Below are 57671 nucleotides of genomic sequence, written 5' to 3'. Positions count from 1 at the left end.
GTCCAAGACCTGTACCTCCAGAATCTCTACTACGTGCCTTATCCACTCTATAGAAACGTTCAAAGATATGTTTTTGATCTTTGGCACTAATTCCAATACCAAAATCTTGAATTTCTAAATTAACTTTTTTACCTTCTCTATAAACTCGAACAATAACTTTACTGTCTTCAAGAGAATAATTAATTGCATTAGAAAGTAAATTTGTAATCACTTGAGCAACTTTATTCTCATGCGCTTCGATTATCACATCTTTTTCAATTTCTGACCTAATTTCGATATTTTTATTCGTAGCTTGAGTTTGTAAATTATCAATCGTATTATAAGCTAACTCAGACAAATTCATATAGCTCGTTTCAATTTCATTTTGCTGTTCTATATGCGATAAATCTAATAAATCCATGACCAATGATTCAATTCTGTTCGATTCTTTTAAAATAATATTTAAAAACATCTCGAGTGATTGTTCATCATTTTTAGCCCCTTCAATCAAGGTTTCAGCAAAACCTTTGATAGAAGTAATTGGTGTTTTTAATTCATGAGAAACATTTGCTACAAATTCTCTTCTAAGATTTTCTAACTTTTGGAGATTCGTAATATCATGAAGTACAACAACCATACCTTGTAATTTCTTCTTAGATTTAGATAGTATTGGCACACAAGAAACATCAAAGTATTTCGTATGTACATTATTAATATCTACCTCTATTTGATCGTAGATAACCTTTTCAGTTCTGAAGCTCTCGATAATGAGTTTTTCAATACTATCATCAAGAAATCCAATATAGCTCTTATTTTCAACAATTTGCTCTGGACTAAAAACTTCATAATAGGCATGGTTGGCAACAACGATTTCTCCATGCTTGTCGATCATTAAAACAGAACTCGGTATATTTTCAAGTGTCGTTTTCAAACGATTGGACTGTATCTTTTGTCGATTATTTAACTTCTGTAACCTTCTAGCTAACTCATTCGTAGTCACAAATAATGCGCGTGTTTCTTTAACATTACTTTCAGGGACACGAACATGATAATAGCCATCTGCTAATAGAGATGTCGCATACGTCACTTCATTAATAGGTCTTATATATGTTCGATTAATACTTCGTGAAGCTAAATAAACTGTGAACAATACGATGACGCCTATTATAGATAAGTATTTCCACATCTCTCTTTGAAGGTTAATAATTTCATCATTAATACCACTTATGTATACAGTTTTATTACCTATACTTTCTTTAAAAGTATAGCGCATACCGATTTTCGTTTTCTTAGTTATTAAATCAGAAGGATTAGCCTCATTGTCAATTCTTTGATCAATTTTACTTTTATCACCAGAAGAGAATATGACGTGATTATCATCTGCATTCTTAATGACAACGACATTTTGTTGATTATCAGCAAGGTTATCGATTTCTTGACCTTTATTATGATTAAGAAGGTTCACATAGTTATGTGCTTCGTTTCTTAATTCACTAGTTTGATTGCTAGTTAAAGTTTGATAAATCGTATTATGAATAATCGCACCTAAACCAATAAAACTGATGATCGTTATCGTACTAATTAATAATAATAAACGGTGATGAAATTTTAGCATTAAGCTTTAGGTCGCTCCAATTTATATCCTAAACCACGTACCGTTTTAATTAATTTAGGTTGTTTAGGATTTTCTTCTAATTTATCTCTTAGGTGACTAATATGTACATCTACAATTCTAGAATCTCCAGCAAATTCATAATTCCATACAGAATTTAACATATGTTCTCTTGTAATCACGCGTCCTTGTCTTTCGATTAAGTATAATAATAATTCGAATTCTTTAGGTGTGAGTTCTAACAATTCTTCATCTTTATATACTTCGAAAAATTCAGGACGAATACGAATGGAATCAATGATAATATCTTCCTCATCCGTATCTTCTTTTTCAATTTCACTAACAAATTTTGAACGTCTTAAAATAGCTTTTACTCTCGCAACCACTTCTCTAGGTGAGAAAGGCTTAGTCATATAGTCGTCAGCACCTAATTCAAGGCCTAAAACACGATCAAATTCGTCATCTTTAGCAGTTAACATTAAAATAGGTACTAAATTTTTATCAGATCGAATTGATTTACACACCTCAATACCATCTTTTTTAGGTAACATGACGTCTAATACTATTAGCTCAGGTTGTTCATCTTCAACCTTTTGTAGTGCCTCTTCGCCGTCATAAGCGACTTCAACTATGTATCCTGCTGTTTCTAAATTATACTTTAGTAAGGTCACGATTGATTGTTCATCATCAACCACTAGTACTTTTTGTGACATGGTGTGCCTCCCTATTTTTTATTACATTTACATTATAACTGAAGTTCAAATAAAAATAACATAGCTACACATCAATTTTACATAAACTTAACAAAACTTATAGATTTATAGTTATATTAAGAAAATATTTCTTTAATATTGCCTTAACATTAATTAAGTTATCACCTTTTGAATCAAAAAGATATTGATAAATTAAAAATTTACATAATCTTTAAAAAAACGGATTGGCAAGAGCCAATCCGTTTGATAACACTATCGATTAAAGCGTTATTATTTTAAGTTTTTGATTAATTCATCAGCAAATTCTGAAGTTGAAACTTCTTTTGCACCATCCATTAAACGAGCAAAGTCATAAGTTACAATTTTAGAAGCGATAGTAGCTTCGATTGAATCAGTGATTTTATCAGCAGCTTCTTGCCATCCTAAGTGTTCTAACATTAATACAGAACTTAAGATTTCAGAAGATGGGTTAACTTTATTTAAACCAGCATATTTAGGAGCTGTACCATGTGTAGCTTCGAAAATAGCGTGACCAGTTTCGTAGTTAATATTTGCACCTGGAGCGATACCAATACCACCAACTTGTGCAGCTAAAGCGTCTGAAATGTAGTCACCGTTTAAGTTCATAGTCGCTACAACATCGTGTTCAGCTGGACGCGTTAAGATTTGTTGTAAGAAGATATCAGCAATTGAATCTTTGATAATAATTTTGCCTTCTTTTTCAGCTTTATCTTGAGCTTCATTAGCTGCGTCTTTACCTTCTTTTTCAACAATTTCATCATATTGTTGCCAAGTGAATACTTTGTCACCAAATTCGTTATGAGCTAAATCATAACCCCATTGTTTAAATGATCCTTCAGTAAATTTCATAATGTTACCTTTATGAACTAAAGTAACAGATTTACGATTATTATCTAATGCATATTGAATTGCAGCTCTTACTAAACGTTCTGTACCTTCTTTTGATACAGGTTTAATACCAATACCTGAAGTTTCTGGGAAACGAATGTTTGTTGCACCCATTTCGTTTTGTAAGAAATCAATTACTTTTTTAACTTCTGAAGTACCTTCTTTAAATTCGATACCTGCATAAATGTCTTCAGTGTTTTCACGGAAAATAACCATGTCAACATCTTCTGGACGTTTAACTGGTGAAGGAACCCCTTGGAACCAACGTACAGGGCGTAAGCAAGTAAATAAATCTAATTCTTGTCTTAAAGCTACGTTAAGTGAACGAATACCGCCACCGATTGGAGTAGTTAAAGGACCTTTAACAGCAATTAAATATTCTTTAATTGTGTCTAATGTTTCTTGTGGTAACCATTCTCCAGTTTCATCGTAAGCTTTTTGTCCAGCTAAAACTTCTTTCCATTCGATACGTTTCTCACCGTTGTAAGCTTTTTCAACAGCTGCATCGATAACACGGCTAGCCGCTTTCCAGATATCTGGGCCAATTCCATCGCCAATAATAAATGGAATAATTGGTTCATTAGGTACATTTAAACCTTCATTAGTACGAGTAATTTTTTCTGCTGACATAAATCTAACCTCCAAGTATATTTAAGCTTTCAATTAATACTATATGTGATTTTATTATCTTTCTTCAATAGGAACATACTTACGATTTTTTTCACCAATGTATTGTGCTCTTGGTCTCATGATTCGGTTGTCTCTATACTGTTCTAAGATATGAGCAATCCAACCTGATGTACGACTTACTGCGAAAATTGGTGTGAATAAATCGTGAGGAATATTCATACTGTGATAAACAGTTGCACTAAAGAAGTCTACATTTGGAATTAAACCTTTTTCTTCTTTCATGCGTTTTTCGATTGCTAGTGAAATATCAAATAATTCACTTTGACCTGTTTCTTCAGTGATTTTACGGCTCATTTCACGAAGATATTTAGCTCTTGGATCGCCATCTTTGTATACACGGTGACCAAAGCCCATGACTTTATCTTTATTCGCGAATCTTTCGTCTAAATAGCTATCAACATTTTCAATACTTCCTACTTCTTTTAACATAGCCATAACACGTTCGTTTGCACCACCGTGAAGAGGTCCTTTTAATGAGCCAACTGCAGCAACAACACCTGAATACATATCTGAAAGTGATGAAACCGCACAACGTGCAGTGAACGCAGATGCATTTAATTCGTGATCAGCATGTAAAATTAATGCTTTATTAAATGCTTCAACTTCTATATCTGTAGGAAGTTCTCCTCTTAACATATATAAGAAGTTTGCTGCGTAACTTAAATCTGAATTTGGTTTTAAAGGTTCTTTCCCTTCTCTAACTCTTGCGAAAGCCGTTACTAGTGAAGCAATTTTCGCTTGAATGCGAATTGCTCTATCATATTTCTTCTCATCAGATTCATCTTCAGCATCTGGATCAAAGTGAGCAATATAAGATACAGATGTACGAACTGCTGTCATAGGATGAACATCATCAGTTACGTACTCTTCAAAGTGTTTGTATACTCTTGGATTAAGAGTCATGTACTCGAATAATTTCTCTTTCAATTCTTTAAGTTCATCTTTATTAGGAAGTCTATAATTCCATAATAAGAAAATGATTTCTTCGAATTGGGCATTTTCTGCGAGATCGTCAATATCATAGCCCGCATATGTCAATTGACTGTCAATTATTGAACTGATTTTAGTTTCAGCTGCAATAACCCCTTCTAAACCTCTTTGTAATTCTGCCATGATAAATTTCCCCTTTACTGTTTCTTTATGAAATGGCTTTCAACTAGTATTATAGCTAAATTCAAACAATTTGTGAAACATTATAAATCACTTTAAACATGTAAAAATGGTATATTGGCTTGACCTTTTTGTGTGTTATTATCTCTAAAAGAGCGTGAAATTCAACTTCAAACCATACTATTATTATTAAATTTCAAAAATGTAGTTATATTTTCGTTTAGTTATCAAGAATGATTACAAAAAAGAAATATACATTTTAGTGAATTTTCACACTTTTTTGCGAAAAGAATTGTATAAATAGCCTTATAAGTGCATAATATATATTATCTTATAGTAAGGGAGATGTCTTATGGCTGAAAATTTACAAAGAGAATTGAGCAATCGTCATGTTCAATTAATCGCCATCGGAGGCGCTATAGGAACGGGGTTATTCCTTGGTGCTGGTCAAACAATTGCAATGACGGGTCCCTCAATATTACTCACCTATATCATTATAGGTTTTATGTTATTCATGTTTATGCGTGGATTGGGAGAAATCATCATTCAAAACACTAATTTCAAATCATTTGCGGATGTTACGAACAAATACATAGGTCCATTTGCTGGCTTTGTTACTGGTTGGACTTATTGGTTATGTTGGATTATTACAGGTATGGCTGAGGTTACAGCTGTTGCTAAATACGTAAGTTTCTGGTTCCCAGAGATTCCTAACTGGATTAGCGCGTTATTCTGTGTACTTATTTTAATGTCATTCAACTTGTTAAGTGCCAAATTATTCGGCGAATTAGAGTTTTGGTTTGCTATCATCAAAATAGCTACAATTATTGCATTAATAGTTGTTGGTATTGTCATGATTTTATTTGCCTTTAAAACTCAATTTGGACACACAAGTCTAACTAACTTATATCAACACGGAATATTCCCTAAAGGAGCATCTGGATTCTTTATGTCTTTCCAAATGGCACTTTTCTCATTTGTCGGAATAGAAATGATAGGTGTTACTGCTGGTGAGACCAAGGATCCTGAACAAACAATTCCTAAGGCAATTAATAGCGTACCTATTAGAATATTAATCTTTTATGTTGGTGCTTTAGCAGTCATCATGTCTATTATTCCTTGGTACAAAGTTGACCCTGATAATAGTCCTTTTGTTAAACTATTTACTTTAATAGGTATTCCTTTCGCTGCTGGTTTAATCAATTTCGTAGTATTAACTGCCGCAGCATCATCTTGTAATAGTGGTATCTTTTCAAATAGTAGAATGTTATATGGATTATCTAATCAAAGACAAGCGCCACCAGCGTTCTCTAATACAAACAAAAATGGTGTACCACACACAGCTATTATTGCGTCATCTGCATTATTATTAATTGCAGCGTTATTAAATTATATCTTCCCTGACGCAACAAAAGTGTTTACGTATGTGACGACAATCTCTACTGTATTATTCTTAGTTGTATGGGCTTTAATCATCGTTGCCTATATTAATTACAGTAGAAAGAATCCTGAATTACACAAGAAAGCTACTTATAAATTACCAGGCGGGCAATTTATGGGTTATGCAATTTTAATTTTCTTTATCTTCGTATTCGCATTATTATTTGTTAATGTTGATACAAGAAGAGCCATTTATATAACTCCTGTATGGTTCGTTATTTTAGGATTAATGTATTTGAGATATAGAAAAGAAAGCAAACACGCATAAATAATCATAAAGGAGGATGAGATCACTTATAATCTCATCCTCCTTTAATGTATTTGCAGTAAATGTCTGAATTGAGAGCCTGCTTATATCAAGCGTATATCTATCTCTACATACTCAATAAAAAACACTCTCCAACATCATGTCGGAGAGTGTTTTCTCTAAATTGATTATTAAAGTACGTTTGCATAGCCTTCAAAGATTTTACCTTGAGCTGCGTCAACTGTAACTAACATATCATTTTTAATTTCTTTTGTTGCTTTTTCAACACCTACTACTGTTGGAATACCTTTTTCTAAACCAACGATTGCACTTGGTGATGTAATTCCATTTTCTTCAGTTACTAAACCGATTGCATTTTCAACATATGGAACTAACGTTTCGTCTACTGAATTAGTGATGATAACTTTATCAGATAAATCTTTACCTTCTAAGTCACTTGCACTGTCAGCAATAATGGCATGTCCTACTACAGAGCCACGACCTACACCTTGTCCACGAGCGATTTCATCGCCAACTAAGTGAATTTTCATCATATTAGTTGTACCTTTTTCACCAGTTGGAACACCAGCAGTAATGATGATTAAATCACCGTTAGAAACTCTTCCAGTTTCAACTGCTGTCGCTACCGCATTGTTAAGTAATGCGTCAGTGTTTTTACGTCCCTCTTTAACAACTGGGTTAACACCCCAAACAATTGCACATTGGCGTGCTGTTTCTTCACTAGGTGTTACAGCGATAATATCTGAATGAGGACGATATTTAGAAATAGTACGTGCTGTTGAACCACTTTCAGTAGCCGCAACGATAGCTTTAACATTTAAGTTAAGTGCTGTATGTGCAACAGAAACACCAATAGCGTTAACTAATGAAGTTTCAACTAATTTTGTACGGTCAGATAATAATTTTTTATAATCTTGAGCCGCTTCTGCTGAAACTGCGATATTTCTCATAGTTTTAACTGCTTCTTCTGGATATAATCCCGCAGCTGTTTCACCTGATAACATCACAGCATCAGTACCATCGTAAATTGCGTTAGCTACGTCACTTGCTTCCGCACGAGTAGCACGAGGGTTACGTTGCATTGAATCTAACATTTGAGTTGCAGTGATAACTGGTTTACCTAATTTATTACATTTTCTAATTAAGTCTTTTTGAACCATTGGTACTTTTTCAGGTGGAATTTCAACACCCATGTCCCCACGAGCAACCATTAATCCATCAGAAACTTCAAGGATTTCATCAATGTTATCAATACCTTCTTGGTTCTCAATTTTAGGGAAAATTGTGATATGTGCTTTTTCTTCTTCAAGAATTTGGCGAATATCTAAAACATCACTAGGACGTCTTACGAAACTTGCAGCGATAAAGTCAACATTTTCTTTGATACCGAAACGAATGTCATCAGCATCTTTATCAGTAATACCAGGTAAGTTAACTTTTACGCCAGGTAAATTAACACCTTTTTTATTTTTTAATTCTCCAGTATTTAAGATGTCACATTTAACTTCGCCTTTATCTTTATCAATTTCTTTAACTTGTAACTCTACTAAACCATCATCTAATAAAATGTATGAGCCAACATGAACATCGTTGATTAAGTCTTCATATGTTACAGAGAATTTCTCAGGCGTACCTTCTACTTCATTCATACTCACGATGACTTCTTTACCTTTTTCTAATTCGATAACACCATCTTTCATGTTATGTGTACGAATTTCAGGTCCTTTTGTATCTAATAAAAGTGCAACTGTTTTATCTAAACGTTTTGCAACTTTACGAATTGTATCAATTCTACCTTTATGTTCTTCATGACTACCATGAGAAAAGTTTAAACGCGCCACGTTCATTCCTGCATTTATTAATTTCTCGATCATTTCTTCAGATTCTGAAGCTGGTCCAATTGTACAAACAATTTTAGTCTTTCTCATTATATAATCCTCCCAAAAATTTATATTGATAATTCCTTAGCTAATTCATAAATATCTTTGTCAAACTTATGATGACTTTCACCAAAGATACCTTCAAATGGTGTAGCAGTTAATTGGTTATTTTTAATACCTACACCTTTAGCTGTCACACCTTGTTTAAGTAATTCAACGGCATGACCACCTAAACGTGAAGCTAATACGCGGTCAGCACCTGATGGGCTTCCTCCACGCTGAATATGTCCTAATACTGACACGCGTGTATCAATATTGATATATTTCATTAATTCATCAGCACATTCTTGGCCGCTCATACAGCCTTCAGCGACCATAACAATAGAATGTTTCTTACCTCTTTTAATACCCTGTTCAATTTTTTCAGCAACATCTTTAATGTCGGTATGAACTTCAGGTACTACAATAGTTTCAGCACCAACAGAGAGTCCTGCCCATAAAGCTAAATCTCCACAATCACGTCCCATAACTTCAACGATAAATGTACGTGCGTGACTTGATGCAGTATCTCTAATTTTATCGACGGATTCAATAATTGTGTTTAACGCAGTGTCAAAACCTATAGTGAAGTCCGTACCATTAATATCATTATCAATTGTACCTGGAATTCCAATCGTTTGAATTTCCTTACACTCTTCACTTATACGTTGCGCACCACGATAACTTCCGTCTCCGCCGATAACAACTAATCCTTCGATGCCTCGTTTACGTAAGTTTTCAATCCCCTTCTTACGTACATCTTCTTCTTTAAATTGAGGACATCTAGCAGAGAATAGGAACGTACCTCCGCGCTGGATTGTATCCCCGACTGAGCCTAACTCAAGTTTATGAATGTCATCGTCTAGTAAACCTTGGTAACCATGATAAATCCCATAAACTTCAATATTATTGTAAATTGCTGTACGAACAACTGCACGAACGGCAGCATTCATACCTGGAGAATCCCCTCCGCTAGTTAAAACTGCAATTTTTTTCATGACGACATACCTTTCTTTAACTAGATTTATCTTTAACTATAAATTACCACAATTTTTTTACTGTTCCATCAAAAGTAAGGCTTTCAATTGATGTAAACGTTTTAAATAATGAATTTTTTCTAAAATAAATAAAAAAGAGCTAATAGCCGTAATCATGACTATTAGCAAGTAACTAAATTATTCTACAACTGAGCCAATGTGTCTAAATTTATCAAATCTATCATTGACTAATTCTTCATTAGACATTTGCTCTAATTCATTTAAATGTTTAACAAATGTGTCTTTAATCGTAACAGCTTGTGATTCAACATCTTTATGGGCGCCACCTAGTGGTTCGTTAATCACTTCGTCTACAATATTTAATCCTTTAAGATCATTTGCTGTAATTTTCATCGTTTCAGCAGCAATTTTTGCTAAATTACTATCTTTCCATAAAAGTGCAGCAGCACCCTCAGGAGAAATAACTGAATACGTACTATTTTCAAGCATAAGTACACGATTAGAAATACCAATTCCTAATGCGCCACCACTACCACCTTCACCGATAACAATAGCGATGACAGGTACTTTTAATGATGCCATTTCAATTAAATTCGTAGCGATTGATTCACTTTGACCACGTTCTTCTGCTGCTTTACCAGGATAAGCGCCTTTTGTATCAATAAATGTAAAAATTGGACGATTAAACTTTTCAGCCTGCTTCATCAAACGTAGCGCTTTACGATAACCTTCAGGATGTGCCATACCAAAATTTCGATAAATATTATCTTTGGTATCTTTACCGCGTTGTTGACCAACAACAGTTACAGCACGTCCATTAAGATAACCAATCCCGCCTATCATTGCAGGATCATCTCTAAAGTTTCTATCCCCATGAAGTTCTATAAATGAATCGAAAATATATGGAATATAATCTAAAGATGTAGGTCGCTCTTGTAAACGCGCGATTTGCACACGATCCCACGGCTTTAAATTGGTATAAACTTTTTTAGTTTCTCTTTCTAGAGACGCTTCCAACATATCAATCTCTTCTTGTAAATCCACTTCATTCTTTTCTTGTGATTCTTTTAATGATTCAATTTTATTTTTAATTTCAAAAAGTGGCTTTTCAAAATCTAGCATTATCGACTCACCTCTTGATGGATTTTTAGAATATTAGATAACGTCTCTTTCATATCCTTACGATGAACTACTTTATCTAATTGACCATGTTCTAAAAGGAACTCGGCTGTTTGGAAATCATCTGGCAATTTCTCATTAATTGTTTGTTCAATGACACGTCTACCAGCAAATCCAATGAGCGCTTTAGGTTCACTTAAGTTAATGTCACCCACTGAGGCAAAGCTTGCAGACACACCACCAGTTGTTGGATTCGTTATGTACGAAATATATAATAATCCAGCATCAGCATGACGCTTAAGTGATACACTTGTTTTACCCATTTGCATGAGTGAAATAATACCTTCTTGCATTCTAGCGCCACCACTTGCTGAGAATAGAATGAAAGGTAAATGATGCTCAGTGCAATAATCAATGATTCTACAAATTTTTTCACCTACAACTGAACCCATACTTCCCATTCTAAAACGTGCATCCATCACTGCAACACCGTATTTAATACCATCTAATTCAGAAGTACCAGTAACAACTGCCTCATTTAATCCAGTCTTTTGCTGATCTTTTTCAATCTTTTCAATGTAGCCAGGAAAATCTAATGGATTCGCAGAGGTCATACCCTTATCGAATTCTGTAAATGTTCCTTCATCTGAAATCGCTTCTATTCTTTTATGTGCAGTAAGTGCAATATGATGATCACAATTGAAGCACACATTTAAATTTTCAGCTAATTCTTTAGTGTACATGATCTTTTTGCACTTCGGGCATTTAGTCATAATCCCTGCTGGCACATCATTTTGTTTAGAATCTTGAACTGTTAAATATTTCTTTTTCTTGCTTCGATTAAAAAAATCTTTAAACATTGGTAAACCTCCAAATAACCTCTGTTACTACCATTTATATATTCTCCTGAAAAATTTATCAAGATGTTATTTCTTGAAAATGTCTCTCAAAGAATTACTATATAGAATTATTTTAAATCAGTTGCTTTCATTGTTTTGTCATAAACTTCTTGTGGATCAATTTCAATTCTTGCTACACCTGATTCCATAGCTGCTTTAGCTACGCTACGTGCCACTGATGGAGCAACTCTCTTATCAAATGGTCCAGGAATACAATAATCAGGGTTGAGTTCGTCTTCTTCGATTAAATCTGCAATAGCTTCAACAGCGGCTTTTTTCATATCTTCATTAATATGTGTAGCTTCAACATCTAATGCACCTCTAAAGATACCAGGGAAAGCTAACACATTATTGATTTGGTTAGGATAATCAGAACGACCCGTTCCAATTACTTTAGCCCCTGCTGCTTTAGCATCATCAGGTTTAATTTCAGGATTTGGATTGGCCATGGCAAAAATAATTGGGTCATCTGCCATGCTCTCAACCATTTCTTTATCTAATAAATCTGCAACAGAAACACCGATAAATACGTCTGCATCTTTAATAACTTCTTTCAATGAACCATCAATTTTATCTTTGTTAGTCCATTTAGCAACATATTCTTTAGTATCATTCATGCCATGAGGGCGTCCTTCGTAAATAGCTCCTTTAGAATCACACATAATCATGTCTCTAACACCGTATGAATGTAACAATTTCACAATTGCTATACCTGCAGCACCTGCACCATTTAAGACAACTTTAATATCTGATAAATCTTTATCGACAATTCTCAAAGCATTAATCAAGCCGGCCATTGTAACAATTGCAGTTCCGTGTTGATCATCATGAAATACTGGAATATTTGTTTCTTTTTTTAATTTTTCTTCGATTTCAAAACATCTTGGCGCTGAAATATCTTCAAGATTAATACCGCCATAATTTGGTTGTAATAATTTCACTGTATTAATAATTTCATCAGTATCTGTTGTATCTAAAGCGATTGGTACGCCATTTATTCCGGCAAAACTTTTAAATAAAACCGCTTTACCTTCCATAACAGGTATACTTGCTTCAGCTCCAATATTGCCCAGTCCTAAAACTGCAGTACCGTCAGTTACAACTGCAACAGTATTTGCCTTGATTGTATATTCATATACTTTTCTTGGATTTTCATGAATTTCTTTACATGGTTCAGCAACGCCAGGAGAATATGCTAAACTCAATTCTTCCTTATTAGTTACTTTTATATTTGGTGTGATTTCTAATTTACCTTGATGTTCTCTGTGCATTTCCAATGCATCATCTCTTAAAGACATGGAATCAACCCCTATTTTAAATAATTTAAGTTAAAATAACCGTTCCTATTAATTAAAAATCGTGTATGTTGAATCTAATTTACTAGTATAAGTATACCCAATACATGATAAATTAAGAATAGACAATGGACATACATCATATTGATGCTATAAACTTGATTGTCTGCCTATTCTAATCTTTTGAAATTATTCTTTCTTCTGATTATAAAATTAATCAGTGTATAACCAGAACAAAAAACAATAACAAAAGAAAAACTGATGATTATTATCTTAACCATCAGTTAACTATACCATAGTTTAAATTGTGATAAAAGTTATATAAACCTAATATCACTAGGATTTAAAGAGTCGAACAACTGTTGAATTGTAACTTCATCTTTACTCAAGAATCCTAAGCGATTCATGCTATTATTGCGTTCATTAAATGCATTCACTTCTAATAAATGCTGATCTCCACTTTTCTCATTCATGATTAATTCTTGGATGTTTGAAGGAAGATGATGCGCATTTCGTATAATGACTTTTTTAGAAGCATTTATTTTTTCATTTTTATAGGTATTGATTTCAATAATTTGATTAATAATAAGTTGAAGTTGCTGATTCCGTTTCTCAAATTTACCTATCACGATAAACATTTCTTCATTAGAAATAGAAGTTTCATATCTTTTGAATTTATCCGGGAATATCACACCGTCCATTAGCGTCATCCCATCATTAAGTGTTACAAATGCCATGTTTTGACCGTTCTTAGTTCTAATTTGCTTAATTGTATCAAATTGGACAAGTATTGGTTGAAAGTTTTGAGCGTTACTTAATTTATAAATGCCTAGATATTGTTTCTTTTCAAATTCTTTTTCAACCGGGTGTTTAGAAATATAAAAGCCCAGATATTCTTTTTCATAATTACTCAACAATTTATCTGGTAACTCTTCTTTGTCCTCATAGACTTGTTTTGGCGTTAAAATATCGAAAAGCATATCGTCTTGTTCTACATCTGATGTAGTGTCTAATACTTGATCGATAGCCTGTAATAAAGTAGCACGATTCTTATCAAAATTGTCAAAAGCACCGACAAGTATCAATGCTTCTAATAATTTTCTAGTTTTAACCCGCTTTGGAATTCTGCGCGCAAAATCAAAAAAGTCTTTAAACTTTCCATTATTATATCTCTCATCGACAATCAGTTTAACACTTTGATAGCCCACACCTTTAATCGTTCCTAACGACAAATATATTCCTTGTGAAGTCGCTTTATAGAACCAATGACTCTCATTAATATTAGGTGGGAGAATATTAATTTTTTGATGTTTAGCCTCATCAATCATATTGGCTGTTTTCTTCTCACTACCAATGACATTGCTCAAAATATTAGCGTAAAAATAATTAGGATAATACACTTTTAGATAACTCATAATATAAGCAATTTTAGAGTAGCTTACTGCATGCGCTCTAGGGAAACCATAATCAGCAAACTTGAGTATTAAATCAAAGATTTGTTTACTCATTTGTTCATCATAGCCGTTGTCTTTCGCACCGTTGACAAAGTGCTGACGTTCACTTTCTAACACTGCACGATTTTTCTTACTCATCGCTCTTCTAAGAATATCCGCTTCACCATAACTAAAGTTAGCGAATTTGCTCGCAATTTGCATTATTTGTTCTTGATAGATAATGACGCCGTAGGTATTTTTTAAAATGGGTTCTAAATCAGGATGCAAATATTCAACTTTAGATGGATCGTGTCGACGTGTGATATATGTAGGTATTTCTTCCATAGGACCTGGTCGATAAAGTGATGTGACCGCTACGATATCTTCAAAATGTTCTGGTTGAAGTCTCTTTAATACACTACGTACCCCATCAGATTCTAGTTGGAAAATACCAGTCGTATCTCCTTGAGATAATAACTTGAATACTTTTCTATCATCAAAAGGAATGGTTTCAACATCTATACCAATGTTTAAATCTTTCTTCACTTGCGTCACAATTTGGTGGATGATCGATAAGTTACGTAATCCTAAGAAGTCTATCTTTAATAAACCTATGCGTTCTGCCTCTGTCATTGTCCACTGAGTCAGTAAACCCGTATCACCTAACGTCAACGGTGCAAATTTATATAGCGGTTGATCGTTAATAATAATACCCGCCGCATGCGTTGACGTATGTCTTGGAAGTCCTTCAAGCTTCTTACTCATATCAAACCAAAGTTCATTTCTGTGATTTCGATGAACAAACGCTTTAAAATTGTCTTGCTGATAAGCCTCATCAAGCGTAATCCCCAATTTATGAGGTATTAACTTTGAAATTTCATTTAATGTAGTTTCATCAAAGCCCATAATTCTTCCAACATCACGACCGACAGCTCTTGCTAATAAGTGTCCGAAAGTCACTATTCCTGACACATGAAGTTCTCCATATTTATTTTGAACATACTGAATCACTTTCTCGCGTCTTGTATCTTCAAAGTCAATGTCAATATCGGGCATCGTAACCCTTTCAGGATTTAAAAACCTCTCGAAAAGCAAGTTAAATTTGATCGGATCAATCGTTGTAATCCCTAACAAATAACTTACCAGCGAACCAGCGGAAGAGCCCCGCCCTGGTCCAACCATTACATCATGTGTTTTAGCATAATGGATTAAATCGCTAACGATAAGGAAATAATCTTCGAAACCCATATTCGTAATAATTTCATATTCGTGCTTAAGCCGTTCTAAATATTGATCATTATGTAAATTCCACTCATTTAATTTATCTATTAATACCGACCATAAATAGTCTTTTGCAACTTCACCATTAGGCGTGACAAATTGCGGTAATAATGATTGATGATAAACAAGTTCCGCCTGACATAAATCAACGATCGTTTGCGTATTTTTTATCACTTCTTCGTCTACATCATCTAAAATATTTTTAAGTTCATTTTGATCAGGAAAGTGCTCACCAAAATCTTTACTTTCATTAATTAAATCTAATTTAGAATTATCTCTAATTGCCTGTAAAGCAGATATCGTATCTGCATCTTCTCTATTTAAATATCTTGCTGATTGTAACCATACCTTTTTTCTATCAATAATATCGTCACTCGTATGATTCATGTAAACGTGAGTATGATCATTGAATGCTTCTAAAATTTGTAAGTGCGTCGATTCTACATCTTTAAAAATGATAATTAAATTGTCATCATAACGTTTTAACCATTCTAAAGGAACTTCTTCCTTTTCTTTCATTTTAATGGCAGATGAAAGTTGATAGAGTGCTTTGAGTCCCTCATTATTCTGTGCGAGTACTACTGTTTCAACTTTATATAGACCATCCGTTAATATTAAAGTCATTCCGAAAATGGGATGAATATCAGCAGCAATGCAGGCATCGTAAAATTTTGGAAAACCATACAAAACATGGGTATCTGTAATTGCAAGCGCAGTATAGCCTTCATTTTTAGCTTTATTGATTACATCTTCAATTCTCAGACTGGCGTTCAATAAATCATAAGCAGTATGAATATTTAAATGCGCAACCATGTTTGTATCCTCCTTTTAGATATATCTTTTTAAAGTTTTTGACGCAATGCATCGGCTAAACGGTCGAACTCTTCCCAACTATAAACTGACACGCCTGATGCATTTGGATGGCCTCCACCTCCAAAATCGTTTGCGACATCATTGATAATCATTGTACCTTTTGAACGAATGCGACATCTAATTTCTTCACCTTCATCCACACCGAACATCCAAATCTTCAAACCTTGAATATCAGCAATTGTATTCACAAATTGTGATGCTTCATTCGGTTGAATCTGATATTTTTCTAGAATATCTCTCGTAATTTTCACCTGACAGTATCCTTCATCATCTAATTCAAAGTTTTGTAAGATGTAACCTTGAAACGGTAATAATTTAGGATCTTTTTCAGACATTTTATTTAATTCAGCATTGTGGTCAAACGGAAAAGCAATTAATTTACCAGCAACTTCCATAGTATGTTGAGTTGTATTATTAAATAAGAAGCGACCAGTATCTCCTACAATTCCTAAATATAAAACACGTGCTACGCTTTCATCAATGATACGTTCATCATTAAAATGAGTAATAAAATCATAAATAATTTCACTTGTTGAAGAAGCTTCTGTATTTACATAATTAATGTCTCCGTATTGATCAACTGCCGGATGATGATCTATTTTTAGAACCTTCGTTCCAGTGTGATAGCGTTGGTCATCTACACGTGGCGCATTTGCTGTATCACAAACAATGACAAGCGCATCTTCGTAAACATCATCTGATATCTCATCAAATGTACCTATGAAATCTAAAGAAGGTTCATTGTTACCAACGGCATAAATATTCTTATCTGGATATTTTATTTTTAAATAATATTTAAGTCCCAACTGTGACCCGTATGCATCAGGATCAGGTCTCACGTGTCTATGAATAATGATTGTGTCTGCTTGTTCAACCTCATGCATGATATCGTTCATAATTTTTTCCATTCTGAATACTCCCTTAAAACTAAATTTTACTTTTTATTAAAAACCTTCGAACATCTGGCATATCACTAAAGCGTTGGCAACTTTCTCATTATTATTAAACATGGTTACTTCTAATTTCGCGAAATTTCTACCAACATCTAGCATTTCGTAATAGACTTCAATGGATGATTCAATAGGCACTGTTTTGATATAAACAATGTTCAAGTTTTCTATCATTACATTACCCTTTTTATATTTTCTCATCTCATGTCGAATTGTTTCTTCAATAATACCTACAAATACGGCTTTACTTAATGTGCCGTAATGATTTGTGACTAAAGGCGATACTTCAACACTGATGTTATTCGAATTAATGGTAATATGTTTTGCTATCTGATCGTTAATCGTTTCACCTATTTGTGGTTGTCTTCCTAAAAGTTGCATTGATTTCAACACATCTTGTCTGTTGATGACACCTACAGCTTTTTTATTATTATTGGTTACCGGTAATAACTCAATACCTTCCCAAATCATCATATGTGCACAACTCGCAACAGTGTTTGTCAGTTTGACGCTTAAAGGATTTCGAGTCATTATCTTGCCTAATTCATCATCCTCGTTCATATTTATAATTTCTCTACTCGTTACAATACCTACAAGTTTAAAATCTTTATTTACAATAGGAAATCTTGTATGACCTGTTTCGTTAGCTAATTTTTTATAGTCATTAATTTTCATATAATCAAATAATACGGATAGTTCGTTTATAGGTTTTACAATATCCTCGACAACAAGTATTTCTTTGCGAATCTTTTGGTTATACATTGCTCTATTGATAATGTTTGCGACTAAAAATGTATCATAACTTGATGAAATAATGGGCAATTCATGCTCATTCGCATAATCGATGACAAATTTCGATGGGTGAAAGCCTCCAGTAATAAGGATAGCTGTTCCTCGTTTTAATGCCTCAATTTGAACATCTTCACGGTTACCCACTATTAATAAAGTGTGTTTCTCTATATATTTTAAAATATCTTGAAGTTTCATAGCGCCTATCGCAAATTTAGAAACTGTTTTTCCAAGTCCTTTTTTACCCGCTAAAATTTGACCTTCCACTATGTTCGCAATTTCATTAAAAGTTAAATTATCTATATTGTCTCGATTACGTTTTTCTATCCTTACTGTACCGACACGATCAATAGTTGCTACAATTCCTAATTGTCCTGCATCCTTAATCGCTCTGTAAGCAGTTCCTTCTGATACATCTAATACCTTTGCTATTTTTCTAACTGAAATTTTAGAACCTATAGATAAAGATTCAATATAATTTAAAATTTGCTCGTGTTTCGTCATCCCATTACCTCTTATTTCTATAGAACAGTCTTTGTTATATTATAACTTTTAACTCGAAAAAAATCATTGAACAACCTCGTTCATCGTTAATCGTTTTCTCACTTACCAAAAATATTCCGTTTAAAATTGATTTTGTAAAGAAAATGTGAATATAAATGGAAATTCCATTAAAACTCTATTAAAATATAAGTGAGGAGGGATGTAGTTATGTATAAACATATTTTACTAGGCGTAGACACTCAATTAAAAAATGAAAAAGCATTAAAAGAAGTGTCAAATTTAGCTGGGAAAGATACAGTTGTAACTATTTTAAATGCCATTAATGAGCAAGATGCTCAAGCTTCTATCAAAGCAGGAGTCCACTTAGATAAGTTAACTGAAGAAAGAAGTAAACGTTTAGAAAAAACAAGAAAAGCATTAGAAGAATACGGAATTAATTACGATCAAATTATTGTTAGAGGAAATCCTAAAGAAGAATTATTAAAATACGCTAACAGTGGAAAATATGACATCGTTGTATTAAGTAACCGTAAAGCAGAAGACAAGAAGAAATTTGTACTTGGTAGCGTCAGCCACAAAGTAGCTAAACGTGCTACAATCCCTGTATTAATTGTTAAATAATCATTTAAAGAAATCCCGATTTTTAAATTAAGTCGTTTAAAAATCGGGATTTTTTCTATATGTTATATTTACTAATTTACTATTCCAAATTAAAATTCTACAGATTGACCTGGTTCAAGGATTTGTACTTCCCCTACATTTACTGCATCTTTAAATTGTTGAGGATCTTGTTCAATTAATGGGAACGTATTGTAGTGAATAGGTACACTAATTTTCGGTTTAATAAATTCATTGATTGCATAACTTGCATCATCAATTCCCATCGTAAAGTTGTCACCGATAGGTACGAAACATACATCCACTGGATGACGTTCAGCAATTAATTTCATATCACTAAATAATCCAGTATCTCCCGTATGGTAAATTGTTTTACCTTCTGCTTCAACAACAATTCCCATTGGCATACCTAGATAAACTGGAATTCCATCTTCATGAGTAAAGCTTGAACTGTGGAATGCTTGCACAAATTTCACAGTACCAAAGTCAAATTCAGCTTTACCGCCGATATTCATACCATGTACATTTTCAACACCGTGATAAGTTGATAGATAACCTTGTAATTCTGCTGAACCTATCACTACCGCGTGATTTCGATTGGCTAGCTCTACAACATCACCAAAGTGATCAGCGTGTCCATGCGTTAAAATAATATAATCTACATCTAATGTTTGTTCGTCTAAATCACATTTATCATTACCAGAAATAAATGGATCGACGATGACCTTTTTACCGTTTCCCTCGAAATAAATTGTTGATTGACCATGAAATGATAATTTCATTTATATAGCCCTCCTCAAATGTTCTCTGTCATCAGTATACCCTAGCTACCCTTGTTTATAACACTGTTTCTGAAAATGCTTTAACAGAAAGTGATAGTACCTCAATTTTTGAAAAGGATAACGAATTAGAATAAAATTAAACTAAACTAATACAATGGAGGATGTTTGATATGACTAAAACAGAAGAAATCAGAAAAGTCTTACAACAACAAAATGCCGATGCAGCTTGGATTACTACCCCACTTAACGTATATTACTTTACTGGATATCGTAGTGAACCACATGAACGTTTATTCGCATTACTCGTCCAAGCAAACGGTGAAGATGTCTTATTTTGTCCGAAAATGGAGGTTGAAGAAGTCAAAGCTTCACCTTTCGACGGGAAAATCATTGGTTATTTAGATACTGAAAACCCATTCGACTTATATCCGAAAACATTTACGACATTACTTATCGAAAGTGAACATTTAACTGTTAAACGTCAACGTGAATTGTCTCAAGCATTCGATGTTCAAGTCTATAGTGACCTTGACCAATCAATTAAAGATTTAAGAAACATTAAATCTCAAGAAGAAATTGAAAAAATTAAAAAAGCTGCGGAGCTCGCAGACAAATGTATAGAAATTGGCGTGTCTTATCTTAAAGAAGGCGTTGAGGAACGTGAAGTCGTTAATCACATTGAAAATGAAATCAAAAAGTACGGCGTAAATGAAATGAGTTTCGACACAATGGTATTATTTGGAGACCATGCAGCTTCTCCTCACGGCACTCCTGGAGACAGAAAGCTTCAAAATAATGAATATGTGCTATTTGATTTAGGCGTAGTTTATGAACATTATTGTAGCGATATGACACGAACAGTAAAATTTGGAAACCCTAGTCAAGAAGCTGAAAATATCTATAACGTTGTATTGAAAGCTGAACAATCTGCAATAGAAGCAATCAAACCTGGAGTGACAATAAAAAATATCGATAAAATCGCTAGAGATGTTATTAGCAATGCAGGTTACGGAGAATATTTCCCGCATAGACTTGGTCACGGGTTAGGATTAGAAGAACATGAATATCAAGACGTTTCAAGTGTAAACGAAAATACATTAGAAGCGGGCATGGTGATTACAATTGAACCTGGAATTTATGTACCCGGAATCGCAGGCGTACGTATCGAAGATGACATATTAGTCACTGAAAATGGCTACGAAATACTTACACATTATGAAAAATAAAAAGCTCGGCTGATTTTAATAATCAGCCGAGTTTATCTATCTTAAACTATTTATTAAGTGCATCTTCCACTGAAGTATATTCTAAATTAAATGCTTCAGCTACACCTTTATTTGTAACATGACCTTTATACGTATTTAAACCTAAAGAAAGTGCATGATTAGATTTGAAAGCTTCTCGATATCCTTTGTTAGCTAAGATTTGTGCAAACGGTAAAGTTGCATTATTTAAAGCTAATGTTGAAGTACGTGGAACTGCACCAGGCATATTCGCGACCGCATAATGTACAACGCCATGTTTTGTATACGTTGGATCATCATGTGTTGTGATTTTATCTGTTGTTTCGAAAATACCACCTTGGTCAATAGCGATATCTACAATCACAGAGCCGCTTCTCATTTGCTTAATCATATCTTCAGTAACTAAGCTTGGTGCTTTAGCTCCTGGAATTAATACTGCACCGATAACTAAATCACTTTGTTTAACGTACATTTCTATATTTAGTGGATTGGACATAATCGTATGCACTCTTCCATTAAATAAGTCATCAAGTTCTTGTAAACGTTTAGGATTAACGTCAAGAATCGTAACATCTGCACCTAATCCTAAAGCAATTTTAGCAGCATTCGTACCTGCTTGACCCCCACCAATGATAGTGACTTTTCCTTTAGGGACACCAGGTACACCGCCTAGTAAAATACCCATACCGCCGTTAACTTTTTGTAAGAATTCAGCGCCAATTTGAGCTGACATTCTACCAGCAACTTCACTCATTGGTGATAAAAGCGGTAATGATTTGTCAGGTAATTGAACCGTTTCATAAGCAATACCAATTACTTTATTATCTACTAAAGCTTGTGTTAATTTCTCTTCATTAGCTAAATGTAAATATGTGAAAAGAATTAACCCTTCTTTAAAGAATTGATATTCTGATTCTAATGGTTCTTTAACTTTGACTACCATATCAACATCCCAAATTTTAGATTGTTCTGATACAATCTCAGCACCAGCTTCTTTGTAGTCAACATCTTCAAAATATGAACCTAGTCCTGCGTTAGTTTCTACTAAAACTGTATGTCCTTGTTCAACGAGTGCATGTACACCACTTGGTGATAAACTCACTCTATTTTCGTTATTTTTTATCTCCTTAGGAATACCAATTTTCATTCCATCCACCTCCTATTACATCCTAACGCGAAAGCAATGAAAGCGCAATCAGAAAAAATACACAAAATTGTAATTATTAATAATTAAATATTCTGTAAATTGTGTTAAAATGAGAATAAGAAAGATGAAGGGGGCACTAGCGATGATTACTTATAAAAACATTTTAATCGCAGTCGATGGTTCACATGAAGCAGAATGGGCTTTTAATAAAGCTGTAGGAGTTGCTAAACGTAACGATGCTAAGTTGACAATTGTTAATGTCATCGATTCAAGAACTTACTCTTCTTATGAAGTCTATGATGCTCAGTTTACTGAGAAATCTAAACATTTCTCTGAAGAATTACTCAAAGGTTATAAAGAAGTGGCTTCAAACGCAGGTGTTAAAAATGTAGAAACACGCCTAGAATTTGGTTCACCAAAAGCAATTATACCTAAGAAATTAGCTCATGAAGTTGGTGCAGATTTAATTATGAGTGGTACGTCAGGATTAAATGCTGTAGAACGTTTTATTGTAGGTTCAGTTTCTGAAGCAATCGTACGTCATGCGCCATGTGATGTATTAGTCGTACGTACTGAAGAAATTCCTGAAGATTTCCAACCACAAGTTGCTACACCTAAACTACGCGAAAGATATCAAGATTAAGATTAAATATATTCTTATTTTTATGAGAGTCAGTTAATTACTGACTCTTTTTATTTTTGAAAGACAATCTATTCAAAGCTGCTCCATCATAGAAGATAACTATCGAACAATTTCCTCTATTTCAATCCTCTATTCAAAGCCATTTCCCTTTATTAAATCACTGGTTCACTTCTTAAAATAAAACCGCATAATCTCCTATGAGGAAACCATGCGGTTCATTTTACTTACTTTTATATTTTAAGCATCTTGTGCTTCAGTATTTTCATTTACTGTTTCATTTGACTCGTCTTTAAGACCACCATATTTAATCACATCTCGTGAAATCATAACTTCTTCATCTGTTGGCACGACAAGTACTTTAACAGGTGAATGCGGATAGTTAATATAACCTTCCTCGCCATGTAGGCTTTCATTCTTCTTAGGATCCCAATAAACGCCCATAAACTCTAAGCCTTCTAACACTTTGCCACGAATAATATGAGAGTTTTCTCCAATTCCAGCTGTAAATACAATCACATCTACGCCTTGCATTCTAGCTGCATATGAGCCAATATATTTATGAATTTTAGATGCAAACAAATCTAATGCAACACGTGCACGTTGACGACCATGTTTAGCTTCTTCTGTTAAATCACGTAAATCACTTGATGTACCTGTTAAACCAAGTAATCCTGACTCTTTATTTAAAATATTTAAAACTTCATCAGCTGTTTTGCCAGTCTTTTCCATAATAAAAGGAATTAATGCAGGGTCTAAATCACCTGAACGTGTACCCATCGTCACACCTGCTAGCGGTGTGAATCCCATAGAAGTATCAATGGACTCGCCACCATCAATCGCTGCAATTGAAGCACCATTACCAATATGGCATGAAATAATTCTCAAATCTTCTATTGGTTTACCTAAGATATCAGCTGCTCTTCTAGAGACATATTTATGACTTGTACCATGGAATCCATATTTACGAATACCATAATCTTCATAATAATGATATGGCAAGCTGTATAAATATGCTTGTTCAGGCATTGTTTGGTGGAATGAAGTATCGAATACTGCCACATGTGGAATGTTAGGCAATAATTTTTTAAATGCTCTAATCCCAATAAGATTCGCAGGATTATGTAGCGGTGCTAACTCACTTAATTCTTCAATTTGAGATTCTACTTCATCAGTTACAACGACTGATTTAGGGAATTTCTCCCCTCCATGTACAACTCGGTGACCTGTACCTTCAATCTCATTAATATCTTCAATCATGTTATGTTCTTTAAAGCTTTCTAACATAATATTAACTGCTTGTTCATGATCATTTATATCTCTAACATCAGTAAGCTTTTCCCCTTCAACAACAATCGTGAAAATAGAATCGCTTAAACCAATACGTTCAATAACGCCTTTGGTTACTAACTTTTCTTCCGGCATTCTAATTAACTGGAATTTCAAAGATGAACTACCAGCATTTACCGCCAAAATTAATTTTGACATAGGTCATTGTCCTCCATCATTTGTTTAGTTATTTTTTTCACATACACTATTTTATCATTAATACAGTTTGAATACTATATTGTTACAGATTAATTTTTTGTATGATTTGTGACCATCCATTGATTTAATTCTCTAATAAATCCTTGGAATTGTTGAGGATTTTTAAAATCAGGTATATTCGCTAAAAATACTTCAACTGGTTTAGTTTCTTGCGGTTGTTTTTTCTGAAGGATTAATATAGATTTACGTGCTTTTTCATTTTTAAACAGCGTCGTTGGTAAATTTAAAAATGCTTGCATTTCTGTCTCTGTTGCAATGAATTTTTCCAACTGTTTCACTTTATCTCCTGTGAAAATATCACTTGGAACAACTAAGAATGCGTAACCTGCCCCTTTTAACGCATTAATCGCTTGTTCAATGAGTAGATAATGTGAATAGCTATGCCCCTCTTCAAAACCAAGCTTCATTTCTTTACTTCTTTCGTCGACTGGATAATATCCAATTGGAAAATCACCAATCACTACGTCAGCTTCTTCTAAAGGTAAAGGCATGATTGCATCTTGAGGATAAACATCAAATGGTATTTCTAAAAAATTAGCCAAATGAACGCTTACACGTGATAAAACTGGGTCAACTTCTATTAAATGGTGCATAATTGTCGTATCAGAAAGCACTTCTTTAACAGATGCACTTAAATGACCAGCTCCACTTGCGATATCAACCACATGCATTTCTTCCTTATCTTGCATAAATCGTTGAACTAAAAAGCCAAGTATTAACCCAATTGAATCTGGCGTAATCTGATGATTAGCTTGGATATTTTCCTCTTGCATTAAACTTAAATATGCAAACTGAAAGGCTTTTCTTCTATCTTGTAATGTTGCCTGTTCAAGAAGATCTCTTTTATTTGTGTAAATATCTTCCATAGCTAATCCTAAGTTTTCTATGAAACTTTGCCCGTTCTCTTCGTTTAAGGATTTTGCTTTTTCATCTAACGTATGGAATAAGCGTTCCATAATTGTATTTTTCTCAGTCATAAAAAAATCCTTTCTAATAAAAAGTGCCCATTCTTCATTCATAAGAGCGCATATACTTTTTTACTCTTTCTACTTCTCGAATAAGTATGGACACTTTGTTTTACACTGTCAATCATATCAATATAACTTAAATGTTGCGATAAGCCTCTAATGCTGCGTCAAAATCAGGGAAGTTTGTTCCTTCGCTAACAATTTCTTTATAAACCACTTTATTATTTTCATTTAATACAAAAACTGAACGTGCTAAAAGTCTTAATTCTTCCATTACTACACCAAAGTTTTTGCCAAATGATAAATCTTTGTGGTCACTCAACGTAATTACATTGTCTAAACCATTCGACGCACACCATCTCTTTTGCGCAAATGGTAAATCTACTGAAATTGTTAATACTACCCCATCTTCTTGAGATGCTTCTTCATTAAATTTACGCGTTTGTTGGTCACAAACACCTGTATCAATAGAAGGCACAACACTAATTAATTTCTTTTTCCCTTTATAGTTATCTAATGTAACTTGATTCAAACCATTGTCTAATACAGTAAAATTAGGAGCAGTCTCTCCTTCGTTTACTTGTTGTCCTAATAATGTAACAGGATTATTTTTAAATGTAACTGCAGTCATATTGATGACCTCCCATAAACTAAGTATTTAATATAATCATACGACAAAATTTACTGTTAATTCAATTTTTTAAAGTACAAGATTTAAAATTTTGAATAATACTTCTCACATAGCTCTAATTTTCATACAAATAAAAAGGTGGGCAATAAAAAAGAACTGATTTCAAGATTATTTAAAATCTCGATTTCAGTTCTAGCATCTAATGATTCATTAATTGTATTACATAATCATATACATTTTTTATAATAAGTACTGCGGTTACTACAATAAATAAAATTTTGACGTATCCTACACCCTTTTTCAAAGCAAAATGGGCTCCTAAATATGAACCAACAATCATACTCACTGCCATCAAAAGACCATATGCGTAGTTGACTTGTCCTAAGATAATAAAAAGCAATATTGCTCCACCATTTGAAGCAAAGTTCAAAACTTTAGCATTTCCAGCAGCGCTTAAAAAGTCAAAACCAAACATTAATAAAGCGAACAACATGAATGATCCAGTGCCTCCGCCTAAAAATCCATCATAAAAACCTAAAATTGAAAATAATATAACTAAGATAATTGCTTTACCAATAGTAAGTGAAGTAAAAGTTCTCACACTACCCCAGTCTTTTTTTAAAACGGTATAGATAATCACAAGTGTTAAAATGACGATAATGAGTGGCTTTAAAACCTCTGCAGGTAAATAAGTAGCAAGGATTGCCCCACCTCCTGAAGCAATAAATACAAATGGAAACAATTTCCCGACTACCTTTAAATCTACTTTACCTGAGCGTAAAAATTTATAAGCACTTGTTAGCGTGCTAAAAAAACTTGCGAATTTATTTGTGCCAAGCGCAACAGAAGGTGGCAACCCAACTGCAAGAAGTGCTGGTGTTGAAATTAATCCTCCGCCCCCAACGACTGAATCTATAAATGAAGCGATAAACCCAAAAAATATAATCATAAAAATTACTGAAAGATGCCAATCCATGATTTATTTCTCCCCTTCGTTATTCAAAAACGTTCACCTATGTTTAATAAATTTATTTTAAAATAAATCTTCAATTAATGCATCAGTAGATTGTTCTTTTTCACTTTTATAATTAGGGTCTATGGTTAATGTTTCAATATTGTCCACAGCTGTTTGAATCATGTCTTCAAAATCAAAGACGCTTTCATATTTTTCGACTTTATCAAAGTCTGGTTCAGTTACTGGATTCTTTGGTGTAAAGATTGTACAGCAATCTTCAAAAGGTTGAATAGACGTTTCAAATGTACCTATCTCTTTCGCTTTTTTAATAATGTCTTCTTTATCAAGTGTCAGTAAAGGTCTCAACACAGGTGTAGAAGTCACGTGGTTGATTGCGTACATACTTTTTAAAGTCTGACTAGCAACTTGACCTAGGTTCTCCCCATTTACAATCGCATGTGCGCCAATTTTATGCACGAAAGCATCTGCCACACGCATCATTATTCTTCGCGTCGATGTCATCGTATAACGTGGATGAACAACTTTATTGATTTGTTTCTGTAATTCAGTGAAAGGCACGATGTGTAGTTTGATAGGCCCCACACGTTCTGACAATATACGAGTCAATTCGATGACTTTATCCTTGGCTTTCTCGCTCGTAAACGGTGGACTGTGAAAATGAATTGCTTCAATAGTAACACCACGTTTCATGACTTCCATACCTGCTACAGGAGAATCTATGCCTCCACTTAACATAAGTAAAGTTTTGCCTCCAGTACCCACTGGTAGTCCTCCAGATCCAGGAATAATCTCTTCATAAATATAGACTGCGTCTAAACGTATCTCTACTTTAATTTCATGATCAGGACGTTTCACATTAACTGTTAAATCTTCAGTTTGACTCAATATCTTGCCCCCAACTTCACGCTGTAAAGTATACGTATCGAGTGGAAACGATTTATCAACACGTTTAACATCGATTTTAAACGTGGTGTCTTTCTCAAAACTTTGAGCTAGTTGAACTGCTGATTCATTGATTGCTTCTTCAGTTTTATCTGTTTTGATTACAGGACTAATGGACTTAATACCGTAAACTTTGGATAAACGTCGAATAATTTCATTCATATCGGCATTTTCATCTAATTCTACATACATGCGGTCACGTTTCCCTTTGACGTGATAGCCATCTAACGGGATTAACGCGCGTTTAACATTGTCTTTTAACTGATTAACAAACTTTTTACGGTTCGTTCCTTTTAACGTCAACTCACCATATCTTACGAGCAAATGATCGTAATGCATTATTTTAACAACTCCTTCACTTCTTCATATACCATTTTAAAAATATCTTTGAACGCCTGTATATCCGCTTCACTTGTTTGAGCACCTAATGAAATTCTGATGCTGCCTTCTATTCTTGAATCAGAAAGACCCATCGCTAATAACACTTCATTTAGCTTACCTCGTTTAGATGAACATGCACTCGTTGTTGAAACCATTACACCATGTTTTGAAAATGCATTCACAAGTACTTCACCTTTGACGCCTGGAAAGCCAATATTGATAATATGTGGCGCTCCATTTTCAGGAGAATTGATATAAACACCTTTAAACTCTTTTAAAAACGTCACAATAGCTTGATTGAACAATTTCAGCTTACGATTTGCCTCTTCTGTTCCCTGAACAGCTTGTTTAATCGTCTTAACCATAGAAATCGCCATCGGTAGATTGACCGTACCACTTCTTAAACCATACTCTTGTCCGCCACCATGAATGACTGGTTCAATATTTTGTATATTTTTAATTAACAGTAAACCTTGACCTTTTAAACCATTGAATTTATGTCCACTTAAACTCAAACTAACAATACCGTTGAAGTTCATTGGGATTTTACCTAATGCTTGCACGCCATCCACATGAAAATGCGCACGTGGATAATCTTTTAAAATGTCAGCAATGTCTTGAATCGGTTGTATTTGTCCCATGACATTATTCACATACATACAAGTCACAAGGCCAACTTTGTCACTCATTAAAGATTTCAAATGATCAATATCAATTGTGCCATCTTCTTTTACATTGATATATTTGAGTTTAAATCCCTGCTTCTCTTCTAAATATCTCATTACTTCAAGTACTGATGGATGCTCAAGCACTGAAGTGATAATTTCGTTTGCTGTTTCTTTTTTTCTATATGCAATGCCTTTAAGCGCCATATTGTTAGATTCTGTAGCACCACTCGTAAATATGATTTCATATTGATGCGCTAAATCCAAAGTACGATTAATTTCTTCTTTAGCTTGTACTAATAATTTCTCTGCTTGTAATCCTGCTTGATGTGGACTATTCGGATTGAAGTATAATGTTTGGTTCACTTTTACAAATGAATCCACAACACTTTCATCAGCTTTAGTTGTGGCTGCATTGTCTAAATAAATCACTGATAACACTTCTCTTTCACATTAAATTCATTTATTTGAAAATGATTTTTACACGCGCAAATCATTCTTTTTAAAATTTGGATACTCAAGCATTATACTATTTTCTCGCAAAAATAAAAGAGAGTAAGACTGAAATCTTTTCTTCCAAGGAAGGATTTCACTGTCTTACCCTCTAATGAGTGATGATTATTCTTTAATGACTTGTTCTTCAATGTGTTTAGTAATTCCAGGTTCTACACTTTCAAGTGCCTCTTCTGAAATTTCAATTGAGCGTTTGTAACGATTATTTTTGAATAAACGTTCCGCTTCATTAAGACTCTTATCAACACTATGATGATCTTTACGATATCTATTACCGTATTGAATTAATTTCTCAGCGTATACTGCATTGATTAATACATCATTTGCTTCATCTTCAAATGTATTCATTTGAATAACAATTTTAGCAACTTTGTCTTTCAATTGTTTCACATGAATTGGACGTTCGCTAAATTGATTATTCACTTCACGTACTTCATTATCGATTTCATTCTTCATAATAATGAAACGTTCAGGTACACTCGTTAGATTTGAAGCTAATAAACGTCTGTATACTTCTTCTTTTTTAGATTGAACTCTTAATAAGTTGTCTTCTGCTTCCGCTTCATCTTCACGTAACTGAATAAGGTGATTTTGAAGCTTATCTTGCTTTTCATTAATGACTGAAACGTGGTCTTCAAGATATTGTAAATTATCTTGAACTTCACTGTATCGAACAGCTGATTTAGACATTTCTTTTAAAATGTCATCATATACTGAAATTAAGTTTTGAATTTCATTTTCAAACTGACGAACACTTTGTGCATCTGATTCATTAATATAGTAATTTTCACGCACATATTCGATTTCTGTTTGAAGCGTGTAATTCATATCTTTCGCTTTAAATAAGTCGTCAGTAATCACATCTTTAGTTTCTTCGACTTCATTTTTAGCTTTAACTTCATGTTCGATAAGGTCGTACATTTCGTCTAACTTGTCGTTAATACTTTCAAGTTTGTCATTCGCTTGATCTAATTCTAAGCGACTAATCATAGGTTCTACGAAACTTAATTCTGTCTTAAGGCTTTGTACAGTTCCGTCTACTTTGACGTGATCTAAATCATAACCTTCAACTTTTAAGTCTCTACAACCATATTTCAAGTCTTGGAATTGACCAGGTAATTCTTTTTGCGTTTCACGAATAAGTTCTGGAATTTCTTCCATGTAACCTTTTAGGTTTTCAATTTCATCATGTAACGCTGCGATATGATTGTGTGCTTGTACGTAGTTACCTTCGGATTTTAATGTTTCATACTCATTGAGTTTAGGCTCGAATTTTTCGATTTCCTTTTCCAATGGTTGAGCAGCTTCTCCGAATTGATGACGGTTAGCCAATACATCACGCTTCATTTCACGATGATCTACCTTACATTTCTCATATAAACCTTCATTTTCCTTATGTAAAGTTAAGATTTCATCAACCTGAGTGACTTGATGATTATAATTGTTCTCATATTGATCCATGAGTTCATTTGCATCATCAATTTCAGTTTGTGCTGCAGAAAATTTAAACTTGTCTAAAAGTTCTTCTGCATTTTGAATTTTCTCTTCAACGGGAGCTAAGTATTTATTTGTATTTTCTGTGTTGTCTTTTTTCATCGCATCATACTTAGTCTTTGTTTCACCTTTCAAGTTTAAATCATGCAATTTTCTAAGATTGTCATCAAAAGGTAGCTTTTCAATTTCATTTTTGCGCTCTTCAACTTTTCCAACTGAATTTCTCTTATTCGAGCGCATATAGAACAATATGCCTATAGCAATTAATATAATTACGAGTATTGCTAATATGATAAATAACACCATATACTTCTCCTCCTATTTTATCATCTCTTATTATAACGTAATTTCTCTTTTCATTAAATCAGAAAATGAATTAATTGCTAGATTATTTTCAAAACTTTATACTATTAAAAAATTCTTATGAAGAGGTGCGGTAAAGATGAACGTGAAAGAAACAAATTATTCAATGGTAACAAAGCAGTTATCAAGCTTAATTGAAGAGGAAACAAATTTAATTGCGATACTTAGTAACACCTCTGCCCTACTTAATGATGCGCTTGATCAAGTCAACTGGGTTGGTTTCTATTTAATAGAAGGAAATGAATTAATCTTAGGACCATTTCAAGGTCATCCAGCGTGTGTACACATTGCAATTGGTAAAGGCGTATGTGGCACTGCAGTTTCTGAAAACACAACACAACGTGTAAGTGATGTTCATCAATTTCCAGGACACATTGCATGTGATGCAAATAGTCAATCAGAAATTGTCGTTCCGGTACGTATTAATAATGAAGTGATTGGTGTTTTAGATATCGATGCACCAATTAAAGATAGATTTTCTCAAGAAGATCAAGATGGTTTAGAACAAATTGTTCATATTCTTGAAAAACAGTTAAGCCAATCGTAAAAAAGTATTGACACTTTTGAATAAACTGATACAATGAACTTTGTGTGAATTAACGAAAATAGCAGTTATATATTATCAAGCTCTATGTTGTTCCCGATGCGGACGTGTCACGTAACTGACGCTATAAGGTGAAGACACATAAAACAATATATCTCGATAAGCATATAACACTCTTTTTTGTTTATTCATAACAACAAAAAAGAAAAAGGAGGAGTCTTACATGGCTCGATTCAGAGGTTCAAACTGGAAAAAATCTCGTCGTTTAGGTATCTCTTTAAGCGGTACTGGTAAAGAATTAGAAAAACGCCCTTACGCTCCAGGACAACACGGTCCTAACCAACGTAAAAAATTATCAGAATATGGTTTACAATTACGTGAAAAACAAAAATTACGTTACTTATATGGAATGACTGAAAGACAATTCCGTAACACATTTGACATTGCTGGTAAGCAATACGGTGTACACGGTGAAAACTTCATGATTTTACTTGCTAGTCGTTTAGACGCAGTAGTTTACTCATTAGGTTTAGCACGTACACGTCGTCAAGCACGTCAATTAGTTAACCATGGTCACATTGAAGTAGATGGCGGTCGCGTTGATATCCCATCTTACTCATTAAAACCTGGTCAAGTGATTACAGTTCGTGAAAAATCACAAAACTTAAATATCATTAAAGAATCAGTTGAAATCAACAACTACGTACCAGAATATTTAGACTTCGATGCTGACAGCTTAAAAGGTACTTTCGTTCGCTTCCCAGAACGTAGCGAGTTACCAGCTGAAATCAATGAACAATTAATCGTTGAGTACTACTCAAGATAATCGATTACAAATTTTACCCCGGTTCCATTTTGGAATCGGGGCTTTTTCATAGAGCCAGTTATGTAATTACTGGCTCTTAGTGCATGAGCGTCAGCTCATGTATACCTCTCAACGATTGAGGTTAGTGGCATTTATGCATAAGCTTTAGCTTAGGCGTTCCTTTCTTCAGCCAGTTATGTAATTACTGGCCTTCACACCTCTGCTTGTCTCTTTTTTATAATTTAAAGATATCTTCTGGAATATCTGAAATCACACCATCCACCTCAACATCGATTAATTTCTTAACCGCTTTAGACTCATTAACCGTATAAGGTAACACCTTCAACATTTCCTCATGCGCATGTTTCATAAATCGTTTTGTCACTAATGCATAATTAGGATTCGCATAATCTGCGACTTTTGCAATTTCTTTAAAGTTAGGCAACTTATACCAATATTGTTTCTTACTCAGTAACACACCTAACTCAAACTCTAAATTCATATCTGCTAATTTTTTTACACAATCAAAGTCAAACGATTGGAGAATCACCTTATGTTTAGGCATGCCACGTTCTTTTAACTTCTCAACAATCATTTCTTCAATCCCAGGATATTGAGATGGTTTTTTAATTTCTAGAAGTAATGTTTTCGAAAAATGATCAACCAAGTCTAACACTTCATCAAGTGTTGGAATACGTTCACCTTTGAACTTATCTCCTCTATACGCTCCGAAATCAAATTCTCTCAATTCATCTAAAGTATAATCTATGACTTTCCCCTTACCATTCGAAGTTCGATCTATCGTATCGTCATGAATAACAACAAGTTGTTTATCTTTAGTATAATGTACATCAATTTCTAACATATCAATATGTAACATCAGCGCATGTTTATAGGCGATCAGTGTATTTTCAGGATAATCTTCAGGCAAACCTCTATGCGCTACAATTTGAAAAGATTGATTTGGACGTGCGATTTTCATGAAAGTCACCTTTCTTTTAATCTTTTTTAAATTACTCTAAACTTAAATTACCACATTCTCACAGGAGGTCAATCTATATGGTCAAGCACGATTTCAAAGTAGAAACAAAATGGCAAGGTGGGCGTGACAAAGTAGGAACTGTGAAAGGCGATATCATCGAATCACAAATTTCAATCCCCTCTTCTTTAGGCGGTAAGGGAATTGGAACAAATCCAGACGAAATGTTAGTATCAGCTGCATCGTCATGCTATATCATTTCACTTGCTGCTACTTTAGAAAGAGCTGGTTATACCGATATTCAAATTCACCAGCAATCCATTGGTACAGCTTCCTTTGAAAATGGAAAATTCCAAATGGAACGTATTACTCATTATCCAGAAATACATGTGAATGAAGCTAATAAAGAGAATCTTGAAAAAAGATTATCTAAACTTTTAGAGATTGCAGATCGTAACTGTATGATTTCTAACTCTATAAGAAATAATGTAGAAGTTGATATCGAACCTACAATATTATAAATCGTAAGAGCTATTACATATTTAAAAATGTAAACGTTTTACAATAGTGATAGCTCTTTATTAGACTTTAAAATATTCAGAATATTTGCTAAAATAGAAAAATCTTACACAGTGGGAGGAATGTTTTATGCAGTATTATCAACCCTTATTATTAACTCCAGGTCCAACGCCAGTACCTGACTCAATCATGAGTGCAATTCAATTACCAATGGTCGGCCACCGCTCTAAAGACTTTGAAGACATAGCCGATGAGGCATTCAAAGGACTCAAACCTATTTTCGGAACTAAAAATGAAGTGCTTATCTTAACTTCAAGTGGTACAAGTGTTTTAGAAGCTAGCATGCTCAACATTGCTAATTCTGAAGATCACATTGTCATCATCGTATCTGGCGCATTTGGTAACAGATTTAAACAAATTGCTGAATCATACTTTAAAAATGTACATATTTATGATGTCACTTGGGGAGAAGCTGTTAAAGTTGATGAATTTATCAACTACTTAAAGGAATTAGATGTTAAGGTTTCAGCGGTATTCACACAATTTTGTGAAACATCTACAGGCGTTTTGCACCCTGTTCACGATTTAGGACATGCACTAAAAAAATATGACGATTCATTATATTTTGTAGTCGATGGCGTAAGTTGTATTGGCGCAGTTGAAGTCGATTTAACAAAGGATAAAATCGATGTCCTTGTATCAGGTAGCCAAAAAGCAATTATGTTACCTCCGGGGCTTGCGTTTGTTGCTTATAGTGATAGAGCTAAAGAACGCTTTGCTGAAGTCACTACACCAAGATTCTATCTCGATTTAAATAAATATCTTAATTCTCAAGAACAAAATTCTACGCCGTTTACACCTAATGTTGCTTTATTTAGAGGTGTGAATGCATACGTTGAATTAGTCAAACATGAAGGATTTAATCACGTCATTCAACGTCATTATACGATTCGTGATGCATTACGCACTGCCCTAACATCACTAGAATTAGAGTTACTTGTAAAAGATGATTCATACGCCTCTCCTACTGTGACATCCTTTGTGCCTAATAATAAAGAAGAACTAAGTTATATTAAAGATCAGCTCAAATCTCGTTTTAATATTACAATTGCGGGTGGTCAAGGTCATCTAAAAGGTCATATTTTACGTATTGGCCATATGGGAAAGGTCTCTCCTTTTGATATCCTCTCAGTTGTTTCAGCATTGGAAATTCTTTTAACAGATTTTAGAAAAGAAAATTATATTGGTAAAGGTATTGCTCAATTTATGGAGGTTATCAAACATGCGTCATAAAATTTTAGTTTCAGATCCTATCTCAGAAGAAGGTTTAAAAAGTTTACTTGATCATGATGAATTTGAAGTGACTATTCAAACAGATTTATCCGAAGAAGAATTAGTCAATCAAATTGGTAGTTACGAAGGATTAATTGTACGTAGTCAAACTCAGGTGACAGAGAAAGTCATCCAAGCAGCATCTCAACTTAAAGTCATTGCTCGTGCAGGTGTTGGTGTAGACAATATTGATATTGATGCTGCCACTTTAAAGGGTATCTTGGTCATTAATGCACCTGACGGAAATACCATTTCAGCCACTGAACATTCTATTGCGATGATATTAGCAATGGCCCGTAATATTCCTCAAGCGCATCAATCACTTCGTAATAAAGAATGGAATCGTAAAGCCTTTCGTGGTATAGAACTTTATGGTAAGACACTAGGTGTCATTGGTGCTGGACGTATCGGTTTAGGTGTTGCGAAACGCGCTCAAAGTTTCGGTATGAAGATTTTAGCATTTGATCCTTATTTGACTGAAGATAAAGCTAAATCATTAGATATTCAAAGTGCAACTGTAGATGAAATTGCTGAAAATGCAGACTTCGTTACTGTGCATACACCACTCACACCTAAAACACGTGGGATTATTGGTGAGGCATTTTTCAAAAAAGCAAAACCTAATTTACAAATTATCAATGTAGCTCGAGGTGGCATTATCGATGAAGATGCACTGGTTAATGCATTAAATAATGGTTTGATAGACAGAGCTGCAATCGATGTATTTGAACATGAACCTCCTACTGATTCACCATTAATTGAACACGATAAAATCATTGTCACTCCACATCTAGGTGCTTCAACTGTTGAAGCTCAAGAAAAAGTAGCAGTCTCAGTCTCAGAAGAAATTGTAGACATATTAACAAAAGGAACTGTTGAGCACGCTGTCAACGCACCGAAAATGGACTTAAGTCATGTTGATGAAGCAATACAATCATATGTTGACTTAAGCACAACAATTGGTGAATTTGGTATTCAACTGTTAGAAGGTGCGCCAAGTGAAATTAAAATTACCTACGCTGGAGATTTAACAACAAGTGATACAAGCTTAATCACAAGAACAATTGTTTCAAGTGTGCTTAAAGAAGATTTAGGTGATCAAGTCAATATTATCAATGCGCTCGCATTACTCAACCAACAAGGTGTGACTTATAATATTGAAAAACAGAAAAAACACTCTGACTTCAGTAGCTATATTGAACTTGAATTAAAAAACGACAAAGACCAAATTAAAATCGGTGCTACAGTGTTAGCCGGTTTCGGTCCAAGAATCGTTCGTATTAACAACTTCTCACTTGATTTCAAACCAAATCAATATCAAATTGTGACATGTCATAAGGACAAACCTGGAATTGTAGGTCATACTGGTAATCTCCTCGGTAATCATGGCATTAATATTGCTTCTATGACACTTGGTCGAAATGATGAAGGTGGAGAGGCACTCATGATTCTGTCTATTGATCAACAAGCCACTGATGAAGTTATTAAAATTTTAGAAGAATCAGGCGGATTTAATAAAATTATTAGTACAAAATTAACAATTTAATACAAAAGTCATATAGTCTGTAACATACTTCAAAAAAATAATAGCATTAAGATGATTTCAATTAGAAATCATCTTAATGCTACTTTTATATTCAATACTTCGTATTGATAAGCTCCCTTGCCGCGGGCATGGCTTGGGAGTGATACAGAATTCTAGAATTTAAGAATTCGTATTATCACCCCCGCAAGGATGATTAGATGTTGAGCCATTTTATGAGCTCAATATCAATCAGCTACTGCGTAGCCTGTCTTTTAAAAATCAATTAACTCTGCAAGTAGTCTCAAGACGCATGCTATTCCTGCAGGCGTGTCGCCATCAATACTTCGTGTATCTTCTAAGAATAATGATTTTATTTCAACTTCTTCAAATATCTATAATAAAATATTTCTTATTTTCGTTACGTCTTCAACGATATAATCTGCGCCGTACGCTTCAAGCTCTGGCTGTGCCTTATCTCCTTTTAGACCTGTGAGCGTACCAATAAATGTGGCACCGATCTTTTTAGCACTTAATAAATCTGCAAGCGAATCCCCTACGATAAATACTTCATCTTTATTCACAATATTTTCTTGATGCGTTACATATTCTTTATATTTATCTCTATCATTGCCTTTTAAAGTAGCAATGTAACTAAACGGATTAGGTTTACCTAATGGTTGATATTCCGGATAGTCCTCTTCAGCATCTAAAACTTCACTAGCTGTAACAATATGTTTATCATCAAAGTATGTTTTCAATCCTAGCGACTCGAATGGAATAATCGTCTCTGTTCGTGGACGTCCTGTAGCAATTGCTAAGTGATATCCTGCCTCTTTTAAGTGTTGTAACAAAAGTTGAATTTCTTCTTTAGGTTTAATGATCACCTCTTCATAAATGAAGCCCTTCTTGAAATCATTTAATGCATATCCTTCTTCAACCTTATTAAATAATTCTTTCCCCAAGTACCATTCTTGATATGTATCTTTAGCCAGTTGCCATAAATTACTTTTCAATCTGAATAAAGCTGTATCTTCAATTTTTAATTCCTCTTTTGCATATGCTTCTAAATCTTCGTAAATGGCATCTTTTCCATTTCTAAAGGAATCAATAACTTTTAAAGGTCTTTCATAATCGATATCCGTATATACTAATTGTTTATTCATATCGAATAAGGTTTTTTCATCAAAAGCAGTTGAACTTAGAAACTCACTTCTAAGTGGTTTCTTTAATTGTTTAGCAATATCAATGAGATGGATACTAAATACAATAAACAACATATCCCAGTTTGAATTTAAACCTAGAGATTTCAATTGGTTTAATATTTTATCATTTTGGAAGACGCGGGCACGAATCTCCTGAATCTTCGCATCGTCTAAGTCATTTTCAAAATCTATGTATTCTCCACATCCTAGAAATGTACCATAATTCGTTAATAACTCTTCTACTGTAATTGCTGAAACATCAAAACAACGTTCCTCACTTAAAAACACACCATCAACATCAAATAAAATGGACTTCATTATTCACACCTTGCCTTTCAGAAAATTCTGATACAACTTATATTACATGTTTAGTGATAAAAGGGCAAACCCCTTGCGGATTCGCCCTTTTAATTTTCAAATGATTTAAATCAGGTCACTATAAATGTCACACATGCATTTGCTTTTCGATTTCGTCTGCAACTTGTTGTACATGTGTTCCTATGATTACTTGTGTTGAATGTTTACCATTTTTAGTAACACCTACAGCACCCGCGTTTTTAATTTTTTGTTCATCGATAATAGAATTATCATTTAACTCCATTCTGAGTCGTGTTGCACAGTTTGTTAAACTTGAAATATTTTCACTACCGCCGAGACCCTCTAAAATTTGTGAAGCAGTATGATAATATTTTCCTTTAGATTCTGAACGATTGGCAGAACCATTTTCAGTAGTAGCATTAGCCGTTGGATCTGCAAGTTCATTATCCCCTCGACCAATTGTATTCAAGTTAAATACTTGAATGACCACTCTAAATATCACGTAGTATAACACGAAGAAAACGACGCCTTGTATAAGTAACATCCACGGTTTATTGGAAACTGGATTAACTAGTGACAAGACAAAGTCGATTAAACCTGCACTAAATGAGAAACCTGCTGTCCAGTGGAAAATAGCTGCAATAAATAGCGATAAACCTGTCAATGCAGCGTGAATCACAAAAAGAACCGGTGCAACGAACATGAAAGCAAATTCAATCGGTTCAGTGACACCAACAAAGAATGCTGAAATAGAGCTTGCTAAGAACCAAGCATATACTTGTTTCTTCTGACTAGATTTCGCAGTATGATACATCGCAAGCGCAGCTGCAGGAATACCAAACATCATGACTGGGAAGAAACCAGCTTGATATCGACCAGTAACCCCTTTAACCGCATCTTTACCACTTTGGAATTTACCAATGTCATTGATACCTGCAGTGTCAAACCAGAAAACGTTATTTAAAGCATGATGTAGACCTGTTGGAATTAATAGACGATTGAAGAAACCATAGAGTAGTGCTCCAAATGGCCCCATTCCTACAATCCATTTACCAAAAGTAACAATCGCATTAAATACGGGCGGCCAAACGAAGAGTAAAATAATCGCTAAGAATGTACAGAAAAATGCTGTCATAATTGGTACTAAGCGTTTACCACTAAAGAATGACAATGCCACTGGTAACTCTGTTTCACTAAACTTGTTATAGCAATAGGCTGCAATAAGGCCAATTAAAATTCCAACAAACACATTTCCATTAGTCATTTGCTCAAAAGCAGTATTGACATCTGTCGTTTTCACTTGTAATAAAGGTGCTAGTTTCTTTGGTGATAATACGACAGTAACAATGAAAAATCCTAAAGTCGCCGCTAATGCAACTGCACCATCGTTTTTCTTTGCCATGCCTATCGCAACACCAATTGCAAATAATATCCCTAGTTGTTCGAGAATCGTTTCCCCTACACTTGTAAAGAACATCGCAACTTGAGGAAGTACTGACAATGCATTTAGCACATGTCCTATACCTACAATAATGGCTGCAGCAGGTAATACTGCAACGGGTAGCATTAATGACCTACCTAAATTTTGAAAAAATTTGTACATAAACTTCATCCCTTTTATATGATTTAACAACTGTAATCAATAAGTTTGTCTATTATGTAAAATTAATGAATCGGACTGAAAGAAAATCTAGTGAATCGAGTATCAACATTTGCATAACGCGATGTATCGATATCTTCACTTTATCTATTAAAGAATCTCTCTACAGCCTGAAATAAACATTATCTTAAACCTTTATGTAATAGTAATTAATTTCACTTAATTAATTTACCATAAAATAAGACTTTATACAGGCTATATTTTTAAATAATTATAACTATTTCGTGAGTTTATGGCTTTTCCATGAAAACGCTTCATTTACAAGCCAAAATTTAAGAACGTCAATCACATTTAAATTGACGTTCTTTTTAATTGCTTATTTAAAGTTAAAAATTTAACTTTATAATCGTTCAGCAATCGTGTTTAATTCTTTTTGTAATTGTGCTGTTCGTCTTTCGATTTCTTTAGTTAGATAATCTACTTTTTCATTTCGTTTTAAATCTTTTGGAATATCACTTGTATCAATAGGTTCACCAATTTTTATCATAGCTTGACCTGTAATTAAGCCATGAATTTTTTTAGGTCCTACATACGCTGCTGGTAAAATTGGTGCTTTACCTAACATCGCAATTGTAGCTGCACCACGTTTCAATGGTGCGCCTTCAACAGAAGTACGATGACCAGTTGGGAAGATTCCAACCGTTTTATGTTCTTTAAGTAAGTTGATTGGACGTTTCAAAGTACTTGGTCCTGGATTCTCTCTATCAACTGGGAACGCATTTAAAGAACTTAGGAATTTGCCACCCCATTTATTACTAAATAGCTCTTTTTTAGCCATATAGTGAATTTGGTTTGGTAATAATGCCATACCTAACATGATCACTTCATTATAACTTTCATGCGTACATGTCACTACGTATTTACTATCTTTCGGGATATTTTCTTTTCCGATTACATATAATGATTTAGCCATTTTGACTAATATAACGTCTAAAATTTTACTAATAATGCCGTACATTATGTCACCTGCTTCTTGATTTTGTTTTTTAACATATAAATTTTATCATTTCCCACAATCAAGAACAATAGAACGTATCCTATACGCGATTAAAGTTTTATTTTAAAAAATGGGACATATTTCAAGATACATCTAAAGTCTGATAGTGGTTTACTAGCAAAATTTAATAAAAAAATACATAATTATATATAAGAGAATATTATTTGGAGGTTAAATATGTCAGATCAAACTCAACATTATCAGTCTTATGATAATCATCCCCAACCACCACGTCATAGAAGACCACGATTCCCATGGTTTAAGACGATACTCGTCGCACTCATCGCCGGTATTATAGGTGCGTTACTTGTATTAGGTATCGGAAAGGTACTCAATCATACCGTACTTAACAAAGATGGCTCATCCGTACAAGAAGTAACAAATAGTAAAGGTGGCAATCAACTGGATGGGAAAAGTGATAAGTATAAATCTGTCCACGATATGATTAAAGACGTGTCACCTGCCATTGTTGGTGTTATCAATATGCAGAAATCTTCAAGTTTAGATGACTTATTAAAAGGCAAATCCTCAAAACCTGAAGAAGCTGGGATCGGTTCAGGTGTTATTTATCAAATTAGCAATGGTTCTGCTTATATCGTAACGAATAACCATGTTGTTGATGGTGCATCAGAAATAAAAGTGCAATTACATAACTCAAAACAAGTCAAAGCGAAATTAATTGGTAAAGATGCCCTTACGGATATCGCCGTGCTAAAAATTGATGATACTAAAGGAATCAAATCTATCAAGTTTGCTAATTCGTCGAAAGTTCAAACTGGAGATAGCGTCTTTGCAATGGGTAATCCACTAGGACTTGAATTTGCAAACTCTGTAACTTCAGGCATTATTTCAGCGAGTGAACGTACGATTGATGCGAATACGACAGCTGGTAACACTAAAGTGAATGTACTACAAACAGACGCAGCCATTAACCCAGGTAACTCTGGTGGTGCTTTAGTTGATATCAACGGTAATCTTGTAGGAATCAACTCAATGAAAATTGCTTCTGAGCAAGTTGAAGGCATCGGATTCGCTATTCCAAGTAATGAAGTGAAAGTGACCATTGAACAACTTGTTAAACACGGTAAAATCGAACGCCCTTCTATCGGTATCGGATTAATTAACTTGAGTGAAATTCCAGAATCATATCGTAAGGAACTTCATACGACGAGAGATTCAGGCATCTATGTTGCTAAAGCCGATAGTGGTAACGCAGTGAAGAAAGGCGATATTATTACGAAGATTGATGGTAAGAATGTGAAAGATGACACTGATTTAAGATCTTATCTCTATGAAAATAAAAAACCAGGTGAATCAATTACATTAACAGTAATTAGAGATGGTAAAACTAAAGATATTGATGTCAAACTGAAAAAACAAGAAAGCACATCTTCATCCGCTCAATCACAAAGCCAATTCGCACAATAAATTTTGTTTAACAAATTAAAGAAAGTACCTTATTTATAAGGATATATCATTAAAATGACAATTTAATACAATACATTGAATAAGGTATTGAATATAGATATAGCAGTAAAATGATTTTAATTAGGAATCATCTTACTGCTATTATTTTTTGTGAAATTATGATTCGATATGATTAGCTTTATGTGTAAGAAATAACGCAGGTAACACGATTAGCAATAATGCAATCACAGAAACTAAGAACCCTGCATGATAAGCTTTTAAACTTTGAAAAATTGATGGATGATTGAATGCTAACATGGATGCTACTACGGTTGCGATGATTGCAGTACCTAGACTAGAACCAATATTTTCAATCATATTGATACCTACACCTGCTTCAGCAATTTGCTTATCATCAAGTCCTTGATATGCATCACTTGTAAGACCAAGGTTGATCCCGCCTACGCTACATCCTCTTATAAAGAGTATGATAGACAACCACACGATATGTGTATGACCTGACACGAACATCAACGGAATCGTTCCAAACATGGCTATTGCAATACTCACGATGACAACATACTTCGCTCCGATTTGGTCAATCATTTTCCCGATATAAGGTCGCGTAATTAACATACCTAGACCCTGAGGTATTAAAGCTAAAGCAGCTTCAATCGCAGTGTAGTGTTTAAAGTTCTGAAAGAATAATGGAATAATCAGCATTGGGCCCATAATACCTATATTAGCAAGTAATAATCCGATAGATGATGCAGCATAGTTCTTCTGCTTAAATAATGTGATCGGTAGAACTGTACGATAATGTCTCATACGATTATAAATGCAATATGCAATCATTAAAACTATACCTATGATGATATACATCATCGGTTGCATAGCAAAGAATGTCCCATAATCGGACGCTTTCGTTACGCCGTAAATGATGCTCACACTCGTAAGTGATAACAATATAATGCCAATGATATCTAGCTTACTCTCTTTATTAAAAGGCTTAAATTGAGGCACGTATTTATTCATCAACGGTACTGCAATGATAACGATAAAAATATTAATAAAAAATATCCATCGCCAGTTTGCAAAATGAATAATAAATCCTCCGAGTACAGGTCCTAAAATCGGACCAAAAATCATAGGCGTACTTACCACAGCCATCACCTTACCTATATGGTCTTGCCCTGCAGTCTTTACAAGTAAAGTAAACATTAGAGTGGTGATAATTCCTGCACTAAAACCTTGTAAAATTCTAAAAATATTAAATACGGTGATATCCCAGCTCACACCAGCGAGTATCGACGTAAAGCCAAAAGCAATCATTGCTAATATAAACACTTTCTTACCATTAAATTGATTCATCAACCAACCAGAAAATGGTACAGCAATGGCAAGTGCTAAAACGTAACCGGTAATACCCCACTGAACAACGTCTAGGGAACTATTAAATGTATGATTAAGTTGCTTAACTGCGATATTTATCATAGTTGAATCTAACATAGGAGCGATGGCGCCTAATGCAATGGCCCACGCTGCGGTCATCACTTCTTTAGATACGCCGTTAGATTGAGAACGAGATGCTGACATAAAGACTCTCCTTTATCTAAATTGTTTCTTCGTCAACAAAATATACACGCGTTTTGTTTCCTTGTCAACAAAATTATCACAAAAAATTAAGGATACCCTCATTTCTTTCGTCACAAGAATTTGAGCATCCTTATATTTAATGTAATAGACCTTGATCTTTTATTTCTTGATCAAGATGTGCATTATACTTTTCTACAAATTGCATCATTGTTTTAAATTCTTCATCTGTAATATTGTCGAACACTTCTTGGTCTCTACGTTGAAATTCCTTATGTAGGTCTTCATGTGTTTGATAGATTTCTGTACCCGCTTCCGTCAACTTAAAGTATACTTCTTTCTTATTATCAGGATTCTTATAACTTTCAATTAAACCTCTTTGTTCAAGTCGTTTAGTTAATTTACTAACGGCACCACGCGTCATAAATAACGCTTCCGTCAATCGTCTCACGTTAGGTTCATTTAATTCTTGAATCGCTTCAATGCAATGCACTTCACTTGGCTTATTCCCTTTAAGTGCTTCTTCCATTTTCCCTTTATTTAACCACGCAATTTTATTAAATATATCACGGAAATTTTTCATTATCGCTTGTTCTTTATTCATTCGACTCACCCCCTTACCTTTTTGAAAATAAACCTCCCAACCACACGAGATGATTAGGAGGCTCCAAATAGACTGATACGTCTTATTGATAATTTACCATGAAATATTTTTTCTTACCACGACGAATAATCGTAAATTCATTGTCTATTTTATCTTCATTGCTGAATTCATAATCAACAGACTGTTGACGTTCACCATTGATATAAATCGCGCCGTTATTCACATCTTCGCGTGCTTGACGTTTAGATGAAGCAATACCTGTTTCGATTAACGCTTCAATAATATTTGTAGTTTCAGAAGATAATGTAACTTGTGGTACATCTTTAAATCCTTCTTTTAATTCTTTACCAGATAATGATTTTAAATCACCGCTAAATAAAGCTTTAGAAATTCGAATCGCATCATTTAAAGCTTCTTCACCATGAATAAATTTCGTTACATTTTCAGCTAAAGCTTTCTGAGCTTCACGTAAATGAGGTGCTTCCTCTTTAGATTGCTCTAAACGATCTATCTCTTCTTTATCTAAGAACGTAAAGTATTTCAAGAACTTAATAACATCTTCATCAGATTGATTAATCCAGAATTGATAAAATTCATATGGACTTGTTTTCTCAGGGTCTAACCAAACTGCACCTGATTCTGATTTACCGAATTTCTTACCATCTGATTTAGTGACTAATGGAATTGTTAAACCAAATGCTTCAGTTTGACCATACATACGGCGCATTAACTCAATACCACTAGTGATATTACCCCATTGATCTGAACCACCAACTTGGATTTTACAGTTTAATTCACGATTTAAATGACCGAAATCAATCGCTTGTAAAATCGTATATGTGAATTCAGTATAAGAGATTCCATGTTCTAAACGTGTTTGAATAGAGTCCTTTCCTAACATGTAATTGACTCCAACATGTTTACCATAATCTCGTAAGAAGCTAATTAATGAAATCTGACCTAGCCAGTCTTTATTATTAACTAATACTGCACCTTTATCAGTCCCAAATTCAAATAAACGGTGCATTTGTTTAGATAATCCTTGAACATTTGCTTCTACTTGTTCTTCAGTTTGAAGTACACGTTCTTCAGATTTACCTGATGGATCCCCAATCATTCCAGTTCCCCCACCGATAAGTACGATAGGACGGTGACCGTGTTCTTGGAAACGTCTCAACGTTAAGAATGGTAATAAATGCCCAATGTGTAAACTATCCGCTGTAGGATCAGCACCACAATACAATGTCACTTGTTCTTTATTTAATAAATCTTCAATGCCTTGTTCATCTGTTTGTTGATAAATTAAGCCTCTCCACTTTAAATCATCAATTAATGCGTTCGTCATTACATACATCCTCCTTAATCATTGTTCTATATTATGTTTGTTTTGAAAAGTCATTCATTTACAGGTACCTTTGTATCATTGTGGTATAGGGATTTCATTTTTCAAAGCATAGTTATTGGAATAGTGAAAATGCCTAAAAAATTCACTCACAAAATAAAAAGCCCCTACATCATGAAATGTAAGGGCGCAATTGCACGGTACCACCATACTTAATCGAGCGTAATGATACACTCGGATTACTTTATTAATGAGACGTTCATTAATGAAACGTTGAATAACATGATAGAGGTGTATTCACATTAAAGCAATTGTTAGTTCACAGCCACCACTAACTCTCTGAAATATCCCTTAAATGTTACTTCTCCTCGTATTCAAAACATATCGAATTGAATTTAATTATAGATAACATTATTTTAAAAGTCAACTTCATGAATATGGTATACTATATCTAAATTTAGGAGGTATGCGATGCGTCACAATAAAAGTATTCCACAAACAACAGATAAATACGTGCAATTTGAACGCATTTATAAGAAAATTAAACACGTTTGCGTCGGCATATTCCTAGTTATACTTTCCATTAGTATTCTATTGTTGATGGGATTCATCTTGTACTTCCACCATCTCACATCTGAGGCATCCTCTATAAGTAATAGTGAATTGAAGCAGAAAGTACTTCATATTCCAGGGGACGAACTTATCAATCATCGTAATAATCATATTCTTGAAGAATATGATCATTCTCAAAATACATTAATTGTGGGTCCTAAGCATGTCAATCCAAATGTGATTCATGCGCTTACGTCCTCAGAGGACACTCTTTTCTATAAACATAACGGTATATTACCTAAAGCACTGATGAGAGCAATGTTTCAAGATATCGTTGATGCTCATGAAACATCTGGCGGTAGTACCATCACACAACAACTCATCAAGAATCAAGTTCTAACGAATAAGAAAACTTACAGTCGTAAAGCAAATGAAATCATATTAGCGATGAAACTTGAAAAAATTTTATCAAAAAATGAAATTATTTATACGTATTTGAATATCGTTCCATTTGGTCATGATTATAATGGTGCGAATATCACGGGTATATCTTCTGCTTCTTTCAGTTTATTCGGCATACCACCTAAAGAATTAAATATCGCTCAATCAGCGTACTTAATAGGATTATTACAAAGTCCTTATGGCTATACGCCGTATGATGATAATGGAAATTTAAAAAGTAATGAAGAGTTTAAATATAGTATTCAACGCCAACACTATGTTCTTAAACGAATGTTAGTCGAAGGAAAAATTTCAAAAAAACAATATATTCGAGCAAAAAAATACCATATCAAAGCACACCTACTAACACATCCACAACAAGATGCATCATAATCGATAATTATATTATTAAAGGCTCTAGCGGAAATCACCCATTCGCTAGAGCCTTTTATCATGATAGTTGCTTTTTTATAAATTAGAATAATCCTATCGCATGTCCGTCATCTGTAACATCCATGTTAAGTGCAGCAGGTTTCTTAGGTAAACCAGGCATAGTCATAATTGCACCAGTTAATGCGACAATAAATCCTGCGCCTGTTTTCGCTTCTAATTCTCGAATCGTAATTTCAAAGTCTGATGGCGCTCCTAAAGCTGTTTGATCATCACTAAATGAATATTGTGTTTTAGCCATACAAACAGGATAGTTATCCCATCCATTTTCTTTGAATTGTTTTAACTGTTTTTGCGCTTTATTACTAAATGTAACTTTTGAACCACCATAAATTTCTTTAACAATTGTTTCAATTTTTGCTTCAAGAGGTTGTTCTAATTCGTACAAGTGCTTAAATGTTTGTGGTTGATCGATGACTTCTAAAACTTGGTTTGCTAAATCGATGCCACCTTTACCACCTTTTTCCCATACTTCAGTTAAAGCAATGCGTACACCATTTTCTTTCGCCCATTGCTTAACAAATTCAATTTCTGCCTCAGTATCATGAATAAATGCATTGAGTGCGACAACGGGTTCTAAACCATATTTCTTCACATTATTGACATGACGTTCAAGGTTAACAATACCTGACTTAATTGCTTCAACATTTTCCTCTTTAAGATTATCCTTAGCTACACCGCCATGCATTTTGAGCGCACGAATAGTCGCTACAACAACGACTGCAGATGGTTCAAAGCCTGCTTCACGTGCTTTGATATTGATGAACTTTTCAGCACCTAAATCTGAACCGAAACCTGCTTCAGTTACTACAATATCAGCTAAATCTCTAGCAGTTTCAGTTGCTAAAATAGAATTACAACCATGCGCAATATTAGCAAATGGTCCACCATGAACGAGTGCTGGCGTTCCTTCAATCGATTGTACTAAGTTAGGTTTAATTGCGTCTTTAAGAATCATCGCAAGTGCGCCTTCAACTTTTAAATCTGCTACTGTGATTGGACGACGGTCTCTTGTGTAACCAATCGTAATACGACTAATCTTGTCCTTTAAGTCTTTAATGCTACGACTTAAACATAAAATAGCCATGATTTCTGATGCAACCGTAATGTTGAAACCATCTTCTCTAGGTACACCATTCGTAGGACCACCTAATCCAACGTTGACATGACGTAGCGCACGATCATTCATGTCTAACACACGCTTCCATTCAATTCGACGTTGATCAATGCCCAGTTCGTTACCTTGATGTAAATGGTTATCGATAAACGCTGATAACGCATTATTAGCAGTCGTAATCGCATGAAAATCGCCATTGAAATGTAAATTAATATCTTCCATTGGTAATACCTGTGCATAACCGCCACCTGTTGCGCCACCTTTAATACCAAATGTAGGGCCAAGCGCTGGTTCACGTAAAGCAACCATGACATTATGATTCAGTTCATTTAGTGCATCGGACAAGCCAACTGTTACAGTCGATTTCCCTTCTCCTGCAGGTGTTGGACTCATCGCAGTCACTAATACCACTTTACCTTTATTTTCTTTAGTCTTAATCTGATTAATATCAATTTTAGCTTTATAATGTCCATATTGTTCGAGTGCATCAGCAGAGATGCCTGCTTTTTTAGCAATTTCTCCAATTGGTCTTATTTCTGATTGATTCGCAATGTCTAAATCTGATAAATGTGCCAAATTATTCAACCCCTTGAAATTTTTATCAATGAATCTTAAATCATGCATGCTTATTTATACTACTTATATGATTTATGATAACCGACTCAATTTTGATTGTCGAATAATTATAATAAATATTTATATAATGTTCGTTCTTAATAATTATTTTAATTTAATAACAATATGGTGGAGCTCCATTGTCTAAAGAATAGCTAAGATTAAGATAAACGTGTTACAAGTCCGCTTTTAATTCAGATATCTTCTGTCAAAATATTAAAAGAAGCTGAGATATTAAATGATATCCCAACCTCCCATTATTTATATTTAATCTTCCATTGTACTTAAATCGCCAGCGTCCAAATTTAATTCCCATGCTTTAAGTACACGTCTCATAATTTTCCCTGAACGTGTTTTAGGTAATTTATCTTTAAATTCAATTTCACGCGGTGCTGCATGTGCGGACAAACCTTCTTTAACGTATTTACGGATGTCCTCTTTCAATTCTTCTGTTGGTTCATATCCTTGTCTTAAAGCAACAAAAGCTTTAATAATTTCTCCTCGTACTGGATCCGGTTTACCAATCACGCCTGCTTCAGCTACCGCTTCATGTTCAACAAGTTTTGATTCAACTTCAAATGGACCCACACGTTCGCCAGCTGTCATGATGACATCATCAACACGACCTTGGAACCAATAGTATCCATCCTCATCTTTATAAGCAGAATCTCCTGAAACGTACCAATCACCGATAAAGTATGAGTGATACTTTTCAGGGTTATTCCAAATCTCGGACATCATTGAAGGCCAACCTTTCTTAATCGCCAAGTTACCCATACGATTAGGTGGCAATTCGTTACCTTCATCATCAATAATGGCTGCTTCAATGCCTGGAATTGGCTTACCCATTGAACCAAGTTTAATATCCATTGACGGATAATTAACAATCATATGTCCACCTGTTTCAGTCATCCACCACGTATCTAAGACACGTTTACCATAAACATCTTTAGCCCACTTAATCACTTCTGGATTGAGAGGTTCTCCTACAGACAAGATTGAACGTACTGAAGATAAATCATATTTCTCAACAATATCGTCTCCAGCACTCATCAGCATACGTAAAGCAGTTGGCGCAGTATACCAAACTGTAACTTTAAATTCTTGCAACATACTGTACCAAGCTTCTGGTGAGAAGCGACCGCCTGCAATACAATTTGTGACACCATTGAGCCAAGGCGCGAATACACCATAAGATGTACCCGTAACCCAACCTGGATCAGCAGTACACCAATAAATGTCATCATCTTTTAAATCTAATACGTATTTTCCTGAAATATAATGAAGTAACATGGCCTTTTGAACATGTAAGACACCTTTAGGTTGACCTGTTGAGCCAGATGTATAATGAAGAATCAGACCATCATCAGGTTCTAACCATTCGATATCAAATTGATCACTTGCTTCATCCATCTCTTTATTAAAGTCAATATATTCACTGTCAACATCTTGGTCCACGACAATAATCGTTTCTAGATTTGGCAATTTATCTTTTGGAATGCGAGTCAATAACGCTTTATTCGTAATCACCACTTTAGCTTCACTATTTTCGAGTCGATCTGCGACTGCTTTCTCCATAAATGCTTCAAATAATGGACCTACAATTGCTCCAATTTTTAAGATACCTAAGAAAGCAAAGTATAATTCTGGTGTACGAGACATAAAGATAAAGACACGATCCCCTTTTTTAACTTGTGCCTTATCTTTAAGTACATTCGCCGCTTTATTAGACAACTGCTTTAAATCATTATAAGTATAAGATTCTTTTCGCTTCTCATCTTTATAATTGAGAGCTGTTTTATCTCCTTTTCCGCTATCTACATGTCGATCGATACATTCATAAGCCATATTCATTTTTCCAGTTTCATACCAAGAAAATGACTTTTCAACTTCCTCCCAATTGAATTCTTGATAAGCTTTTGCGTAATTATCTAAGTTATATTGTCCTGGTTCACTTTGATATACTTCAACTTTCATTGTAAATCCCCCTTTGTAAATGAAATCGCTTTCTTTAAAAGTTATTATACATATAATTTTCACATTATTCAAAATTTTTCGTGTAGTATTTAGTAATTAATTGTCTAATTACAACCACTTTCTATATAATAAGTATAAGTATCAGCGGCGTTACATTAGGAGATGATATCTTGAGACATGTTAAAACCTATGTTACTAAGAATAAGTTAATCAATGGTGAGAATTTCATTATCGAAGGGCCTGTTTCATACACTTTTTTGAAAACGCTTACTTTCGATGAACAACTCGATTCATTTCGTCTACCTCAAGATCAATATGAAGCACTATTAGAGATTACTGAATTACCAGAAGGACGTGTTTACGTAGTTAGACAGCATCATCATCTCATTGGTTATGTTACCTATCACTACCCTGATGAATTCGAAAGATGGTCAAAAGGACACTTACCTTATCTGATTGAATTAGGTGCCATTGAAATCAGTCCAAAATACAGACACTTTCACTTAGGTGGCGAACTTATTGCTACAAGCTTATCCTCTGATGAATTTGAAGATTATATTGTGCTGACGACTGAATATTATTGGCACTGGGATTTAGATAACGCTCAACTTGATGTGTTTGAATATAAGAAACTGATGCAGAAATTAATGGCTAAAGGTGGTCTTGAAATCTTTGCTACTGATGATCCAGAAATTACAAGTCACCCTGCTAATTGTTTGATGGCTCGTATTGGTAGACGTATTAGCCTTGATCAACAACAAGCTTTTGATGATATTAGATATAAGAATAAATTCTTCTTTTAAGCCCTAAATTATAGTTGTGGGTTACTTTTTAAAAGGGATGGGATAAACATATCATTCAGGAAAATGAATTGTGCTGTCCCACGCCCTACTTAGAAAATTTAATAAAAATGTTGATAAGGGGGTGACATGATGCAAAATAAAAATATAAAAACGGGATATGTTTATTCAGATGAAATTTTAAAATATCGGTTCAATAACGAACACCCATTCAATCAAATGCGTCTTAAGTTAACAACGGAACTCTTAAAAGAAGCAAAATTTCTTAAGCCTGAACATATCATCAAACCAAGAATAGCAACAGATGATGAGTTAGCACTTATTCATAAATATGATTATATTCAAGCTATTCGTCACGCTTCACATGGGATTTTAAGTGAAGAAGAAGCTAAAAAATATGGACTAAACAGTGAGGACACCGTGCAATTTAGACATATGCATCGACATAGTGCCCGTATTGTAGGAGGCGCCCTTAATTTAGCAGACCGATTGATGGATGGCTCTTTGGATAATGGTTGTCATTTAGGCGGTGGACTTCATCATGCTCAATCTGGTCGGGCTAATGGCTTTTGTATTTATAATGATGTAGCGATTACAGCAAAATATTTAGTTGAACGCTACAATCAACGTGTAATGATTATCGATACTGATGCACATCATGGCGATGGCACACAGTGGAGCTTTTATACAGATAATCAAATTATGACTTATTCTATTCATGAAACAGGCAAGTTTCTTTTCCCAGGTTCTGGACATTATACTGAACGTGGTGAAGATCTCGGTTATGGTTATACAGTCAATGTGCCATTAGAGCCCTATACAGAAGATGACTCATATTTAGACGTATTTAAAGAAACTGTGGAACCAGTTATAGCAGCTTTTAAACCGGACATTATTTTAAGTGTGCATGGCGTAGATATCCATTATAGAGATCCTTTAACACATATCAGTTGTACGTTAAGCACGCTCTATACGATTCCCTACATCATACAAGATTTAGTAGCTCGTTATTGTTGTCATAAAGTAATCATGTTTGGCGGCGGTGGTTATAATATATGGAGAGTTGTACCTCGTGCTTGGAGTCACGTCTTTCTCAGTTTAATCGGTGAACCCATTCAACAAGGTTACCTCCCTCTAAGCTGGATTAATAAATGGAAATTATATAGCCCTGTTCAACTCCCTAAACGCTGGGAAGACCGACTAAATGATTATATTTACATTCCTAGAACTAAAGAAATTTCTGAAAAGAATGCTCGAATAGCAAAGCAAGTCTCCAGTTGGTACGCTCATTATAAAGATGAAATATAAATTGGCAGTCGAGTCGAACCATTAAAGACATAAAAAAGCGGATGCGTGTTGAGTGAAAAGTAGTTATATCTCAAATCATGCATCCGCTTTAATATATATTTAATTCATCTTAGCGTGAGCCTGAGCTCATCGGCGATAGTTTATTTCGTAGTGCCACGATATTCTATTCTATGTGGAAGAATCACATTTGGCTCTTCAATATCTTCTTCGTTCATATATTTCGTTAATAACCTCATGCCTACTGCACCGATATCATATAAAGGTTGGATGACACTTGATAATTGAGGACGAACCATTTCAACAAGGCGTGTATTGTTGAAGCTAACAATTTGTAAATCCTCAGGTACTTTCACACCAGCATCTAATGCGCTGTGTAAAATTCCTATTGCTTGTTCGTCACTAATTGAAAGTATTGCGTCTGGCATATTATCTTGTAATCTTTCAAATGCTTTAATGCCCTCTTTATAACTTTCTTTCCCTGAGAAATGAAGTGCTTCATCCAATTCTAGTTGATGTTGGTCAAGAACTTTAGTTAATCCTTGTAATACATCGTCTTGTGCTTTTTTAGAATAATCCCCACCTACAAGAGCAAATTTAGTAGCACCTTGTTCAAACATATGTTGTGCTGCTTCCTCTGCTGCTTGTTTGAAATCAATGTTCACTGAAGCGATGTGGTCATCTTTACCATTTGTGCCTGAAACGACAACAGGAACTGATGATTGATTAATTAATTCTTTAATTTCTTCTGAAATCGTACCACCAAGGAAAATAATACCATCTACTTGTTTACTTAATAGATTATTGAATATTTCTTTTTCTTTCTCAGGATCATTATCTGAGTTAGAAATAATTGAATGATATTTATACATTGTAGCGATATCTTCTAAACCACGGGCAAGTTGTGAATAATACACATTTGAAATGTCAGGTATAATCACTCCTACAGTAGTTGTACGTTTACTTGCAAGTCCTCTAGCAACGGCATTAGGTCTGTAGTTTAATTTTTTAATCACTTCATTGACTTTATTTCGAGTTTCGGGCTTCACGTTTTGATTGCCATTTACTACTCGTGAAACAGTTGCCATCGACACACGTGCTTCTCTTGCAACATCATAAATTGTTACAGTCATAATTATCCTCCTTGTAAGCGTTTTATTAGCTATTATATCGTGCTTTCATATCATTTTCAAAGTTTATCATATTTAAAACGTTTGCGAAATCATTTTGTTCTTTTGTCACATTTCTGTCAGAAAGAGCGTGTACAATTCGTTAGTTTTTGTGTATTTCTATTTTAAAAAAATTATATTTCTATCAATAGTATTTCTGATAAATATAAATTTCCTAAAAAAATAAAAAGGACTACTTTACTATTCTGTTTAGAGAATAATAAAGCAGCCTACTCAGTCACTACAACAAAATTATCACTCGAAAATTATTTTAATTTCTTAGCGTTATACATATCTGCCAGTGGTTTGAGTTCATTATAAAATTGATTGAATTCATTTAAGTCCATTTGCTGACCTGCATCACTTAAAGCGACAGATGGATCCGGATGAACCTCAGCCATTACGCCATCTGCACCGACAGCTAATGCAGCTTTTGCAGTTGGTAACATAATATCTTTTCTTCCTGTACTATGTGTAACATCGACCATTACAGGTAAATGTGTACCTTGTTTTAAGATTGGTACTGCAGAAATATCTAAAGTATTTCGAGTTGCCTTTTCATAAGTACGTATACCACGTTCACATAAAATGATGTTTCTATTGCCTTGAGAAGCAATATACTCTGCTGCATAAATGAATTCTTCAATAGTCGCTGATAAACCACGTTTTAAAAGAATCGGTTTATTTGTGCGTCCAGCTTCTTTTAATAATTCGAAGTTTTGCATATTTCGAGCGCCAATTTGGAACACATCTAAGTATTCATCTGCAATTTCAAAGTCATTAGGATTTACTATCTCACTCACTACATTTAAATTAAACTTATCTTTAACGTTTTTAAGTATTTTTAATCCTTCTACACCAAGACCTTGGAAATCATAAGGAGATGTACGAGGTTTGAATGCACCACCTCTGATAAATTTTTCTCCTTTCGCTTGTAAGTCACTTGCAACAGCATCTACTTGTTCTTGTGATTCCACCGAACAAGGACCGAATACAAATGATTTATTTCCGTCACCAATGATGCCACCGTTATCAAATTTTACAATCGTATCTTCTGGTTTAAGTTTACGAGAGACATAAAGATGTTTTTCATTTTCAGATTTTTGTAAATCAGTAGAGGCTTTAAAAATTTCTTTAAACAACTGCTTAATTACATTATCATTAAATGGACCTTGGTTTTTATCCAATAATTCGTTAATCATTTCTTTTTCACGCTGTGGATCATATACTTGAGTCCCTTGTTTAATTTTTTCTTCTCCAATTTTTTGAGCTAACTCGCCTCTCTTAGATAACAAATCTAAAATTTGGTTATTTAATGAGACAATCTCTTCACGGTATTGTTCCAATTTATTAGTCATTTCTACTCACCTCTAAGATATAATTATGTATGAAAGTATATTACTTTAAAGCGATAAATTAAAAGTATTTAGACCTAATTTTAACAATTTCAATTTTATAGTTCAAGTTGTTGTTTACAGAAAATAAAAAATTTTCTAAAAACGTCATAACTTGCTCAAACTGTTAATGTGTTTATATGTGGACGAAATTTCATTTTAATTTAGAAAGGCTGAGACAATCTTTAAAAGTTGCCCCAGCCTTTTGAATCATATCTTTAATTAATATGATCATTCAGTTTAATCATTAAAAGTACGTTTTTCAATCTTGCTGTTCGCTTTTTCTACTTTTTGTTGATTATTATCTGATTGAGTTTGTTGTTTTTGATTTCTATTGTTTTGTTTAGGTGTATTACTTTGTTTTTTGTTTGTTGTCTTTTTATTAGTGTTTTTCTTTTTGTTGGTAGCATTCGTTTTATTGCCACTATTCTTAGATTTTTGACTACCTTTTGTTGACTTCTCATGTGTCACTACACCATTTTCAAATGTTGCTGACGCTTGAGACTGAGTTGTTGTACCTTTTTGAGTAGTAGCTTTCTGTTTTGCATTTGAAGACTGCTTATTAGATTGAGTGACTAAGTTTGGCACATTTGTTTTTTTCTTACCTTTTTTAATCGTTGGTTCTGCTAATAGAGCTTCTGTCAATTGTGCTTCTTTAGAACCTTTAGTTAATTTGGATTTTTTAGTCTTAGCTGCCGTAGCTAAACGGTTAGCAAATGAACCTTCATTAGATGATGTTTCTTCTTTTTGATCTTTAGTTACTAAATTAGGAACTTCTTTGTTAGAAGATTTAGGAATATCTTGTTCAGTAGTAAGATCTTTTGTATTCTTAGCTACTTGACTATCATTATTGATTTTATCATTTTTAGTTTGCGCAGCTACTGCCATTTTTTCTGCTTGTGTATGACTAGCTGTATCTTCATTTTTACCCTCTTTAGTTGTAGGATCAGCTAAATTATTATCGCTTGATTCTTTCTTAACAGCTGTTTGAGCGATAGCAATTTCTTCAGCAGAAGGTTTTTTATCACTATCAATATGTGCGTTTTCTTGGCTATCTTTAGCCTTCGCATCATTTTTAGCTTCTTGAATATTTTGTGCTTCTGGTGATTGATCTGCGAGTTCTGTTTCTTCTTGGATTGCGTTTTGTTGTGCAGTTAACTCTGAAGTTGATGGTCCGTTTTGTTGTTGTGCTTCAGCTTTCGCTTCTTGGATATCTTGCGCTTCTGGTGACTGATCTGCAAGTTTTGTTTCTTCTTGGATTGCGTTTTGTTGCGCAGTTAACTCTGAGGCTGTTGGACCGCTTTGTTGTTGTGCTTCAGCTTTCGCTTCTT

General features: G+C 34.1%; 46 protein-coding genes (1 of these 46 running past the window's edge). 13 read left to right on the top strand and 33 right to left on the bottom strand.

What is annotated here, in order from left to right:
• From pnpS to HMPREF2580_RS05270, 4 genes are all read right to left on the bottom strand, one after another.
• Window positions 1–1594 carry the 5' portion of a two-component system histidine kinase PnpS gene (gene pnpS / locus HMPREF2580_RS05285; RefSeq protein WP_070830911.1) on the bottom strand. The gene continues 104 nt to the left of window position 1, outside the view, so 1594 of the gene's 1698 nt are visible here — the first part of the coding sequence; its start codon is at window positions 1592–1594; its stop codon lies beyond the left edge, outside the window.
• Window positions 1594–2304, bottom strand: a complete 711-nt coding sequence (locus HMPREF2580_RS05280; protein WP_002443337.1) for a response regulator transcription factor — start codon at window positions 2302–2304, stop codon at window positions 1594–1596. The genes pnpS and HMPREF2580_RS05280 overlap by 1 nt, the downstream gene beginning before the upstream one ends.
• A 270-nt stretch (window positions 2305–2574) precedes the next feature.
• Window positions 2575–3843 carry an NADP-dependent isocitrate dehydrogenase gene (icd, locus tag HMPREF2580_RS05275; protein WP_002443340.1) on the bottom strand — a complete coding sequence of 423 codons (1269 nt, stop codon included), beginning with the start codon at window positions 3841–3843 and terminating at the stop codon, window positions 2575–2577.
• 54 nt (window positions 3844–3897) lie between these two features.
• Complete coding sequence (locus HMPREF2580_RS05270) at window positions 3898–5016, bottom strand: citrate synthase (RefSeq protein WP_070830907.1); 1119 nt, start codon at window positions 5014–5016, stop codon at window positions 3898–3900.
• A gap of 349 nt (window positions 5017–5365) precedes the next feature.
• Here HMPREF2580_RS05270 and HMPREF2580_RS05265 point away from each other — a divergent pair, with 349 nt between their 5' ends.
• Window positions 5366–6721, top strand: coding sequence for an amino acid permease (locus HMPREF2580_RS05265; protein ID WP_070830904.1), 1356 nt, complete (start codon window positions 5366–5368; stop codon window positions 6719–6721).
• 170 nt (window positions 6722–6891) lie between these two features.
• Here HMPREF2580_RS05265 and pyk read toward each other — a convergent pair whose 3' ends face one another.
• From pyk to HMPREF2580_RS05225, 8 genes are all read right to left on the bottom strand, one after another.
• Window positions 6892–8649, bottom strand: a complete 1758-nt coding sequence (pyk, locus tag HMPREF2580_RS05260; protein ID WP_002443346.1) for a pyruvate kinase — start codon at window positions 8647–8649, stop codon at window positions 6892–6894.
• 20 nt (window positions 8650–8669) lie between these two features.
• Window positions 8670–9638, bottom strand: coding sequence for a 6-phosphofructokinase (gene pfkA / locus HMPREF2580_RS05255; RefSeq protein WP_070830901.1), 969 nt, complete (start codon window positions 9636–9638; stop codon window positions 8670–8672).
• Window positions 9639–9815: 177 nt separating this feature from the next.
• Complete coding sequence (locus HMPREF2580_RS05250; RefSeq protein WP_070830899.1) at window positions 9816–10760, bottom strand: acetyl-CoA carboxylase carboxyltransferase subunit alpha; 945 nt, start codon at window positions 10758–10760, stop codon at window positions 9816–9818.
• A complete protein-coding gene (gene accD / locus HMPREF2580_RS05245) occupies window positions 10760–11617 on the bottom strand; it encodes an acetyl-CoA carboxylase, carboxyltransferase subunit beta (protein ID WP_002443352.1) in 858 nt (285 codons plus the stop codon). Before accD ends, HMPREF2580_RS05250 begins: the two co-directional genes overlap by 1 nt.
• A 107-nt stretch (window positions 11618–11724) precedes the next feature.
• Window positions 11725–12954 (bottom strand): NADP-dependent malic enzyme, encoded by a 1230-nt coding sequence (locus HMPREF2580_RS05240; RefSeq protein WP_002443355.1) that lies wholly within the window; start codon window positions 12952–12954, stop codon window positions 11725–11727.
• Between the two features lie 314 nt (window positions 12955–13268).
• Window positions 13269–16478, bottom strand: coding sequence for a DNA polymerase III subunit alpha (locus HMPREF2580_RS05235; protein ID WP_070830896.1), 3210 nt, complete (start codon window positions 16476–16478; stop codon window positions 13269–13271).
• 29 nt (window positions 16479–16507) lie between these two features.
• Window positions 16508–17446 carry a DHH family phosphoesterase gene (locus HMPREF2580_RS05230; RefSeq protein ID WP_002443360.1) on the bottom strand — a complete coding sequence of 313 codons (939 nt, stop codon included), beginning with the start codon at window positions 17444–17446 and terminating at the stop codon, window positions 16508–16510.
• A 36-nt stretch (window positions 17447–17482) separates the two neighbouring features.
• Complete coding sequence (locus HMPREF2580_RS05225) at window positions 17483–18781, bottom strand: DRTGG domain-containing protein (protein ID WP_070830893.1); 1299 nt, start codon at window positions 18779–18781, stop codon at window positions 17483–17485.
• 207 nt (window positions 18782–18988) lie between these two features.
• On the opposite strand from HMPREF2580_RS05225, the gene HMPREF2580_RS05220 reads away from it, so the two are divergent.
• Complete coding sequence (locus HMPREF2580_RS05220) at window positions 18989–19402, top strand: universal stress protein (RefSeq protein WP_037541506.1); 414 nt, start codon at window positions 18989–18991, stop codon at window positions 19400–19402.
• An 89-nt stretch (window positions 19403–19491) separates the two neighbouring features.
• Here the strand turns inward: HMPREF2580_RS05220 and HMPREF2580_RS05215 are convergent, their stop codons facing one another.
• The gene (locus tag HMPREF2580_RS05215; RefSeq protein WP_002443366.1) at window positions 19492–20181 is read right to left on the bottom strand and encodes a metal-dependent hydrolase; all 690 of its coding nucleotides are present in this window, start codon (window positions 20179–20181) and stop codon (window positions 19492–19494) included.
• A gap of 170 nt (window positions 20182–20351) precedes the next feature.
• On the opposite strand from HMPREF2580_RS05215, the gene HMPREF2580_RS05210 reads away from it, so the two are divergent.
• Window positions 20352–21407, top strand: a complete 1056-nt coding sequence (locus HMPREF2580_RS05210) for a M24 family metallopeptidase (RefSeq protein ID WP_070830891.1) — start codon at window positions 20352–20354, stop codon at window positions 21405–21407.
• A 46-nt stretch (window positions 21408–21453) separates the two neighbouring features.
• On the opposite strand, the gene ald is transcribed toward HMPREF2580_RS05210, so the two are convergent.
• On the bottom strand, window positions 21454–22572 hold the full coding sequence (gene ald, locus HMPREF2580_RS05205) for an alanine dehydrogenase (protein WP_037541508.1): 1119 nt from the start codon (window positions 22570–22572) through the stop codon (window positions 21454–21456).
• A 142-nt stretch (window positions 22573–22714) separates the two neighbouring features.
• Here ald and HMPREF2580_RS05200 point away from each other — a divergent pair, with 142 nt between their 5' ends.
• Entirely contained in the window at window positions 22715–23215 is a 501-nt protein-coding gene (locus HMPREF2580_RS05200; RefSeq protein ID WP_037541509.1) for a universal stress protein, read from the top strand.
• A gap of 237 nt (window positions 23216–23452) precedes the next feature.
• Here HMPREF2580_RS05200 and HMPREF2580_RS05195 read toward each other — a convergent pair whose 3' ends face one another.
• The 7 genes from HMPREF2580_RS05195 to ezrA all read right to left on the bottom strand — a co-directional run bounded on the left by HMPREF2580_RS05195 (window position 23453) and on the right by ezrA (window position 31636).
• Window positions 23453–24700, bottom strand: a complete 1248-nt coding sequence (locus HMPREF2580_RS05195; RefSeq protein ID WP_070830888.1) for an acetate kinase — start codon at window positions 24698–24700, stop codon at window positions 23453–23455.
• 89 nt (window positions 24701–24789) lie between these two features.
• Window positions 24790–25737, bottom strand: a complete 948-nt coding sequence (locus HMPREF2580_RS05190) for a class I SAM-dependent methyltransferase (protein WP_044466754.1) — start codon at window positions 25735–25737, stop codon at window positions 24790–24792.
• A gap of 127 nt (window positions 25738–25864) precedes the next feature.
• Entirely contained in the window at window positions 25865–26359 is a 495-nt protein-coding gene (tpx, locus tag HMPREF2580_RS05185; RefSeq protein ID WP_002443381.1) for a thiol peroxidase, read from the bottom strand.
• A 199-nt stretch (window positions 26360–26558) separates the two neighbouring features.
• Window positions 26559–27335 (bottom strand): sulfite exporter TauE/SafE family protein, encoded by a 777-nt coding sequence (locus HMPREF2580_RS05180; RefSeq protein ID WP_070830885.1) that lies wholly within the window; start codon window positions 27333–27335, stop codon window positions 26559–26561.
• Window positions 27336–27392: 57 nt separating this feature from the next.
• Window positions 27393–28616 (bottom strand): tRNA uracil 4-sulfurtransferase ThiI, encoded by a 1224-nt coding sequence (gene thiI / locus HMPREF2580_RS05175; protein WP_070830882.1) that lies wholly within the window; start codon window positions 28614–28616, stop codon window positions 27393–27395.
• Complete coding sequence (locus tag HMPREF2580_RS05170; RefSeq protein WP_070830879.1) at window positions 28616–29755, bottom strand: cysteine desulfurase family protein; 1140 nt, start codon at window positions 29753–29755, stop codon at window positions 28616–28618. Before HMPREF2580_RS05170 ends, thiI begins: the two co-directional genes overlap by 1 nt.
• Before the next feature lie 186 nt (window positions 29756–29941).
• Window positions 29942–31636, bottom strand: a complete 1695-nt coding sequence (ezrA, locus tag HMPREF2580_RS05165; protein ID WP_044466740.1) for a septation ring formation regulator EzrA — start codon at window positions 31634–31636, stop codon at window positions 29942–29944.
• 136 nt (window positions 31637–31772) lie between these two features.
• On the opposite strand from ezrA, the gene HMPREF2580_RS05160 reads away from it, so the two are divergent.
• The gene (locus HMPREF2580_RS05160; RefSeq protein WP_070830876.1) at window positions 31773–32240 is read left to right on the top strand and encodes a GAF domain-containing protein; all 468 of its coding nucleotides are present in this window, start codon (window positions 31773–31775) and stop codon (window positions 32238–32240) included.
• Between the two features lie 220 nt (window positions 32241–32460).
• Window positions 32461–33063, top strand: coding sequence for a 30S ribosomal protein S4 (rpsD, locus tag HMPREF2580_RS05155; RefSeq protein WP_002443392.1), 603 nt, complete (start codon window positions 32461–32463; stop codon window positions 33061–33063).
• Window positions 33064–33277: 214 nt separating this feature from the next.
• Here the strand turns inward: rpsD and HMPREF2580_RS05150 are convergent, their stop codons facing one another.
• The gene (locus HMPREF2580_RS05150; protein WP_070830874.1) at window positions 33278–34024 is read right to left on the bottom strand and encodes a glycerophosphodiester phosphodiesterase; all 747 of its coding nucleotides are present in this window, start codon (window positions 34022–34024) and stop codon (window positions 33278–33280) included.
• Window positions 34025–34101: 77 nt separating this feature from the next.
• On the opposite strand from HMPREF2580_RS05150, the gene HMPREF2580_RS05145 reads away from it, so the two are divergent.
• The 3 genes from HMPREF2580_RS05145 (at window position 34102) to serA (ending at window position 37418) form a co-directional block, all read left to right on the top strand.
• Window positions 34102–34542: an OsmC family protein gene (locus HMPREF2580_RS05145; RefSeq protein ID WP_070830871.1), complete on the top strand. Its 441-nt coding sequence runs from the start codon at window positions 34102–34104 to the stop codon at window positions 34540–34542.
• A gap of 127 nt (window positions 34543–34669) precedes the next feature.
• A complete protein-coding gene (locus HMPREF2580_RS05140; RefSeq protein ID WP_070830868.1) occupies window positions 34670–35833 on the top strand; it encodes a pyridoxal-phosphate-dependent aminotransferase family protein in 1164 nt (387 codons plus the stop codon).
• On the top strand, window positions 35823–37418 hold the full coding sequence (serA, locus tag HMPREF2580_RS05135; protein WP_070830865.1) for a phosphoglycerate dehydrogenase: 1596 nt from the start codon (window positions 35823–35825) through the stop codon (window positions 37416–37418). The genes HMPREF2580_RS05140 and serA overlap by 11 nt, the downstream gene beginning before the upstream one ends.
• Before the next feature lie 371 nt (window positions 37419–37789).
• Here the strand turns inward: serA and HMPREF2580_RS05130 are convergent, their stop codons facing one another.
• From HMPREF2580_RS05130 to HMPREF2580_RS05120, 3 genes are all read right to left on the bottom strand, one after another.
• On the bottom strand, window positions 37790–38917 hold the full coding sequence (locus HMPREF2580_RS05130) for an HAD family hydrolase (protein WP_070830862.1): 1128 nt from the start codon (window positions 38915–38917) through the stop codon (window positions 37790–37792).
• A 127-nt stretch (window positions 38918–39044) separates the two neighbouring features.
• Window positions 39045–40520, bottom strand: coding sequence for an N-acetylglucosamine-specific PTS transporter subunit IIBC (nagE, locus tag HMPREF2580_RS05125; RefSeq protein ID WP_070830860.1), 1476 nt, complete (start codon window positions 40518–40520; stop codon window positions 39045–39047).
• 397 nt (window positions 40521–40917) lie between these two features.
• The gene (locus tag HMPREF2580_RS05120; RefSeq protein WP_070830857.1) at window positions 40918–41535 is read right to left on the bottom strand and encodes a lysophospholipid acyltransferase family protein; all 618 of its coding nucleotides are present in this window, start codon (window positions 41533–41535) and stop codon (window positions 40918–40920) included.
• 216 nt (window positions 41536–41751) lie between these two features.
• On the opposite strand from HMPREF2580_RS05120, the gene HMPREF2580_RS05115 reads away from it, so the two are divergent.
• Window positions 41752–43002: a S1C family serine protease gene (locus tag HMPREF2580_RS05115; RefSeq protein ID WP_002443408.1), complete on the top strand. Its 1251-nt coding sequence runs from the start codon at window positions 41752–41754 to the stop codon at window positions 43000–43002.
• A gap of 156 nt (window positions 43003–43158) precedes the next feature.
• Here HMPREF2580_RS05115 and HMPREF2580_RS05110 read toward each other — a convergent pair whose 3' ends face one another.
• The 3 genes from HMPREF2580_RS05110 to tyrS form a co-directional block, all read right to left on the bottom strand.
• The gene (locus tag HMPREF2580_RS05110; RefSeq protein ID WP_070830854.1) at window positions 43159–44577 is read right to left on the bottom strand and encodes a DHA2 family efflux MFS transporter permease subunit; all 1419 of its coding nucleotides are present in this window, start codon (window positions 44575–44577) and stop codon (window positions 43159–43161) included.
• A gap of 136 nt (window positions 44578–44713) precedes the next feature.
• Window positions 44714–45178 (bottom strand): MarR family winged helix-turn-helix transcriptional regulator, encoded by a 465-nt coding sequence (locus HMPREF2580_RS05105; protein WP_070830851.1) that lies wholly within the window; start codon window positions 45176–45178, stop codon window positions 44714–44716.
• A gap of 82 nt (window positions 45179–45260) precedes the next feature.
• Window positions 45261–46523, bottom strand: a complete 1263-nt coding sequence (gene tyrS, locus HMPREF2580_RS05100) for a tyrosine--tRNA ligase (RefSeq protein WP_070830849.1) — start codon at window positions 46521–46523, stop codon at window positions 45261–45263.
• Between the two features lie 468 nt (window positions 46524–46991).
• Between tyrS and HMPREF2580_RS05095 the strand changes: the two genes are divergently transcribed.
• Window positions 46992–47906 carry a transglycosylase domain-containing protein gene (locus HMPREF2580_RS05095; protein WP_070830846.1) on the top strand — a complete coding sequence of 305 codons (915 nt, stop codon included), beginning with the start codon at window positions 46992–46994 and terminating at the stop codon, window positions 47904–47906.
• 82 nt (window positions 47907–47988) lie between these two features.
• On the opposite strand, the gene HMPREF2580_RS05090 is transcribed toward HMPREF2580_RS05095, so the two are convergent.
• On the bottom strand, window positions 47989–49656 hold the full coding sequence (locus tag HMPREF2580_RS05090; RefSeq protein WP_070830843.1) for a formate--tetrahydrofolate ligase: 1668 nt from the start codon (window positions 49654–49656) through the stop codon (window positions 47989–47991).
• A gap of 306 nt (window positions 49657–49962) precedes the next feature.
• Window positions 49963–51672, bottom strand: coding sequence for an acetate--CoA ligase (acsA, locus tag HMPREF2580_RS05085; protein ID WP_070830840.1), 1710 nt, complete (start codon window positions 51670–51672; stop codon window positions 49963–49965).
• 170 nt (window positions 51673–51842) lie between these two features.
• Here acsA and HMPREF2580_RS05080 point away from each other — a divergent pair, with 170 nt between their 5' ends.
• The gene (locus tag HMPREF2580_RS05080; protein ID WP_070830837.1) at window positions 51843–52475 is read left to right on the top strand and encodes a GNAT family N-acetyltransferase; all 633 of its coding nucleotides are present in this window, start codon (window positions 51843–51845) and stop codon (window positions 52473–52475) included.
• 129 nt (window positions 52476–52604) lie between these two features.
• Entirely contained in the window at window positions 52605–53780 is a 1176-nt protein-coding gene (locus HMPREF2580_RS05075; protein WP_070830834.1) for an acetoin utilization protein AcuC, read from the top strand.
• A gap of 140 nt (window positions 53781–53920) precedes the next feature.
• Here HMPREF2580_RS05075 and ccpA read toward each other — a convergent pair whose 3' ends face one another.
• The 3 genes from ccpA to HMPREF2580_RS12450 all read right to left on the bottom strand — a co-directional run.
• A complete protein-coding gene (ccpA, locus tag HMPREF2580_RS05070) occupies window positions 53921–54910 on the bottom strand; it encodes a catabolite control protein A (protein ID WP_002443428.1) in 990 nt (329 codons plus the stop codon).
• A 302-nt stretch (window positions 54911–55212) separates the two neighbouring features.
• Window positions 55213–56304, bottom strand: a complete 1092-nt coding sequence (locus HMPREF2580_RS05065; protein WP_002443430.1) for a bifunctional 3-deoxy-7-phosphoheptulonate synthase/chorismate mutase — start codon at window positions 56302–56304, stop codon at window positions 55213–55215.
• A gap of 276 nt (window positions 56305–56580) precedes the next feature.
• Window positions 56581–57671 (bottom strand): prolipoprotein diacylglyceryl transferase (locus HMPREF2580_RS12450; protein WP_256326422.1); only part of this gene is annotated, 1091 nt, incomplete at its 5' end.

This window comes from Staphylococcus sp. HMSC036D05 (genome assembly GCF_001836225.1).
GTDB lineage: Bacteria > Bacillota > Bacilli > Staphylococcales > Staphylococcaceae > Staphylococcus > Staphylococcus caprae.
This window is presented reverse-complemented; position numbering and strand designations above follow the sequence as displayed.

Excerpts from the sequence above, each read along its gene's own strand:
- HMPREF2580_RS05280 (WP_002443337.1), bottom strand. The coding sequence starts at position 2,304 with ATGTCACAAAAAGTACTAGTGGTTGATGATGAACAATCAATCGTGACC.
- icd (WP_002443340.1), bottom strand. The coding sequence starts at position 3,843 with ATGTCAGCAGAAAAAATTACTCGTACTAATGAAGGTTTAAATGTACCT.
- HMPREF2580_RS05270 (WP_070830907.1), bottom strand. The coding sequence starts at position 5,016 with ATGGCAGAATTACAAAGAGGTTTAGAAGGGGTTATTGCAGCTGAAACT.
- HMPREF2580_RS05265 (WP_070830904.1), top strand. The coding sequence starts at position 5,366 with ATGGCTGAAAATTTACAAAGAGAATTGAGCAATCGTCATGTTCAATTA.
- pyk (WP_002443346.1), bottom strand. The coding sequence starts at position 8,649 with ATGAGAAAGACTAAAATTGTTTGTACAATTGGACCAGCTTCAGAATCT.
- pfkA (WP_070830901.1), bottom strand. The coding sequence starts at position 9,638 with ATGAAAAAAATTGCAGTTTTAACTAGCGGAGGGGATTCTCCAGGTATG.
- HMPREF2580_RS05250 (WP_070830899.1), bottom strand. The coding sequence starts at position 10,760 with ATGCTAGATTTTGAAAAGCCACTTTTTGAAATTAAAAATAAAATTGAA.
- accD (WP_002443352.1), bottom strand. The coding sequence starts at position 11,617 with ATGTTTAAAGATTTTTTTAATCGAAGCAAGAAAAAGAAATATTTAACA.
- HMPREF2580_RS05240 (WP_002443355.1), bottom strand. The coding sequence starts at position 12,954 with ATGTCTTTAAGAGATGATGCATTGGAAATGCACAGAGAACATCAAGGT.
- HMPREF2580_RS05235 (WP_070830896.1), bottom strand. The coding sequence starts at position 16,478 with ATGGTTGCGCATTTAAATATTCATACTGCTTATGATTTATTGAACGCC.
- HMPREF2580_RS05230 (WP_002443360.1), bottom strand. The coding sequence starts at position 17,446 with ATGGAAAAAATTATGAACGATATCATGCATGAGGTTGAACAAGCAGAC.
- HMPREF2580_RS05225 (WP_070830893.1), bottom strand. The coding sequence starts at position 18,781 with ATGACGAAACACGAGCAAATTTTAAATTATATTGAATCTTTATCTATA.
- HMPREF2580_RS05220 (WP_037541506.1), top strand. The coding sequence starts at position 18,989 with ATGTATAAACATATTTTACTAGGCGTAGACACTCAATTAAAAAATGAA.
- HMPREF2580_RS05215 (WP_002443366.1), bottom strand. The coding sequence starts at position 20,181 with ATGAAATTATCATTTCATGGTCAATCAACAATTTATTTCGAGGGAAAC.
- HMPREF2580_RS05210 (WP_070830891.1), top strand. The coding sequence starts at position 20,352 with ATGACTAAAACAGAAGAAATCAGAAAAGTCTTACAACAACAAAATGCC.
- ald (WP_037541508.1), bottom strand. The coding sequence starts at position 22,572 with ATGAAAATTGGTATTCCTAAGGAGATAAAAAATAACGAAAATAGAGTG.
- HMPREF2580_RS05200 (WP_037541509.1), top strand. The coding sequence starts at position 22,715 with ATGATTACTTATAAAAACATTTTAATCGCAGTCGATGGTTCACATGAA.
- HMPREF2580_RS05195 (WP_070830888.1), bottom strand. The coding sequence starts at position 24,700 with ATGTCAAAATTAATTTTGGCGGTAAATGCTGGTAGTTCATCTTTGAAA.
- HMPREF2580_RS05190 (WP_044466754.1), bottom strand. The coding sequence starts at position 25,737 with ATGACTGAGAAAAATACAATTATGGAACGCTTATTCCATACGTTAGAT.
- tpx (WP_002443381.1), bottom strand. The coding sequence starts at position 26,359 with ATGACTGCAGTTACATTTAAAAATAATCCTGTTACATTATTAGGACAA.
- HMPREF2580_RS05180 (WP_070830885.1), bottom strand. The coding sequence starts at position 27,335 with ATGGATTGGCATCTTTCAGTAATTTTTATGATTATATTTTTTGGGTTT.
- thiI (WP_070830882.1), bottom strand. The coding sequence starts at position 28,616 with ATGCATTACGATCATTTGCTCGTAAGATATGGTGAGTTGACGTTAAAA.
- ezrA (WP_044466740.1), bottom strand. The coding sequence starts at position 31,636 with ATGGTGTTATTTATCATATTAGCAATACTCGTAATTATATTAATTGCT.
- HMPREF2580_RS05160 (WP_070830876.1), top strand. The coding sequence starts at position 31,773 with ATGAACGTGAAAGAAACAAATTATTCAATGGTAACAAAGCAGTTATCA.
- rpsD (WP_002443392.1), top strand. The coding sequence starts at position 32,461 with ATGGCTCGATTCAGAGGTTCAAACTGGAAAAAATCTCGTCGTTTAGGT.
- HMPREF2580_RS05150 (WP_070830874.1), bottom strand. The coding sequence starts at position 34,024 with ATGAAAATCGCACGTCCAAATCAATCTTTTCAAATTGTAGCGCATAGA.
- HMPREF2580_RS05145 (WP_070830871.1), top strand. The coding sequence starts at position 34,102 with ATGGTCAAGCACGATTTCAAAGTAGAAACAAAATGGCAAGGTGGGCGT.
- HMPREF2580_RS05140 (WP_070830868.1), top strand. The coding sequence starts at position 34,670 with ATGCAGTATTATCAACCCTTATTATTAACTCCAGGTCCAACGCCAGTA.
- serA (WP_070830865.1), top strand. The coding sequence starts at position 35,823 with ATGCGTCATAAAATTTTAGTTTCAGATCCTATCTCAGAAGAAGGTTTA.
- HMPREF2580_RS05130 (WP_070830862.1), bottom strand. The coding sequence starts at position 38,917 with ATGAAGTCCATTTTATTTGATGTTGATGGTGTGTTTTTAAGTGAGGAA.
- nagE (WP_070830860.1), bottom strand. The coding sequence starts at position 40,520 with ATGTACAAATTTTTTCAAAATTTAGGTAGGTCATTAATGCTACCCGTT.
- HMPREF2580_RS05120 (WP_070830857.1), bottom strand. The coding sequence starts at position 41,535 with ATGTACGGCATTATTAGTAAAATTTTAGACGTTATATTAGTCAAAATG.
- HMPREF2580_RS05115 (WP_002443408.1), top strand. The coding sequence starts at position 41,752 with ATGTCAGATCAAACTCAACATTATCAGTCTTATGATAATCATCCCCAA.
- HMPREF2580_RS05110 (WP_070830854.1), bottom strand. The coding sequence starts at position 44,577 with ATGTCAGCATCTCGTTCTCAATCTAACGGCGTATCTAAAGAAGTGATG.
- HMPREF2580_RS05105 (WP_070830851.1), bottom strand. The coding sequence starts at position 45,178 with ATGAATAAAGAACAAGCGATAATGAAAAATTTCCGTGATATATTTAAT.
- tyrS (WP_070830849.1), bottom strand. The coding sequence starts at position 46,523 with ATGACGAACGCATTAATTGATGATTTAAAGTGGAGAGGCTTAATTTAT.
- HMPREF2580_RS05095 (WP_070830846.1), top strand. The coding sequence starts at position 46,992 with ATGCGTCACAATAAAAGTATTCCACAAACAACAGATAAATACGTGCAA.
- acsA (WP_070830840.1), bottom strand. The coding sequence starts at position 51,672 with ATGAAAGTTGAAGTATATCAAAGTGAACCAGGACAATATAACTTAGAT.
- HMPREF2580_RS05075 (WP_070830834.1), top strand. The coding sequence starts at position 52,605 with ATGCAAAATAAAAATATAAAAACGGGATATGTTTATTCAGATGAAATT.
- ccpA (WP_002443428.1), bottom strand. The coding sequence starts at position 54,910 with ATGACTGTAACAATTTATGATGTTGCAAGAGAAGCACGTGTGTCGATG.
- HMPREF2580_RS05065 (WP_002443430.1), bottom strand. The coding sequence starts at position 56,304 with ATGACTAATAAATTGGAACAATACCGTGAAGAGATTGTCTCATTAAAT.